This is a genomic window from Myxococcus sp. CA023 (assembly GCF_010998615.1).
Taxonomy (GTDB): Bacteria; Myxococcota; Myxococcia; order Myxococcales; family Myxococcaceae; genus Myxococcus.
Genome location: NZ_JAAEAH010000040.1, coordinates 1 through 57,396, shown reverse-complemented (window position 1 = coordinate 57,396; position 57,396 = coordinate 1). Strand labels below are relative to the sequence as shown.

Here is a 57,396-nt window from a genome sequence, read left to right as displayed (position 1 = left end):
TTCGCCCAGCCGGAGGTAGAGGCAGCTCACGGCCACGGGCGACCCGCTCAGCCGCGCGAGCACCGTCTCCAACTGCATCCGGAACAACTGCGGCACACCGGGCAGCAGGAAGATGTCATCCACCGTGAGCACGGGGAACCACATGTCGGCCTGGGGAAGCAGCACGGCGCCCTCCGGGGCATCGGCGAGCCGCAGTCCTTCCGCCGTCACCTGCCGCTCCTCGGTGGCACGGGACATGATGAGGTCCAGCATCTCCTGCAGCCGAACTACCTTCCGTCCCATGGCCAGGGCCACCGCGCGCACGGTGACGTCGTCATGGGTGGGGCCGATGCCGCCGCTGGTGAAGACGTACCGCGCCTTGCGCCGGGCCCGGGCCACTGCGTCCACGATGGCGTCCACGTCGTCGAGGACCGTCTCCACCGAGTGCAGCGGGATGCCCACCTCGCGCAGGCGTTTGATGAGATGCGGCCCGTTCAGGTCGTGGACCTTCGCCGTCAAGACCTCGTTGCCGATGATGACTGCCGCTGCGCCGGTCCGCTCCATAAGAGGCGGGATTCTAGTCGAATCCGACCGGGGATGGTGATGCGTCAATACGCGCGCCATGCCGTAGCTTGCGGGGCCGAGCTCCGATAGCAGAGCCTCCACCGCGTGCGGCGGCACTCACTGGACGCGCTTGAGGTACGCGTCCGGTGCGCAAGGCCGCAGCCGCCTGAGCGCAGCCTCGGCGCCCTGCCTTGACGGCAGGAAGCTGGCCACCACCCACTTGTCCCGGGTGAGCCGCGCGAAGTCGTTGGTGTCCACCATGAGCAGCGTCGAGCCCTTGCAGTCCGCTTCCAGTTGCGCCTCGGCCGCGCGGGCCGCCGGCACCGAGTCCTCCGTACGGAGGATGACGGCCCAGGCTTCGGCGGGCCGCTCCACCACCTTCTTCCGTCCCGCGTCCCAGCGCAGCTCGGAGAGGGCCCAGCTGTCCGCCGACTCTCCCACGCCGATGTCGAGTGTGCGTGAGAAGAGGAGCCGGCCGTCCTGGACCTCCACGCTGGAGTATGTGGGGCCCTGCCCCTCGGTCCCTTCCCAGGCCCGGGTCACGCCCTTCGCGTCCGCGAGGAACAGGGCATGCTGGCGGTGCACATGTTCGTAGCCGGCCGCGTGGGTGATGAGAAGCGCCGTCGGCCCTCCCTGGAGGTCCACGGCCCGGAGTTGGAGGGCCCAGGATGTCGACTCATCGCCACCGGTCCAACTCCATCCAGGCGCCGTGGCCTTCGCCACGTCGCACGTGAGCGCATCATACGGCTCGGACAGTGTCGCCGTGCGCTTCGCGTCGCCGCGGCGAACGCGCAGCGCACGCTGGCCCCTCTTGCACGGCATCGCCACGGCCTCGATGCGCGGGTCGCTTTCCGCTGCCCCCAGCACCTGCTCCTGGGCATTTTCCGGCGCGGCTCCGCTGAGCAGCACGACGGCGGCGAGAACGAGGATGGGGCCCGAACGTCGGCGCATGGGCATGGGAACCTGGGGCATGGACATGGCCATCTGGGCCTCCGCGAGAAGCGCTTCGCGGAACTCTGCACTCACTCCGCGCCTCGCAAAAGGGGGCAAGGTTTGGAGACAGGCCACATCACCGCCAAGGACTTCGACCAACTATCAACGTGGGGTGAACCGCACCCGCGCTCACGGTATTCGCTGGTGAGCCTCCTCCACCGGCGTTGAAGCGAACCTCCGGAAGAAGCTGTTGTCGTTCCAACGCGGGCGCGCGGGGGTGTTGGCCACGGTGAGGGTGAGGTCCGAAAGCAGCCGAACGAACTTCGCCGCCGCCTCCCGGTCCATCGGCTGGCGCAGGTCATCGGAGGGCGCGTGGTAGTGCCGGGTGTGCCAGGCATTCATCGTGCGCTCCTCGGGAGAGCCCGGCGCATGGCCGAACTTGAAGAACAGGGCGGGCACGCCCTTCCGGATGAAGGCGTACTGGTCGCTGCGGATGAACAACATGCGGTTGGGCTCGGGGTCCGGGACCAGCGTCACCCCATGGGCCGTTGCCACCTGCTGAAGCGGCGCCTTCAGGGAGGACTCCTCCTGCCCCAGGGCCAAGAGGTGGCGGAGTGGGAACAGCGGAAGGAACATGTCCAGGTTGAAGTTGGCGACGATGGAGGACAAGGGCACCGTCGGCTTCGCGGCGAAGTAGCGAGCCCCCAAGAGCCCCTTTTCCTCTCCCGTCACCAGCAGGAAGAGCACGGAGCGCTTCGGCTTCAGTGCCTGAAGGGTGCGTGCCACCTCCAGCACCGCGGCCACTCCCGTCGCATTGTCCATGGCGCCGTTGTAGATGGCGTCGCCCTTCACCGGCCCCCCGACGCCGATGTGGTCCAGGTGGGCGGTGAGCACGACGTATTCCTTCGCCAACGTGGCATCACTGCCGGGCAGCACGCCCACGACGTTGGCGGACTTCACCGGAGATTCCTTCCACTCGGCCCGCGCCTCGAGCCGGGTGGGCAGTTCGAAGCGTGGCAGCGGCCGGTTCGCATCCGCCATCGCCAGCACCTCCTTGAAGGAGTGCTGCGCGCCAGCGAACAGCTTCTCAGCGTGGCGGGAGTTGAAGACGACACTCACCTTCAGGCCCTGATTCTCGACCAGTGACGGGTCGGCGAAGGTCATGGCCGGCTCGAACCGCGTCGTGGCGATGCGCGCCCAGGGCAGCTCCTCGCTCTTCGGAGTCTGCAACACCACGACCCCCACCACGCCTGCCTTCCGGAGCACCTTGACCCGCTCCTCGAGCGAGCTGTAGTGGGCCCGGAGCGCACCGGGGATGTGGTCGGGCCCTCCGTAGAGGATGACGCCCACCTTCCCTTGGAGGTCCAGCCCCGCGAAGTCGTCATGTCCCGCCTCGGGAATCGAAAGGCCATGCCCCACGAACACCAACGGGGCATCCACCTGCCCCGATTCCCCCAGGTATGAGGCGATGATGGCATCGCGGTCGATGACCAGCGGCATGCGCCGGCCCCCCCGCACGAGGGCCAGCCGCGAGCTCGCATCCACCAGTCGCCGCGAGACCAGCTCCACCTCCTGAGCATAGCCATCCCCCGCGCCCGGCTTGATTCCCATCGCCGAGAGCTGCTCCACCACGTAGCTCGCGGCCTTCCGATAGCCCTCGCTGCCCGTCTCCCGCCCCTCCATCGCGTCATCCGCGAGCACGCGAACGTGACCCCACCAGCGCTCCGCTTCTGGAGATGCGGCGGCGGAAGCCATCGCGGGCAGGAGGACGAGCAGTACGAACGGCAACGGGCAGCGGAACATGGGAGCACTCCATGACAATGGCCTGCATCATCTACGTCTGACGGACGTCGCGATTGCCTCGGCCCGGAAACATCATCGGCAGGCGCGCTCCGAGACGACGCATCTGGTCCTCTCCCCGGTTCTCGTGGGTGGAGGCAAGCCATACTTCCCGCAGCTCGATCACCTCGTCCCGCTGCGCCTGAAAGAAACCCACACATTCCAGTCTGGCGCGCTGTACCTCCGCTACCAGCAGGCCTGAGCAAGCCCCGTTCGATGTCGCTCAAGCGGGACGGCCACGGTTGAGCGCGGAACCACGCCAGTTGACAGGATGCTGTCTCGACATGGGTGCGGCCAGAAACAGGTTGACGCACAAAATCCCCCCGAGAATACTCGGAGTAACAATCAGGCATTTCTATTGTAAGGACTACACCATGGGACTCGCCGAGCGTCGACGCATCGCTGCCATCAAAGACTCTCACTCCGCTCGATTTCAGTCAGAACTCAACGCGGCGATTGGATTCGATTTGCCGTTTGCGATTGATATTGCGAGCTTCCCCGAGGACAAGACGATCCTTGATTGCTACGACAGCTACTACGAGTCATATGGCCCGGGCCTCGTCGTCAATGTGATGAAGGAAATCTGCAAGGATGACATGGGCCGTGAAGCCGTCAGAGCAAAGTTCAACAGGATTGTTTTCCTGAATGTCGCCAAGAGTGCCGATGACCCGGGCACGAAGAGTATTGAAATCAAAGACCAAACCCTCTTCGTGCGCGAGAGCTTCTACGGCTACTCAGACCAGCTTTATGGCGAATCTGAACTTCAGTCGGACCTCGAGGCGATTCTCTAGCGGCCCCCGGGCTCACTGGAGGTCTCCAGCGTTGGGCTCGGGTCAGGCAGGTGCGCCGGGATCGACCAGGGCCGGGGCATTCACGTCGATACCGTCCCGGCGCAGCTCGTCCGAAGAGGCCGCCACGGCCAGCGTGCCGGGCGGGTTGTCGTACCAGCCTGGGTCCGCGTAGCTCTTCAACCGTGCGCGAACCTTGAGCACGGTGAACATGCCTCCCGCCGTGATGTAATCGTGCTTGCCCTGGGCCCCCAGCATGGGAATGGAGTTGGGCGGGACGGGCATCCCCATCTCGCCCATCTCCGCCATCCCCGTCTGGCCCATCGTCATGTAGCCCGGTAGCAGCGTGCGGACCCTCGCGTCCAGCCCCCCCGGCTTCACGCCAATCATGTTGGGGAACGCATGGCCCATCTGATTCATCATGTGGTGCGTCATGTGACAGTGCATGGCCCAGTCCCCGGGCACGTCCGCCACGAACTCGATGACGCGTGTGCTGCCCACGGGGACGAGCACCGTTCCCTCCGGCTGCTGCGCGGACTCGGGGACGCGCCCGCCATCCGTCTCGGTGATACGGAAGTGGAAGCCGTGCAGGTGGATGGGGTGATGGTTCTGCGGACTCAGGTTGCCCAGCCGGATGCGCACCCGCTCGCCCTGGCGCACCACGAGCGGCTCCGTGCCCGGGAACGCTTTCGCGTTCATGGTGAGGACGTTGAAGTCCGTCATCTCATTCGGATTGGGCCGCTCCGTTCCGACATCGATGCGCCATTCATGCAGGAGGATGACGAAGTCCCTGTCGACGCGGGGCCCCACGGGTCGGCGCGGGTGGATGACGAACATGCCCGTCATCCCGAGGCCAATCTGCGTCATCTCGTCATGGTGCGAGTGGTACATGTTCGTACTCGCCTGGCGCAGGGTGAACTCGTACCGAAACGTCTCGCCCGGAGCGATGGACTTCTGGCTGAGGCCGCCCACGCCATCCATACCGCTGGGCAGCAGGAGTCCGTGCCAGTGGACGGTGGTGGCCGCGGGTAGCCGGTTCGTAACGTAGATGCGTACCCGATCCCCCTCCACCGCTTCGATGGTGGGCCCGTGGACTCGACCGTTGTAGCCCCAGCAGAAGGCTTTCAGTCCCGGGGCAAACTCATGCTCCACCTCTTCGGCCACCAGGTGGAAGACCTTCACGTTGTCCACGACCTTCCACGGCAGCTTGGAGCCATTGGGCACCACCACGGGCCGGTAGTCCCGGTCGGGCATTCCGGGGCGCAGCCAGTCCTGCCGCGCATACCGCTGGCCGGTGTCCGCCGCGGAGCCCTCGCGAGGCCCGCGGGCTCCTGGGACGGCTGACTGGGCGCGCGCCGCGGAGCCACTCAGCAGCAGCGAGCCTCCCGTGAGCGTGGCTCCCGCCGTGGCAAGCATGCTCCGCCGCGTCAGCGTTCCCTCGGCTCCAATCGCCGGAGAGTCTCCAGGGGCTCCCCTGCGCTCCAGAGCTCCAGGGGCGTCATCCTCACGGCCCGGTGCGCGCTCGGTTTCAGTCGTGCGGGTGCTCATGGGGGCTCTCCGTGCCATCGGTGACGTCCTGTCCGTGCCCTGTGGGCTTCCCGGGTTGTGCTGGCTGCGCAGGTGGGCCGGGTGGCCCAGGTGGTACGTGTTGGGAAGGCTGCAAGGGTGCCGCGCTGCCCTCCCGCAGCCGGCCACCCACGAGTTGCTCAAGGTCGGCCCGCGCCATCCAGTAGTCGCGGACGGCCTCGATGTAGCCCTGATACGCCTCCACCTGCTCGCGCCTGGCGGAGAGCAGTTGAAAGAGACCTATCTGCATGGCGTTGTACTGGAGCTGCGACTGCTCGACGACCTTCTCACGAAGGGGCAACACCACTCGCCAGTAACGGTCGGCCACCAGGCGAAGCGCCAGCAGCCGGGCGCGGGCGGCGCGCACTTCCGAGCGGGTGTTGACGGACAGCTCCATCAGCCGCCGCTCACCCTGTCGGTGCTGAGCTTCCAGCCGGGCGATAAGAGCCTGGCGCTGGTCGAAGATGGGCAACTCCAGAGACAGCGTCGGACCAAAGAGCCTGGGGCCGTCCGCGTCCCGGTGCTCGTGAACGCCCACGTCCACGCGCCCGAAGAAGCGAGTACTCCGCGCGAGTTCCAGCGCATTCCAGAGCAGCATGACCTGCTTTCGGGCAGCGTCGATGTCCAGCCGTTGACGGATGGCGAGCGACTCCAGATGCGCCAGTGAGACCTCCTGGTCAGGCAACGGCGGGAGCTTCTCGGAGAGCGTCCATTGCGTACGTGGCCCCCACAGCCCCATGAGGCGGTTGAGGTGCTCCCGGGCCTCCACCAAGGCGAGTTCACCCTCCGCCAGCTCGAGCCGGGCTCCCTCGGCGGCGGCTTGTTCACTCGCAAGCTCCAGCTCGGTGATGTTGCCCGCTGTGCGCAGCCGGGCGGAGAGGTCCGCCGCCGCCACGGCCGCCTGGAGCGCCATGCGGCGCAGCTCCATGAGCTGTTGGAGGGCCTGCACCTCGCTGAAGGCCTTGCGCACCTTGGCCGCGGTGGCCAGCGCCTCGTGCGCCACCCGTAGCGTGTCCGCCATGAACTGCTCCCGGGCGACGCGCTTGCGCAGGGGCAGCGTGAAGAGCTCCACGAAGTCCTGAACCAGCGAGACCTCGTGCTCTGACACGCCGCGCCCGGAAATGGGAAAGCCGATGCTCCCGTCCAGAGTCGGGTTGGAGAGCAGGCCAGCCTGAACCATGTCGGCCTGCGAGACGCCCAGGTCCTCGTAGGTGGCCTGGAGCGCCGGATTGTTGAGCAGGGCCACCTCCACCGAATGGTCCGAGGTGAGGTCCTCCTTCAGGAGCGCGTCGAGATGGCGAACGACCTCGGCATCCTCTGGAGTGCCCTGGTTCCAGCGCGTCTTGCGGCCCAGCCGCTCCTCGACGAGCGCCGCAACCTCCGCGTGGCCTCGCTCCTTCTGGATGGACGCGCAGCCTCCTGCTAGCAGTGCCGCGCCCACGAGCAAAGACAGCCTCACGGATGCCCTCCGTGCCCGGGGGCGTGGTCATGGTCGGCCGGTGCAGCGCCGGGTGACCCTGCGTCCCTTACCTCCGTGTCTCCAGGCTTCTCCGGAACCAGCTTCATACCGCACTTCGGGCACCTTCCTGGCTTGCTGGACTGCACGTCAGGGTGCATTGGGCACGTGTAGACAACAACGCCTCCATCCGAGGATGCACCGCGATGGGAGTGCCCCATCTCTTCTTGCGACTTGCCAAGCGCAGACACTTCCGGAGTGAAGGCCGCGAATGCGGTCAACTCGGGCGCAGGCGGGGCCTCGGGCGCATCTGGATTCGATGGGTCCATGGAGGCGGGCAACCTCTTCGGCTCGGAGACACAGGCAGCGAAGGAAACGATGCTCGCCAGCAGCCATAGGTTTCGGCACATGGGGACCTCGATTGGGGTGCCGTACCACCTGCATCCGCTCGGAGAAAGCCACTGGTGGCGCACTGCCTCTCCGGGACATTGGAACTGTCAGGAACACGCAGTTTGGGCCGAGAACACGGAGCACGATGCTCAAAAACTGAGGTTGCCTCGTCTGGAGTTGCCCCCGTCACATCAAAGCCACTCCCCTCTCCCTTTGGAGGTGGAGATGGCGGCACAGAGGCTGTCCATGAGGAAGTTGGGAGAGTTGTTCCGGCCGAGGTATGAGGCGAAGCTGACGACGCGGTCGATTGCCACCAGCCTGGGCATCGGCAACGGCACTGTGTGCGACTCCCTGGGGCGAGCTCGGGCCACGAAGCTGCCATGGCCGCTGCCGCCGGAGTTGGACGATGACGCGGTGTTGACTGTCAGGGACCGGGGGAGCCACCCCCGGCGGAATCAGGTTCAGCGGTCGCACGGGCTGCTGCGCGGGCGAAGGCGAAACGGACTGGAGCGTGGGAAGCCGGGAAAGGGACGAACCGTCGCGGCGGATGGAGGTCATGGGCGTGGATTCCGGTGAAGAGTATGGCTGACCAGTTTTTCTTGGAGTTTCGAGGGTAGTTGCGGACGGTTCCAGGAGGCTGTGAGCGGCTTCACAGCGGCCCTCGGGATGCTGCTCTTTCCAGCCTCTGGCGTCGCGGGTGCCTCCGCCCTGGACAAACCTCACGAGGCTCCACGGTGTCTTCGCTCCAGGCGCGAAGGTGCGGTCATTTCCGCCCACTCGAACTCAAGTCCTCGCACGGACGGCGTTTGGAAATTCCCATCAAGACGCAATCGCTTGCAATCAAGACAAAGGCTCTCTATAAAAACCAGGACTCCTGGCGGCCGGGCGCCTGTGAAAGTCGATTCCCTCAGCACCTGGGCAGCGCATCCGCTCGCGGCAGGAGTTCCACTGTCCATCATGAGTGACCTCCTGGAGCGCCCGTCCGAACGCCCAAGCCCTGTCCCTCCGTCACGGCTCGTCCGCGTCTGTGCCGCGGTGCTTGGCGCGGGGACGCTTGCCCTTTTGTGGCAACCGCTGGGGTGCGTGGGGTCGAGGAGAATGGGCCCCGATGCGGTCCGCCATTCAGGCATGGGGCGCGAGGGGGAACGGCGTCTGATGCCGCTGTGTTACAGCCCTTGTGAGAATCGCTGGGAGGATGCTGGCGAGTACCTTTGTCACTGCCCGCCAGGTTTTGACGGGGGACTTCCCGATGAAGCCCCCTCATCCCCGCAGGACTCGGGCCACCGAATTCCCTGACGTCCCCCCCTGGTGAGAGGTTGGATGAACGGCAACGATAGATGCAGCGCTTGGTGGCGGCATGGGCAAAGGCAGGCATGGGTGAGCATGTTCGCCCTCTCGGCCATTGTTGCCTGTGGCCTGAGGCATCCCCTCATATGAAGCCGAGTGCTTCCTGGAAGACGGGATGGCGGTGAAGGAGCTCGGAGAAGCGCTCGATAAGCGGAAGCAGCCGCTCCTCCTTCATCATGGGGATGGCCTGGTAATACATGCAGCCCTGACGGGGTAGCGAGTAGGTGCGAGTCTTCACCGTGTTGGCCTTCAGCCCCTTCTCCGTGCCGAGGCTTTCGCCAGCGGCTCCCAGCAGTGTCAGCAGCACTTGGGCCAGAGCGCTCACCAGCAGCAGCCTGTCGCGCCGCTCGGGACTCTTCACGTGCACTGCGGACAGCCCCATCCCGAATCTCAAATCCTTGACGTCCCGGAACGTCTCCTCGCACGAGAAGCGCCGGGAGTAGATATCCACCACCTGACGTGCGCTAGCCGTGTCCAGGCTGGTGGCCAGACACCACGGCTCCTTCATGCCCTTCTGGTGCACCAGCACCACCGCCGGCACCGGCGTGCGGTCCGCCGTCACGAGCACGTCCGTCAGCTTCTTGGCGTGCCCGCTGGTGGGCATCCACCCGGACGCCGGCTGCTGCGAGCCGCCAGCCACTTCCACCCGCACGTCCTTGCGGAAGCGCACCACGTACTCGAAGCCCGCCTGGGCCAGCAAGGCGTACAGCCGTTGGTCCGCGAAGCCCCGGTCCGCCAGGACCGTCACCTTCACCCCGCGGGCACGCACTCCTTCAACCGCAACAGCAGCTCATCCTCCGCTTGCGCGCGGTTGCCCGCCAAGGCGCTCTTCTGGAGCGTCATCCACAGCAGGGGCGTGGTACGTCCATGCGAGGTGACGAGGCCGGCCACCACCGTGGTGTGGTCGTCGGCCTCGAAATCCGTCCAATCCAGCGCCACCAGCGCCTCAGTGCGCTCGGCCAGCACGTACGGCACCCACGAGGCCGCCAGCGTCCATACGTCCACCGCCTCGTTGGACAGCAGCCGGTCTACCTGCTTGATGCCGTGTTTTTCCACCCCGCCCCTCGCCCATGCCAGCGCCTGCCCAATAGCGTGCACCGACAAGGACGCGGCATGCACCACGCCCAGCGTCGCGTGCGACAGCGACAACACTCTCTTGGCGTGCAGGTCCTGCTCGAACACGCCCGACAGGAACTCTCGCACCTGCTCTTCGTTGATGGCCACCTTGCGTACCAGCATGGCCTCTCTTCCTGCTCCGCACCATCTCGCCTCGCACGCAGCTGCCAAGTAAGCGGCTGGCGATCAGCTTGCTCAAATGCGGGGATCGCTCAGCTCGCCGTTGCGGCTGGGAGCGCTACTGCCACTACCCTCCAACTGCTCCTTCCAGTTGCGGATGCTCTGCTCGGTGCAGCCGAACTCTCGTGCGAGGCTCTTTCCGGAGCGGCCGGCTTTCAACAGCTCGATGACCCGCTCACGGAACTCCGGCGGGTATGGGGGGCGTGACTTCGGCATCGTGGGACCCTTTTCGCACAGCGGGGGGAACTCCACGAAACCGGGGCAACTTCAAGAGTGAGCAGTACGGAATTCGCGGGGTGACTTCATCTTCAGCCCGCGGTGCTGGTGGCAGCGGTTGTAGTCGTCGAACCAGAGGGGCAGTCGGGCCGCCTCCAACCGGCGCTCCTCCAACTGCGCTGCCGTCAGCTCTATCGACTGCCACGCCATGAGAAGCATCCTGCCTCCTCATGGCGTAACATCCTTCTCCCTTCGGAAACGTCCCTGAAGGGGGATTCGGGATGAGGGGCGCGTCCCTTGAGAAATGGGCTTCCCCCCTGGCAAGCCATGGAGTCATCTTGATGCGGAGCAAGTGGAACATGGGGCACCCGAGGTCCAATGCCTTCCGATGCGCGGGCGGGGTGCTCGCCCTGCTCATCTGCGGTTGTCCGGCGGCACCTCGCGAGGTTGAGCTGGCGGTCAACCTTGGACTCGAGGACGTGGAAGTACAGGCCACCCTCCGGGATGTCCAGGTCTGGACCCAGGAGCCAGCGGAGGCGCTCCTCGCCGTCCATCAGATCGCGGGTCCGGAAGCACCCTTCGCGGCATCGCTGCTTCGGCAATACGCATGGCTTCCGCGACTCCAGAAATGGGAGTGGCATGTCCGAGGCGACGCACTGGATCTGACCCTGTTGGGCTCGATGCCTCGGTCACGGTTCGACGCTTGCGCGGCACTCCCTCCCAAGGCCCGGCCCGATACCCCTCCCGGGAATTCTCCCTGCGCGGGTTTCCCCTTGTGGAAGTCAGGGGAGGAGTATCACTCCATCCTGGACATGAACCACCAGGATCCCGCGGCGGCGGATTGGACTCCCGCACCGCGTGTCGCCACGCGCTGGCCAGTCCGCGCGGACAGGCTCGAGACACGCGTTCTGCTGGGGAGCAGGTGGTTTCGTCCGTCAAGCAGTTCCGCGTTGCCGCCGTATCATTTGCAGACCCGCGCTCCGGAAGTGGTTGCTTCCTACGCGGCGCTCATCGAACGGCAGCGTCTGGCCTTCCGAGCGGGAAACACCGCGGACAGCAAGGCCATACAGGCCGAGGCCACGAAGACCCTGTCTCCTGAGGTACTGTCGCTCTTTCAGGCCCAGACACGCCGCGAGCGGCTTGGCTTGATTCAAGCCATGCTCCGGCGACACGGGATTCGCCCGGCGAAGCTCCTCCGGAGACCCTTGGATCAGCAATTCGACGACGCGGGCCCGGAGGACTATGCCCCGTCGCTCATCCCCCTCAAGCCGCCACCCGAAGTGCTTCTGTTACGGCTTGCCCGGATTCATGATCAGGCGGCCGTGCGATTCGGGGTGGACTGGGAAACGGGAACCCGGGACTTCTCATCCTGGCTGGACGAGTCCGCACTCCGAGGGGTTTGCGAGGACCTGAGCCGGAAGGCTTCCGGGTGGCGGCGACCCTGCAAGCATTTGATGGACACCGTCAGCCCAGGCACTTGAGAAGCGTGTTCGGAGCATCGCGGTCGCCTGAGATCCGGAAGAGCCTCGGCAGGTCGAGGCTTGCCAGAAGGTTCTGCACGCCGATTGTCAGCAGTGAGTTCGGGGCCGCGCGGGTGATGAGCCGCGCGACTGTAAGTACCCGCGACGGTCTGCGTCTCCTTCTTCGAGCCGGCGATGAACGCCGCTTGATGATGGAGCCACCCGATGACCCCGAATGATGAGACCCTCCTGAAGGTCGAGGGAATGTCCTGCCGGTCCTGCGTCAGCCACATCAACACCGCGCTGCGGAAAGTCGAAGGCGTGCAGGACGTCAACGTGCGGTTCGAGCACCGCCAGGTCCTCGTGAAACACGACGCCGCGACCGCGAACGTCAACATCCTCATCGAGGCGCTCCGCGACGCCGGGTACGAGTCCGCCCCCACCGCATGAGCTGCCCCCGTGTGCGGACGGGCCTCCTTGCCCGTCCGCACCACCAGCCCCTCCCCACACCAGGTCCCTCGTGTGAGGCGCCGTCGCGGCAATGACAGCCAACCTGCGCGTGGAGCCCAGACGGACTCGGGCTCCGCGCGGCTTGGCTGCGCCCATCGACTGGAACGGCCGGGCATGTCGCTTTGGAGCCGCGGTCAGATCATGCCTTCGCGCTCCCGCAGCCCCCGGCCTTCTTCTCGGAGCCCTGCGTCGCGCACGTGCAGTCCAGACAGCCGTGCGAGGCGCACGTACCGCACGAAACCTCCAACTGTTTCTTGAGCGCCTTGCGAGCACGGTGCAGTCGCACCGCCGCGTTGTTGGACGTGATGCCCGCCTCCAGGGCGAAAGCCGGGACGCTGACGCCCTCCACCTCAACACGCCGCAGCGCCTCGGCATACTCGGGCTTGAGGGTGCCGGCCAGCCGGGCCACGCACTGGCAAACAGCCTGCGCCAGTTCCGCTTCCGGTGCATGGCCCTCCTCGAGCTCGCTGGCCAGCGAAGCCAGCGCGCGCTCCGTCGTGCCACGACGCCGGTAATGGTCGATGACCGCGTTGCGCAACACGCTGTAGAACCATGCCACCAGCGACTCATCTTCGCGGAGCGTCTCCGCCTTGCCCATGCCACGGACGAACGCATCCTGAAGGAGGTCCTCCGCCACCGCGCGGCTCCCTACCCGGCGCTCGAGGAAGCGCAAGAACTCCCGGTGGTTCTCCACCAGACTGGAAATGACGTCGGCGGACAGGGGCCGCACCGCGCCATCGGTCTCCGCGTCCGCTCCCTGATTCATGTCACTCATGCCGTTCAGGTACAGGGACGGAGGACCTGGTGCAAGCCGTCCTCTGCCCCCTTCGCCATCAAACAAAGCGCACGTCCGGATTGATGCCGTCCGCGTCCATGCGCACCGGGTCGGCCTTGTCCGCCACCGTCCCCTTCGGGTGCACGTACCAGCCGCATCCATCCTCGGTGTCCGGGTTCTCGCGCACCTTGAGGAGCGTGAACATGCCGCCCATGTCGATGGGGCCGAAGGGCCCCTTGCCGCCCTTCATGGGAATGCTGTTGGCCGGCATTGGCATGCCCATCTCTTCCATGCCGCCCATGCCATCCTGCCCCATCGTCATGTACCCCGGCACCAGCGCCTGCACCCGCCGGTCGATGGCCCGTGCGTCAGCGCCCAGCGTCACTGGAGCCGCGTGTCCCATCTGGTTCATCACGTGGTGGGTCATGTGGCAGTGCATGGCCCAGTCACCCGGTTCATCCGCGACGAACTCGATGACCCGGGTGCTCCCCACCGGCACCAGGATCGAGGTTTCCGGGTAGCGGGCGGACTCTGGGACGAAGCCCCCATCCGTCCCCGTCATTTCGAAGGACAGGCCGTGCAGGTGAATGGGGTGGTGGTCCATGGCGGACAGATTCCCCAGGCGGATGCGCACCCGCTCCCCGCGTCCGATGACGAGCGGCTCGGTGGCCGGGAAGGCCTTGGAGTTGAACGTGAGGACATTGAAGTCGCTCATCGCGTTGGGGTCCGGCCGGCGCATGCCTGGAAGCACCTTCCACTCGTGCGTCATCAGCGCGAAGTCGCGGACCACTCTCGGGCCGCGCGGACGCTTCGGATGGACGATGAACATGCCCATCATCCCCAGCGCCATCTGGGTCATCTCGTCGTAGTGCGGGTGATACATGTACGTGCCCGGCTGATTCAGCGTGAACTCGTAGGCGAAGGTTTCTCCGGGAGCGATGGGGCGCTGGTTCAGCCCGGACACGCCATCCATGCCATTGGGAATGATGAGCCCGTGCCAGTGCACGGTGGTCGGCTCGGGCAGCCGGTTGGTGATGTAGATGCGAAGGCGGTCTCCCTCCACCGCCTCGATGGTGGGCCCTGGCGTCGAGCCGTTGTAGCCCCACGCTTCCACCTCCAGCCCAGGGGCGAAGGTGTGCTTCACAGGCATGGCCACCAGGTGGCCCACCTTCACGCCCCCCACCTTCCTCCAGGGCAGCGTGGAGCCGTTGGGCGTGGTGACAGCCACCTGCCCGCCCGGAGCGACGATGCTCGGAGTCCTGGCGCGTGCGCTGACGGGAGCGGCAGGCGCGACGTGGGACTGTCCTTGCGCGAGGGCGTGGTTTGCGACCAGCGTGCCCCCAGCGAGCGCTCCGAGCTGAATGAACTGCCTGCGGTCCATGGTGGTGTGTCCTCTCGATACCGAAGTGTCGTGAATGCGAAGGTCAGTGCGCGTCCGCCGCGGCGGCCGGACCGGAGCTCGCGCTCATCGACGAAACGCGGATGGAGCCCAACTCCAAGCCTTGGTGACGGCCCGCAAGGAGTTGCTCCAGCGCCGAGCGGGCGCGGTGGTGGTCGAGCAGCGTGTCCACGTAGGTGCTGGCCGCGTCCGTCACGGCGGCCTGGGCACGCAGCACCTCGAAGACTCCCACCTGCATGGCGTTGTACTGGAGCACCGTCTCGTCGAGCACCTGGCGCCGGGCCGGCAGGAGCACGTCACGGACGTGCCGCGCTCGTCGCCCCGTGGACTCCACTCGGCCGCGGGCCTGGCGCAGCGATGCGCGGATGGCGGTGGCCGTGGCCTCGTAACGGGCTTTCAGGGACTCGCGTGAAGAAAGGGCCGCCATGCGCACGCCCTGCTTGCGGTCGAACAGCGGCAGCCCCACCGTGAGGTGCGCCCCCATCTCCCACCGGTCCTCGTCCTTCTCGCCGTGGAAGCCGCCGGACAGGTGGGGCAGGAAACCCTCCGTCCGCGCGAGCCCGTGGCGCCGGTCGGCGGCCTCCATGCGGCCGCGCAGCTCGGCCAGGTCGAGGCTCGCCTCGATGGCGCGCGCCTCCAGCCCCTCCCCCGAATCGAGGTCGTTGACTGGGTCGGCCAGCGGCGCATCCACCGTCCACTGCGTGCGGGGACCGAAGAGGCCCAGCAACACATTGAGGGCCTCGCGCGAGTCCAGCAGGGCGTTCTCGGCTTCGGCCACGGCCAGGCGCGCGGCCTCCACGGCGGAGCGCTCGGTGGCCACCTCCAGTGCGCGGACGTTGCCCGCCTTCTCCAGCTCCACCGCCGTGCCGTAGCCCGCCTGTGCGACTTGCAGAGCCCGGTTGCGCAGCTCCAGTTGCTGGTGCCGGGCCTGGACCTCGTAGAAGCCCAGGCGCGTGCGGTAGGCCAGGTGCAGCACCTCGCCCGCCGTGAGTGCGCGCGCGGCCGTGCGCTCGGCCTGGGCCACCCCGCGACGCTGCGGCAGGAGGATGAGCCCGGACAGGTCGTACTCGAGCCCGATTTCCCCTTGCAGGGGCTGCCCGCCACGGGTGGGCTTTCGCATCTCCAGCTCCACCTCTGGATTGGGAGGAAGGCTCATCTGCACCAGGTTGCCAGTGGCGACGCCCAGCTCGTGCATCGCGGCGCGCAGGTCGCGGTTGTTCAGCAAGGCGATGCGGACGGCCGTGTCGGCGGTGAGCGGCTGAGCCAGCAGCGCCCGCACGGCCGCGTCTGCGTCCTCTCCCCTGAGGGCCTCGCTGGTGAGCCCGACGACCGGGCCCCCAGGCGTCCAACGAGCGCCGAGCGTCGTGTGCACGTCACGCGCATCATTCGCCAGGGGAACGGTGACGCATCCCCCCAATGCGAACATGGATGCCACGAGGGTGCCTGCGGCGGGCCGCTTCCAGCGTGACGATGACCAGGTCTTCATGGTGCCTCTCTCCGTCGCGGGCGGCTAGTGCTGGTGATGGTCGTGGCTGGGGGCGGGAATGCCGGCATCCGGGGCGCTACCAGAGTGCCCCCCGTGTCCCTCGTGAGCGCTCCCCTGCTTCGCGCCATGCCCCGTGTGTCCACCATGTCCCGAGTGCCCAGAGGTCTGCCCCGTCGCGTTGCCTTGCCGAGCGGTGCCACCATGACCGCCTGGGTGCCCGTGATGGCCCGAGTGGTCGCTCCCCTTGACTCCGTCCTCGGAGGCAATCCCCGACGGCGCACGCAGCGGATCAGCATCTGTCAGCACTGCGACCAGATTCGGACGGGGGGCCTCCGGAGCACGCAGGGAAGTGGGCGACGTGGAATCCTCGTCGAGCGCGCTCCAGGGAGCGGCGGCGCAGGCAGTGAGGGGAGACAGCAAGGAGAGGACGATGAGCTTCTTCAAGATGTGATTCCTTTCGGAGCAGGTAACCGGCTTCAGCCCTTGGACGTGGCAGGGGCTGGCGACTTACAGGCCCGGGGCTCAGACCTCTGCGATGAGGCGGCCGCGCAGCATGCTCATGCCGCAGGTGAAGTCGTACGCGCCGGGCGTGAGCGCGGGCAGGTCGATGGTCACCACGCGCCCGGTGGGCAGGATGCGCGAGACGCCGAGGTCGCCGAGCACGAACTGCTCCGAGCACGTGGAGCGGTCCGTGCGCAGGACGTTGAGCTTCACCGGCACGCCCGCGCGCACCACGATGCGGTCGGGGCGGTAGCCGCCGTCCACCATCAGGTCCACTTCCTGCGCGCCGCCGACCTCGCTCCGGGCCCGGGTGCGCTGGCGCGGGCCGAAGAAGAACAGGACGGTGGCCGCCGCGGCCAACACGCTGCCAGAGACGACTCCCACTTCGATAGAATCCAACATGACGCTCTCTCCCTGGACGCAGGTTCCACGCGGCAGGCCAGGGAGCAGGTCGCGCCCTCATGTCCACCGCGTTCACCCCTGTTGACGGGCCAAGAGCCGGGCTCTTACAGGTGCCGTGAATGCACGAACGCCACGGTCCCGAATGGAGGACCGTGGCGCAGTGGAGACTTCGTGAGGAAGGTCTGGCTCAGGCCGCCTGGGGCGCTGGCAGGCGCAGGCGCCGCAGACGTAGGCTGTTGAGCAGCACCGACACACTCGACAGGGACATGGCCACGCTCGCCAGCATCGGTGACAACAGCCAGCCTGTCAGGCCGTAGAGCAACCCCGCCGCGACCGGGATGCCCAGCACGTTGTAGAGGAAAGCCCAGAACAGGTTCTGTCGGATGACCCGCATCGTGGTGCGAGCCAGCCCGAGCGCCGCCGGCAGTCCTCGCAAATCGGAGCGCAGCAGCGCGACGCCCGCGGCATCCCGGGCCACGTCCGTCCCCGTCCCCATGGCAACTCCGAGGTCCGCCTCCGCCAAGGCCGGCGCGTCGTTGATGCCATCCCCCACCATGGCCACGCGCCGTCCCTCCGCCTGGAGCGTACGCACCACGTGCGCCTTGCCGGACGGCAGGACACCGGCGAAGACCCGGTCGATGCCGAGAGCGCGCGCCACCCGTGCGGCCGGTCCCTCATGGTCGCCCGTGAGCATCACCACGTGCAGCCCCATGCTCCGCAGGGCTTGGACCACCGTGGCGGCCTCCTCCCGCTCTGGATCCGCGATGCCGATGGCGCCGACCCAGCGCCCGTCCACCGCGACGAGCACGGGCGTCTGCCCGTCCGCCGTGAGCACACGCTCGGCGTCCTCGCTCCCGGACACGCCTTGCCCGTCCAGCATCCGACGACTGCCGACGAGCACCCTGCGCCCGCCAACCTGGGCCTCCACGCCATGTCCCGGAGTGGCGGTGAACGACTCGGGCGTGCCGACCTTCAGGCCCCGGTTGGCAGCCTCGGACAGGACGGCACGGGCCAGCGGATGCTCGCTCGCCGACTCGGCGGCGGCGGCGAGGGTCAGCACTTCCTCCTCCGTCATGCCGCTCGCGGTGAGGACGCGGACCACCGCCGGGCGCCCCTGGGTCAGCGTTCCCGTCTTGTCGAGCACCACGGTGTCGATACGGCTCGCTCCTTCCAACGAAGCAGCGCTCTTCACCAGCACTCCGAGCTGCGCCCCCCGCCCCATCCCCACCATGAGCGCCGCGGGCGTGGCCAGGCCCAGGGCGCACGGGCAAGCGATGACCAGCACGGCCACCGCGTTGAGCAGGGCCATCGTCAGGCGCGTCTCCTCGGGAGCAAGGACGAACCAGGCCGCGAACGTGGCGATGGCGATGAGCAGCACTACCGGAGTGAAGACGCCGCTCACCACGTCCGCGAGGCGCGCGATGGGCGCCTTGGTGCCCTGGGCCCGCTCCACCACCTGGACAATCTGCTGGAGCGCGGTGTCACTCCCCACCTTGGCCGCGCTGAAGACCAGGCGGCCCGTACCGTTCATCGTCCCGGCGAAGACCTCCGCGCCCGCTGCCTTCTCCACCGGCAGGCTTTCCCCCGTGAGCATGGATTCGTCCACCGAGGAAGCCCCGTCCACGACGGAGCCATCGACGGGGATGGACTGCCCCGGACGCACCACCACACGGTCCCCCACCCGCACCTCGGCGAGAGGAACCTCTCGCTCGACGCCATTCTCCAGCACGGTGGCGATGGAAGGGGCCAACGCCTGAAGCCGCCGGATGGCATCCCCTGCCCGGGTGCGTGCTCGCGACTCCAGGAAGCGGCCGAGCAGCACGAAGGCAATCACCGCGGCCGCCGCCTCGAAGTAGATGGGAGGTGCGGCTTCGTGCCCACCATGACCTCCGTGGTCCCCGGTGACCATGAATGTCGGCCACACGGTGGCCACCACCGAGAAAATGAAAGCCGCGCCGGTCCCGAGCGCCACCAGGACGTTCATGTCGGCCGACCTGTGCCGCAACGCGGCCCACGCCGCCCGGAAGATGGGACCACCGCTGTACGCCATGACTGGCAGCGTCAGGCCGAGCTGCCCCCAGGTGGAACCGGTGAAGTCGAGCGCTCCGTGGGACATGGCCAGCACGACCACCGGCAAGCCGAAGAGCACGGCCACGGCGAGCCGGCGCCGGAGCCCTCGCTCCTCCGCGGCGTCCGTCTCTTCGGCGGTGGAAGCCTGCGGCACCTCAGCGCGATAGCCGGCGTCGGCCACCGCATCGGCCAGTGCACTGACGGACGTGGCCCGAGCGTCAAAGAGTACGCTGGCACGGCGGGTGGCGAAGTTGACGCTGCACTCCTGGACCCCCTCCACCTCGCTCAGAGTGCGTTCCACGCGGCGCGCGCATGCGGCGCACGTCATCCCCGACACGGCGAGGTCCATCCGCTCCAGGGCGCCCGCGGGAGACCGGGACGAGGCTGCTTCAACGGCATTCATGGGGCTTCCTCCTGCCCGCGAGCTAGCGGGTCACCCCACTGACGCGCCTCCCCCAAAAGGCTTACACCTGCGAAGAGGTCCAGCCGCGGTGGCCAGCGCCTCGTGCGCCACCCGCAGCGTGTCGGCCATGAACGGCACTTCACGGCTCCGTGGAACGACGCTGCTTCACGCTCCACCTGTGACCGTGCCGGTTACAGCGAAACCCATCTGGGTACTCCGGACGGGCGCCGCGCCACGGCAACCCCGCATGAACAGGCGCGTTCAGTCCTCGGCACGCGTTGTGCTCCAGCGGACCGACTTCACAGGATGCCGGACGTCCCCGAGGGCATCCTCACTCTGGGAGCAACCAAGCGATGAAGAAGAGCCTGATGGGACTCCTTGCTGCACTCCCCCTGATTGCCGCGGCCCCCGCGGTCGCGTGTGACGAGCACGCCAAGCACGGCGAGCACGCCAAGCACGGCGAGCACGCCAGCCACGGCGAGCATTCCGCGCACGGAGGCACGGCCAAGAAGGCCGCTGCGCCCGCGCAGAAGCCCGCCTCGGCCCCGGCCACCAGGAACGGGGTCCAGACCGTGGACCTCACGGTGACCCCCAAGGGCTTCGAGCCCTCGGACGTGAAGGTGAAGGCGGGGCAGCCCGTCCGCCTCGTGGTCACGCGCAAGACGGCCAAGACGTGCGCCACGGAAATCGTCATGGCCGACCTGGGCATCAACAAGCCGCTCCCCATGGACACGCCGGTGACCGTGGAGTTCACGCCCAGCGCGTCGGGCACGCTGCGCTACGCCTGCGCGATGGACCACATCAGCGGGCTCGTCACCATCCAGTAGATCGCCGTTCCGGGCAGGCTGCGCACCGAGGTCGCGCGCCTCGGGGCCGGGCCACACCACCACGGCGGCCTGGTCCCCTCCTCGCCCGCACCTTCCATCATTCGTGAAGAGGCTTCATGCATCGCAATCGCTGGTTCATCGCGGCAGCTCTCGCTGCCCTCCTCGCAATGCTCGCGGCAGTCGGCCTCGGCCAGGAGGATGCCGCCATGGCGACGCTCCCGCAGCCGCGCGCGGCACCGCCCTACCCTGAAGACATCCCGTCCACGGGCCGCGTGCGCGAGTTCGAGCTCGTCGCGGCCCCAACAGCCCTCCCGCTCCTGGACGGCCGGAGTCTGGAGGTCTGGGCCTACAACGGCCAAGTACCCGGCCCCACCCTTCGCGCTACCCATGGCGACACGGTTCGCGTGCGATTCACCAACAAGCTGCCGCAGCCGACGACCATTCACTGGCACGGCATCCGGCTTCCGAACGGAATGGACGGCGTGCCCGGGGTGACCCAGCCTCCCATCCCACCTGGGGGAACCTTCGTCTATGAGTTCAAAGTGAAGGACGCAGGAACCTACTGGTTTCACCCGCACCTGCGCGGGAGCGAGCAAGTCGAGCGAGGGCTGTTCGGTGTGCTCATCGTGGAGGACCAGAAGCCCGGCCCTTTCTCACGCGAGCTCGTCTGGGTGCTCGACGACTGGCGACTCGACGCGGGTGGCCAGATTGATGGCCGATTCAATACGCGCCACGACCTCGCGCACGACGGCCGCTGGGGGCAGGTCTCCACGGTGAACGGGGCTGTCCAGCCAGAAGTCCCGCTGCAGCCCGGCGAGCGGGTGCGACTGCGGATGGTCAACGTTGCAAACGGGCGCGTGTTCGCGCCTTCCTTCGAAGGGCTGGGCGCATCTGTCATCGCGATCGACGGGCTGGCCACGGACCGGCCGCTGCCGGCCTCCCGCTTGGAGCTCGCTCCAGGGAACCGCGTCGACCTGGACTTCACCGTTCCCGAGGCGCTGAGCGACCAGCGCCTGGAGGTGATGGACCACTTCACACGCAGGCCGTTCCCTCTCGCAACGCTGGTGGTGTCTGGAGAGGTCGTGCGGCCGCCCGAAGTGGCAGCAGTTGCCCCACCCCCGAGCCCTGACCTCTCTCCAGCGCGTGCACTGCAACCCGCGGAGACCTTCCGGCTGAATGCGAGGCGGGGAGGCCCCTTCGGCATCGAGTGGACCATCAATGACGAGGCGTTCCACCACGAGGGGGAGCATGCCTCCCCGCACCACAAGGTCTACCGGCTCCCTGCCCACCAATGGGCCACGCTGCGTTTCGTCAACGAGTCCTCCCGCCTGCACCCCATGCACGTGCATGGCCAGTTCTTCCGCGTGGTGGCGCGCAATGGTGCATCGGTGGACGAGGGACACTGGCGCGACACCGTGCTGGTTCGTCCAAGGGAGACGGTGGATGTGGCGATGTTCCCGCAGGACGTGGGGGCCTGGATGCTCCACTGCCACATCCAAGAGCACGCCGAGGCCGGGATGATGACGCTCGTGGACGTCCATGCAGAGGGTTCCCAGTAAGCGAGCCACGCCATTCCGAAAGGGCCGCGCTCGCCAGACCTGAAGTCGAGCCCCCGGCCCATTACAGTGTGACCAGCCTGGTCACATCCGGCCCTTTTCTCGCAACGATGAGGGAACGCTGCCCAGGAATGAGTTCAGCCACTTGCAGCGCGCACCACATTGGCCTGCCTGTTGCTAAACCCCTACCTTCGCTCGCCAGGGGATGTCGTGTCCGGAACCGCTCGCAGGCTCTTATACGCCTTCTCGCTCCTCGTCCTGGCCTTCGGCGCGGCAGCCTATGCCGCGCTCGAGGGCATGGCGGAGATCCACGAGGCCCTGCACAGCGTGAGGCGGCAGGAAACGGCCGTGCGCACCACGCTGTCGCTCGCGACCTCGGTGCGAGACCTCTACGCACATCAGGCTCACACCGTCATCCTCGGCAACGCCAGCCACCTGCCGCTCTACGACAGCGCCTATCACCGTGCCATGGAGCGGCTCGAAGCGGTCCAAGCCCAGGCCACCACCTCCGAGGAACGCGCCCAGGTGGAGACCATGCGCCGCACCACGACGGAGCTGGACCGGCTTTTCCGCGAGGCGCTCGTGCCAGCCGTGCTGCGCGAGGACCATGCCACCGCGGCCCGTGAACACGCCAGGGCCCTGGAACTGGTCGACGTCATCCAGGAGAGCGCGGACACCCTGGCCTCGCACTACGAGCGCGCCATTGGCAACTTCGAGGAGCACGCGAGCACGGTCCAGCACGCCAGCTTCCAGTGGACGGTCGCCATCCTGGCCGCTGCAGCCCTGCTCGCGGCGGGCGTAGGCCTCTACATCGGCCGCTCGGTGGCCCGCCCGGTCTCGCTGCTGGAGGCCGGCGCGGCCCGTATCGCCGCGGGCGACCTCATGACTCGCATCGCGCTGGACCGCCCGGATGAGTTCGGAAGGCTGGCGCAGCAGTTCAACCGGATGACCGCCGCGCTACGTGAGCACCAGGAGCGCCTGGTTCAAAGCGAGCGGCTGGCGGGCATCGGCCGCCTGGCGGCGGGTGTGGCGCATGAAATCAACAATCCCCTGGGGGTCATCCTCGGCTACGTGCGCCTGCTTCAGCGCAAGGCGGAGGGTGCGCTCGCGGACGACCTGCGCATCATCGAACAGGAGACGCTGCGCTGCCGTGACATCGTGGAGGGGATGCTCGACCTGTCGCGGCCACTCCAGGTCCCGGGCGAGACGCTGGAGCTGCGAGAGCTGGTAGAGGAAGTCGTCTCCCGGCTGCAGGAGTCCGCCCAGCACTCCGCGGCATCCCTGACGGTGGAAGGCGAAGCCCAGGTGGCAGGGCATCCGCAGCGGCTGCGGCAGGTGGTCACGAACCTGGTCAAGAACGCCATGGAGGCCGCGGGTCCCTCGGGACAGGTGACAGTGGCCATCCACGCCCACGAAGGCGAGGTGGCGCTTTCATTCCGCGACAGCGGGCCCGGCCTCTCTCCCGAGGCACAGAAGCGGATGTTCGAGCCCTTCTTCACCACCAAACCCCAAGGCACCGGCCTGGGGTTGGCGGTGTCGCAGGCCATCGCCCAGGCCCATGGTGGCCGCATCCAGCCGCGCAACCTGCCTGGACGTGGTGCGGAATTCACCCTGCATCTCCCCCGGAGTACGCCGTGACGGACAGACCGAGTGTTCTCGTTGTCGACGACAAGGAGAACATGCGCCACCTCATCACCCGCATACTCGGTGACGCGTATCAGGTGAGGACGGCTGAAGACGGAGGCCGTGCACTCTCCCTCATCCAGACGCAACCATTCGACGTGGTGGTGACGGACATCCGAATGCCGGGAGCGGACGGCTTCGAGGTGCTCAAGGCCGTCAAGCAGCACTCGCCCACCACCGAGGTCATCCTGATGACGGCGTACGCCTCCGTCCCCAAGGCGGTCGAGGCCATCAAGGAGGGGGCCTATGACTACCTGCCCAAGCCCTTTGACCCGGACGAGGCGTCCCTGGTGGTAGCCCGCGCCATCGAGCGCAAGCGGCTCAAGGAGCAGGCCGCCTCACTGCGGCGCGAGTTGGAGGGCATCTACAGCTTCCAGAACATCATTGGCAGGAGCGCGCCCATGCGTGCGCTCTACGGCCTGCTGGAGCGCGCCTCCCAGCTGGACATCACGGTCCTCATCACCGGGGAGACGGGGACGGGCAAGGAGCTGGTGGCGCGGGCCATCCACCACCACGGCCCACGCAAGGACCGGCCCTTCATTGCGGTCAACTGCGGCGCGCTGCCCTCCGAACTCATCGAGAGCGAGCTGTTCGGTCACGCCCGGGGCGCCTTCACCGGCGCGGTAGAGACCAAGGCCGGTCTCTTCGAGGCAGCCTCCGGGGGGACCATCTTCCTGGACGAGATTGGAGAGTTGCCCCTGTCCGTCCAGGTGAAGCTCAACCGCACGCTCCAGGACAAGGAGGTGCGCCGTGTCGGAGACGCGGTTGCGCGCCGCATCGACGCGCGCGTCATCACCGCCACCCACCGCGACCTCAAGGCCGAAGTGACCGCGGGCCGCTTCCGCGAAGACCTCTACTACCGGCTCAATGTCTTCCCGGTGCATCTGCCGTCCCTGCGGGAGCGGCGCGAGGACATCCCCCTGCTGGCCATGCACTTCGTACAGAAGGCGGCGAAGACCTACCGGCAGCCGGTGGATGGCCTGGAGCCGGACGCGTTGCGTGCGCTCGCCGGGTACAGCTGGCCGGGCAACGTGCGCCAGCTAGAGAATGCCATTGAACGCGCGGTGGCCATCACCACTGGCTCCCGGGTGGGCCCTGACGCGCTCCCCCCTGAAGTCACGGGCGGACAACAGGGAGCACTGCCCGCGGACCATCTGGTGAAGATGCCCTTCCGGGAGGCGGTGGACCTGGCGCGGGACCGTGCATCGCGCGATTACCTCATCGCCCTGCTGCGGGAATTCGGGGGCAATGTGACGCGGGCTGCTGAACGCGCGGGCATGGAGCGCGAGAGCCTCCACCGGCTCCTCAAGCGCTTTGGCCTGCGTTCCGATGACTTCAAGGAGTCACCTTAAGACACACATGCACTCAAGCTGCATTCACAACAAGGCACAGCCTATGTAGATGCCGCCGACGTAACTCCGCCGAGAGGACCGTCGATATGGAACGCATGAAGCCGACACTGTGGATGATGCCTTTCCTGACTGCGCTGGCGATGAGTGGCTGCGCCGACCAGGACTCGAACACGTTCCCCGTCCTCGAAAAGGACGCAGTGTTCGTCGTGAATGGTGGCAGCAACTCCCTCAGCGTCATTGACGTGGAGCGGCAGGAAGTCACCAGCACCCTTCGATTGAAGGACATGACCTATCCCCACCACATCAGCCTCAGCCCGGACCGGAGCTCGCTCGTGGTGGCGGTCCCCGGCATGGACCTGAGCGGCGGGCACGGCGGCGGGCACGGCGGCCACAGCATGCCTGGCAAGCTCCTCCTGCTGGACGCGAAGACGGGTAGGACGCGGGCCACGCGGCAGTTCGACGCGATGACCCACAACGGCGCCTTCTCGCCGGACGGCACCGAGGTGTGGACGGCCCTGATGGCGGATCCGGGCGCGGTGGTCGTGCTCGACAGCCAGACGCTAGAGCCCAAGCAAACGATTGACGTGGGCAACATGCCCGCGGAGGTGACGTTCTCCCACGACGGGCGCTATGCCTTCGTCGCCAATGGCGACTCCAACAATGTCTCCGTCATCAACGCGGCCACCAAGGCGGTGGTGAAGACGGTGACCGTCGGGGCCAACCCGGTAGGTGCCTGGCCGGGGAACGACGGCCTGATGTACGTGGACAACGAGGACGGCAAGAGCCTCACCGGCATTGACGCCAGCACCCTCGATGTGGCGCGTACCTATCCGCTGGGCTTCACGCCGGCCATGGCCGCCACGGCCCCCAATGGGGACCTCTGGGTGACGGACACCGACAACGGCAAGGTCATCTTCTTCGCCGCGGGCACGACGACACGTCAGGGGGAACTTGCCACTGGCGCCGGAGCCCATGGCATCGCGTTCTCCGCCGATGGCGCCACCTCATTCATCACCAACCAGACCGCGGGGACGCTCAGCATCGTCGACGTAGCCTCGCGCACCGTTCGGAAGACGCTCACCGTGGGCACCCAGCCCAACGGACTTGTCTTCCGCGAGAACTGACCCGTCTCGAGTTACGCGGTGATTGCCGCGGCGCCCCCTGTGAGGTGGCCTGTAACCCCGCCGCTCACAGGTGCCGCAGGCCACCTCCATGCACAGCATCCGGCGCGGCGGACGCCCTGGCCATTTGGCACACCACGGAGGCCAGGCGTCCGACCTGGAGGCTGTGAACGTATGAAATCCTCAATGCTATGCAGCGCCCTGGCGGTCGTCTTCCTCGCAGCGGTAGCGGGGTGTGGAGATGACGAGTCGCACGGGGGCATGTCCATGGACAGTGACGTTGCCCCCGAGCGGCTCGTCGTGGACGGCGACTATTCCGACGAGCGGTTTATCGACATGATGGCCGCGCACCACCAAATGGCCACCGAGATGGCCATGGTCGAGGAGCAACGCGGCACGCGTCAGGAGCTCCGGGCGCTGGCCACGAAAATGATTCAGGACCAACGTCAAGAAATCGAGGAACTGAAGACCCTCAAGCAGGCCCACTTCGGCTCCTCGGATGTGCCGACGATGATGAGCGAGTCCGAGATGCAAAACAGCGGCATGCTGATGACCGCCGAGCTCGCGCGACAACCGGACGTCGACAAGGCGTTCATCGATTCGATGATGCCGCACCACTCAAGTGCCATTCTGATGGCGAGCGTCGCGCTTCGGCGGACCAGCAACGCGGAGATTCGCGCACTTGCCCGCGGAATCATCGACGCGCAGACGCAGGAAATCGGTCAGCTGATTGAGTGGCGCAAGTCCTGGTACGGCAGTCAACCGTAGCGGGCATGGGCGCACTCACGACTGGAGGCGGCGAACCACCGCCTCCACCGCCGCGCGGATGGCCGCCACGAGCCCGTCGCCGTCACCGCACAAGCCGGGTGTGACCTATCTCATCCGGGTGTAACAGCGCGGGTTACGCCAGACGGAGGCACGCCCGAGTCAATCTCGGAACTTGCCCGTCGGCGCGGCTGGCCTCGGGGTTGCTTGATACCCGAGCTGACGAGCCACACGGGTTCGCCCTGAGTGCATTCCTGGCAGCCAGCCATGGGTCCGCTTCGGGCGACAGGCCGATTCGCTCGGAACTGTAAGAAGCAACGGGGTGCTTCGTGATCCCCGGCAAAAGGAAGCGCGACGATGACGACCCATCTCCCCCCAGTAGCTCACACCGGGCACCACCCTCCGCACCTGCCGGAGGGCAAGGCGAAGGACCCCGTCTGCGGCATGTTCGTGGATCCCCAGGCACCGAAGGGCGGCAGCCACGTGCACGAGGGGCACACGTACTTCTTCTGCAGCCCGAAGTGCCGCGAGAAGTTCACGGCGGAGCCACAGAAGTACCTCGCGCCCAAGCCCCAGCCGCAGGAGCCTGCCCCCGCGGGCACCATGTACATCTGCCCGATGGATCCGGAGGTGCGCCAGGACCATCCCGGCGCCTGCCCCAAGTGCGGCATGGCCCTCGATCCCGAGCAGCCGGTCCTCCAGACGCGCACCGAGTACGTCTGCCCGATGCACCCGCAAATCGTGCGCCCCGAGCCTGGGGCGTGCCCAATCTGCGGCATGGCCCTGGAGCCACGGACCGTCACCCTCGAGGACGCGCCCGACCCGGAGTACCTCGACATGCGGCGGCGCTTCTGGGTGAGCGTCGTCCTCTCGCTCCCTGTGTTCGTACTGGGCATGTCCGAGATGATTCCGGGCCAGCCCGTCCAGCGCCTCATCCCAGGGCCGCTCATGGCCTGGGTGCAGTTCGCCCTGGCGACGCCCGTGGTGCTGTGGGGGGGCTGGCCCTTCTTCCAGCGGGGCTGGGCGTCGGTGCGCAACCGGCACCTCAACATGTTCACGCTGATTGCCCTTGGGACGGGCGCCGCCTACGGCTTCAGCGTCTTCGCCACCTTCTTCCCCGGCCTCCTGCCGCACGCCTTCACCGGCCACGGTGGCCACGTGCCCTTGTACTTCGAGGCCGCGGCGGTCATCACCACGCTGGTGCTGCTGGGGCAGGTGCTGGAGCTCCGGGCCCGCCATGCCACCTCGGGAGCCTTGAAGGCGCTGCTCGGGCTGGCTCCGAAGACGGCGCGGCTGCTGCGCGAGGACGGGCGCGAAGAGGACGTGGCGCTGGACGGGGTCCACGTGGGTGACCGCCTCCGCGTCCGACCGGGCGAAAAGGTGCCCGTGGATGGCGTGGTCCTTGAGGGCGAGAGCGCCGTGGACGAGTCCATGGTGACGGGTGAGCCGATTCCCTCCGAGAAGACACCTGGCAGCCGGGTGACAGGAGGGACGGTCAACGGCACCGGCGGCTTCGTGATGCGGGCCGAGCGTGTCGGCCGCGACACGCTCCTCGCTCAAATCGTACAGCGGGTGGCCGAGGCCCAGCGCAGCCGGGCCCCCATCCAGCGTCTGGCCGACACCGTCTCCGGGTGGTTCGTGCCCGCGGTGGTGGTCATCGCAGTCCTGACGGCGTTCATCTGGGGCATGTGGGGACCAGAGCCCCGGCTCGCCCACGCGCTGGTCAACGCCGTGGCCGTCCTCATCATCGCGTGCCCGTGTGCCCTGGGCCTGGCCACTCCCATCTCCATCGTGGTGGGCATGGGGCGTGGCGCGCAGGCCGGCGTCCTCATCCGGGACGCGGCGGCACTCGAGGAACTGGCGAAGGTGGACACCCTCGTCGTCGACAAGACGGGCACCCTCACCGAGGGCAGGCCGAGCCTCACCACGGTGGTGGCCGCCACCGGTTTCGACGAGGCGCGGCTGCTTCACCTGGCCGGCAGCATCGAGCGCGGGAGCGAGCACCCGCTCGCGTCCGCAATCGTGAAGGGCGCGGAGGCACGGGGTGCCGTCCTCACTGAGACGCACGGCTTCAAGTCCGTGACGGGCCAGGGCGTGACGGGGCGTGTGGATGGTGCGCAGGTGGCGCTCGGGAATGCCCGGCTGCTCGAGGGACTCGGCATCGAGGCAGGGGCGTTCCTGGAGAGGGCGGAGGCCCTGCGGCGGGAAGGGCAGACGGTGATGTTCGTCGCCGTGGACGGCAAGCCGGCCGGGCTGCTGGGCGTGGCCGACCCGGTGAAGGCCAGCACCCCCGAAGCCGTTCAGCAGCTCCGTGCCGATGGGCTGCGCCTCGTGATGCTCACGGGTGACAGCCGGACGACGGCGGAGGCGGTGGCCCGGCGCCTGGGCATCGATGAAGTCCACGCGGAGGTGCGCCCCGAGGAGAAGAACGCGATGGTGAAGCGCCTCCAGGCCGAAGGGCACGTGGTGGCCATGGCCGGAGACGGGGTGAACGACGCGCCCGCGCTCGCCCAGGCCAACGTGGGCATCGCCATGGGCACGGGCACAGACATCGCCATGGAGAGCGCCGCCGTCACGCTGGTGAAGGGTGACCTCCGTGGCATCGTCCGCGCCCGGCACCTGAGCCGGGGCACCGTGCACAACATCCGCCAGAACCTCTTCTTCGCGTTCATCTACAACGTGCTCGGCGTCCCCATCGCGGCGGGAGTCCTCTACCCGTTCTTCGGACTGCTGCTGAGCCCCATGATTGCCAGCGCGGCGATGAGCTTCTCGTCCGTCTCCGTCATCGCCAATGCCCTGCGGCTGAGGCGGCTGGACCTCTGACCGCCGCCCCGCCGGATTCAAGAGCGCGCCATCCGCCACGCGGCGGATGGCAGCGGGCGGACGCCATGCGGTCCTCCCGCAACCGCTGACGACATCCAAGACAAGGCGCCGCCGGGCGGGGAATACCGCCCCAGACGGTTCAGCGCTTGCGGGCCAGCAGCTTGCGAATCTCTACCAACGACGCGGCCGTCACGGCCTCGATGCCCTGCTCGCCGTCGATGTGGACGATGCGCTCGTGCTTCTCCCGGCGGCGGATGGCGGCCACGTACTGCTTCGCAATCCGCCGCTGTGCCTCGTCCGCCTCGAACAGCTCCGCCGCCCCGCCGCGTGCCTTGCGGCGCCGTGCCGCCACCTCTGGCGCCACGCCGACGAACAGCGTCAGGTCCGGCGACACCGCGCACGCATTCACCGCCTCCACCCATTCCATGGGCAGCGACGCGCCTTGGTAGGCCAGGGACGACAGGACGTAGCGGTCACACAGGACAATCTGGCCCGCCGCCAGCGCCGGGAGCACCCGGGCCGTGAGGTGGTCCGTCCGGTCCGCGGCGAACAGCAACGCCAGCGTCTCCGGCGCCAGCGGGCCCGCCCCACCGGGCAGCCCCAACCGGCCCGTGAGCGCCTGCCGAATCATCGTCCCCACGGGGCCGTCAGACGGCTCCCGTGTGGTCAGCACCGAGTGCCCCTCCGCACGCAAGGCCGCTGCGAGCCGCTCCACCTGCGTCGTGGTACCAGCCCCATCCAGTCCCTCCAGGACGATGAAACGCCCTGGACGGCGCGCGGAGGCCTTCTTCCGTGCGGCGCTCACCGGGGAAGCAGCGCCGAGGGGTCGTCCAGCCGCAGCTCGCTGCGCAGGGCCAGCATCGACTCGTATTGCTTCAGCTCATCCACCAGGACCTTCCGACCCGCGCGGTAGCTGATGAAGGCGTAGACGAGCAGCGACACGGACACCAGGGCCGCCGCCCACGCCAGCAGGGGCGTGCGAAGAGAATCGTAGAAGAGCTTGCCCGACGCCCCACCCACCAGGGTGGCGATGACGGTGGACACGCCCGCATGGGCGAAGCGCGTCGTGCTCTCACGGGTGGACAGATTGGCCTGGAGCTGGTCGAGCCGAGCCCGGAGTTCCTGGGTATTGGAAGTCATCACGGCGCCAAACACCCTACATCACTGCGCCCGTCGCGTCGAGTCGGCACCTACCCACCGGCCGGTCCTAGGCCCTCCAACGGCCCCTTGCCCACCTCATCCCCGCCATCATCCCCACATGCGCCCGGCTACCGGTTGGCTTGCGAGCCACCCTCGCCCACGCTACATGCGCGACTCATGCAGCCCTCCGCCCGGACCGAAACCTCCATGAGTCACGACAGCGAGATCTCCTCCATCGACGACGCCATCCGTGACATTCAGGAGGGCAAGTTCGTCATCGTCGCCGACGACGAGGACCGTGAGAACGAGGGCGACCTCATCATGGCCGCGGAGAAGGTGACGCCCGAGCACCTGGCCTTCATGGTGCGCCACACCAGCGGCATCGTCTGCATGCCCATGCTGGCGGAGCGGCTGGACGAGCTCCACCTCCCGCAGATGGTGTCGGATAACACCGAATCCCACCGAACCGCCTTCACCGTCTCCGTGGACTACCGCCACGGCACCCATACGGGCGTATCCGCGGCGGACCGCGCGAAGACCATCCGCGCCCTGGTGGACCCCTCCAGCAAGGCCGATGACTTCCTGCGCCCCGGGCACATCTTCCCGCTCCGCTACCGCGAGGGCGGCGTCCTCCGCCGGGCCGGCCACACCGAGGCCACCGTGGACCTGTCCCGCCTCGCCGGCCTGTCCGCCTCCGGCATCCTCTGCGAGCTGGTGAAGGACGACGGCACCATGATGCGGATGCCGGACCTCAAGGTCTTCGCCCGCGAGCACAAGCTGTCGCTCATCACCATCGCGGACCTCATCGAGTACCGCCGCCGCAAGGACCGGCTGGTGCGCCGCGAGCCCGGCCAGCACACCGTCACCACCCGGTACGGTGAGTTCACCGCCCTCACCTATTCCTGGCTCCCCGACGGCGTGAAGTCCCTGGTCCTGGTGAAGGGCGACCCGGCGTCGCGGCCCAGCGCCCTGGTGCGCCTGCACGCCGCCTGCGCCCTGGGCGACGTGTTCGGCTCCCCGTCGTGCAACTGCAACGTGCTGCTGGACCAGGCGCTGGCGCGCATCGCCCGCGAGGGCTCCGGCGTGCTGGTGTACCTGCCCGGCATGCACGGGGACGACTTCGGCATCCACCACAAGCGCAACACCGACGGCAGCAGCGGCCCCACGCGCGGCCCGCAGGAGTCGCGCGACCTGGGCATGGGCTGCCAGATTCTCAATGACCTGGGCGTCCGCACGCTCCAGGTGATGACCAACTCGGACATCACCTACCGCGGGCTCGCGGGCTTCGGCCTCACCATCGAGAAGCGCGTCCCGCTCCAGCCGGACTGACGCGCCCCTCGCCGGGCGGACCGGGCCCGTGGTTCAGCCCAGGTCCGCCAGCGCACCCGTCACCGCGTCCAGCGTCGCGGGCAGCTCCATCGGTGGGTTGGCGAACTGGCTCGTCACCTCCGCGAGCGAGCCGCGGTGGTAGCCCACCTTGAAGTCGGCGAACTTCAAGCCGTGCGCGGTGGACACCACCGCCACGCGCGAGCCCCGGGCAATCACGCCCTGCGCCACCAACTTCTCCAGCGCCGCCAGCGCCACGCCCGTGTGCGGACAGGTGAAGGTCCCCTCACGGTCCGCGCGCGCGGCGGCGTTGGCCAGCTCGGACTCGCTGGCGTCCTCCACCACGCCGTCGAACGCCTTGAGCACCTTCACCGCGCGCTTGAAGGACACCGGGTTGCCAATCTGGATGGCCGACGCCAGCGTGGGCTCGGCCTGCAGGGGCACCAGCTCCTGGAAGCCGCCCCGGAACGAGCGCGCCAGCGGGTTCGCCTTCTGGGCCTGCGCCACGGCGATGCGCGGCCGGCGGGTGATGAGCCCCAGCGACAGCATCAGCTCGAAGCCCTTGCCCAGGGCGCTGGCGTTGCCCAGGTTGCCGCCGGGAATCACCACCCAGTCCGGCGGCTCCCAGCCAAGGTCCTGGCAGAGCTCCACGGCGACCATCTTCTGGCCTTCGATGCGCAGCGAGTTCATCGAGTTGGCCAGGTACAGCCCCGTGTCCGCCGTCACCGCCTGCACCAGCTTCATGCAGCCGTCGAAGTCCGTGTCCAGCGACAGCACCCGCGCCCCATTGGCAATGGGCTGCACGAGCTGCGCGAGCGACACCTTGTCGCGCGGAAGGAACACCACCGCCGGAATCCCCGCCGCCGCGCAGTAGGCGGAGAGCGCCGCGGACGTGTCGCCCGTGGAGGCACACGCCACCGCGCGCAGCGGAACGCCCCGGGCGCGCATGTGCTTCACCGCGGAGACCAGGACGGTCATTCCCCAGTCCTTGAAGCTGCCCGTGGGCGAGACGCCGCACTCCTTCAAATCCAGCGCGGCCAGCCCCAGCTCCGCCGCCATGCGCGGCAACGGCTTGAGTGGCACGCGGCCCTCGCCGAGCGAGACGATGTCCTCCGCCGGCAGCTGCGGATACGCCCACTCCCGCTTGCCCCACACGCCCGAGCCATCCGGCAGGCGCGCGGAGCCGAAGCGCGTCTCGAAACGGCGCTTCCATTCCGCCGCGGATACCGTGCTCAGGGCCTTCACGTCGTGCGCGACTTCCAGCAGGCCGCCGCAGCGCGGGCACCGGTACACCACGTCCATCAGCGAGGCGCGAAAGTCACAGCCCTCACTGCACGCGTACTCCGCGCGGAACTCCGAAGCCGACTCCTCGCTCATGCCTCCTCCTGTGCCCGCGTGCCACACTCCGGACAGGCCTTACCGGGCCGCACGCGAGTATGACACGATGCGCAAGAGCGCCAGCCATCGTCGTCGCCAGAAGGTCTTCCAGGCGCCGCTGCCACGGGGAGCTTCGCCCGAGGCAGGCGCATGCCGCAGTTGTCGCAGAGCAGCCCCGCCGCCTGGGTGTTGCGGCAGTAACGGCAGACGACGGCGCCCGTCGGCGCGGCGGTGCGCACGCCGTCGTCCGGGGCACGTCCGGTGTCCAGCTCGGACATGGGCGTCACCGGAACGGCCCCCATGTCCCTGGCGCGTGTCAGCTGCAGGTCGGGAACCACCTGCGCCGGCAGATCTGGCCCGGAACGGAGCCGCGTCACGTCCAGGTCTGGCAACACAGCCGCGTCCACCGGCGCGCGGCCTCCGGCATGCGGTGTCACTTCCAGCTCCGGCAACGTCGCGATGGGCGCGGTCTCCGCCACGGCCGCGGGGAACCGCTTGCCGCAGACGTCGCACTCCGTCCCTTCGGGCTGAACGTGGTCGCAGAGCGGACAGATAATCATGATGTGCGAACGTTAGCGGGCCGCCGCCGACATGGCGAGCAAGCGGACAGAGAGCCTGTCTCCCGCCTCGCTGGGTCAGGAGCCACCCGAGCCCAGGATGTCACCCCTGAGAGAGCGGCTGCCCCGTCATGGGAACGAAGCGAACCAGCAGCAGGGACTCCACCTGGGGCACCTCTCCGGGCCGGAGGGCGCGCTGGATGCGCAGCAGTTGCTGGGTGCCCCCCTGGGGCCCCACCGGAATGAGCATGCGTCCGCCCGGCTTGAGCTGAGAAAGGAGCTGAAGCGGAACGTCTGGTGGCGCCGCGGCGGCGAGGATGGCGTCGAAGGGCGCCTGGTCCGGCCAGCCCAGCGAGCCGTCTCCTTCCCGGAACGAGACGTTTTCGAAGCCCTGCCGCCCCAACACCTCTCGCGCCGATTGGGCCAGCTCGGGGACGATTTCCACGGAGTAGACTTCTCTGCACAGCAGAGACAGCAGCGCCGTCTGGTAGCCCGAGCCGGTGCCGATTTCGAGGACGCGCTCGTCCCCCTGGAGCTGGAGCGCCTCCGTCATCAGCGCCACGACGTAGGGCTGACTGATGGTCTGACCATGCCCGATGGGCAGCGGCGAGTCCGCGCTCGCCTCTTCGCGCAGGCCCTCCGGCACGAAGTCCGCGCGGTTCAGCCGAGCGATGGCCTCCAGGACTCGCGCGTCCTTGATGCCGTGCCGCGACAGGTAGTCGGCCCTTCCCCAGTCCCCCATGCCCCTAGCCTAGTCATGACAGGCGCCTTAACCCACCCGCGCGAGCGCGAGCCGCCCTTCCCAGCGTTCCTCGAGCGCCTTCACGAGGCCCTGGTTCTCCTTCGCCTTCATGTCCGGGTCCTTCTCCAGGATGCGCCGGGCCTCGGACTGCGCCATGGAGAGCAGGTCGCCATCCCGCGCCAGGTTGGCCACCGCCAGCTCGGGCAGGCCACTCTGGCGCGTGCCCAGGAATTCACCCGGGCCTCGAATCTCCAGGTCCTTCTCCGCGATGACGAAGCCGTCGCTGCTCTGCTCCATCACCGTCAGGCGCTCGGCGGACTCCCAGGAGCGGGCGCTTCCGGCCACCAGGTGGCAGAAGCTCGCCGCCGCGCCGCGCCCCACCCGGCCCCGGAGCTGGTGAAGCTGTGACAGGCCGAAGCGCTCGGCGGATTCCACCACCATCACGGAGGCGTTGGGCACATCCACGCCCACCTCCACCACCGTGGTGCAGACGAGCAGGTGCAGGCGCTTCTCGCGGAAGTCCTCCATGACGGAGTCCTTCTCCTCCGCCTTCATCCGCCCGTGCAGCAGCCCCACGTTCGCGTCGGGGAACACCTTCCGGAGCTTCTCCACGCCGCGCGTGGCGTCCTCCAGGTCCAGCTTCTCCGACTCCTCCACCAGCGGGTAGACGACGTAGGCCTGGTGCCCCTTGGCCAGCTGCGCGCCCACGGACTCATAAACGAGCGCGCGCTGCTTGTCGTTGAACACCCGCGTTTGAATGGGCGTGCGGCCCGGCGGAAGCTGGTCGATGACGGACAAGTCCAGGTCGCCGTACAGCGTCATGGCCAGCGTGCGGGGAATGGGCGTGGCCGTCATCACCAGCACATCCGGCTTGGGCCCCTTGCTCATCAGCGTGTGACGCTGGAGCACGCCGAAGCGGTGCTGTTCGTCGATGACGACCAGGCCCAGGCGTTCGAAGGAGACGTCTGCCTGAAGCAGCGCGTGCGTGCCCACGGCCAGATGAACTTCGCCTCGGGCCACGGCCTCGCGCACCTGGCGCTTGGCCTTCGCCGTGCCCGCCGCGCTCACCAGCCCCACGCGGTAGCCCAGCGGCTCCATCACCTTGCGGAAGTTGCGCTCGTGCTGCTCAGCGAGGATTTCCGTGGGCGCCATGACGGCCACCTGGTAGCCGGCCTGCAGCGCGATGAGGGCGGAGACCATGGCCACCGCCGTCTTGCCGCTGCCCACGTCTCCCTGGACCAGCCGGTTCATGGGCTCCGGGCGCGCCATGTCCCAGCAGAGTTCCTCCACCACCCGCGCCTGCGCGCCGGTGAGTTGGAACGGCAGCGCGTTGCGCGCCTTCGCCAGCCGGGGCTCGGACACGTCGAAGGAGATGCCGACCTCCGCCTTCACGCCCTGCCGCTTGAGCGCCATGCCCAGTTGGAGGAAGAACAGCTCGTCGAAGGCGAGCCGCCGGTGCGCGGGGCTCTGGTGCGCGTCGAGCGCCTCCAGGTCCGCGTCCCCTGGCGGGAAGTGGATGAAGCGCAGCGCGTCCGGCAGGCCCATCAAGTCCAAGCGACGGCGCAGGTCGGCGGGCAGCGGGTCATCCAGTTCGTGCGCGTACTGCTCGCCCACGCGGGAGGTCAGCTCGCGGAAGGAGCGCTGCTCACCGCGCTCGAAGCCCGGATACACGGGGACGATGCGGTTGAAATGGACCGACGTCGTGGACTCGAGGTCCTCCGCCGGTTCGATTTCCGGATGGGGCATCTCCCGGCCCGTCATGGTGGCGCGAACCTCGCCGGAGAGGACGATGCGCTTGCCCACGGTGAACCGGCTCTTCAACCAGGGGCCCGCATTGAAGTACGTGGCGGCGATGCTGCCCGATCGGTCCCCCACGACGGCGCGGAACATGCGCCGGCCCTGACGGCCCGCCACGAAGTCGGCCACCTTGACGATGCCCACCGTGACGCCTCGCTCGCCGGGCTCCAGCTCGGCGATGGTGCGCAACTGGCGGCGGTCCTCGTAGCAGCGCGGCAGCATGAAGAGGATGTCGCCCATGCGGCGCAGCCCCTTCTTGTCGAGCGCCGAGACGAGCCTGGGCCCCAGCCGCTTGCCCAGCGTCTTCAGCGGCGCCGACAGCGGCCCGGAGCGCGGCGCGATGGAGAGGAGCTTCGCCTCGGAGCGAGAGGCCTCCGCCGCGACCGCCCGCTTCTTCTTTCGCTGAGCCTTCTCCTTGCGCGTCTTCGCTCCGGGAACCGCCTCTGGCCCCGTGTCGAGCGCGGCCTGACGGAGACCCGGCTTCGCCCGAGACGACGGCGCACCCGGCCGCTCGTTGGCGGGCTGCGGCGCGGCGACGTTCGACTGCGGAGGCCGCGTCGTCGGCGCCATCCGCGGTGGACGGGCAGGAAGGGGATCCGAGTCCATTCCGACCTGACGTCCCCGCGGCCCATCAGGGCTCATGCGCGGCATGGGGCCATCAACGCCGCCTCCGCGCGCAGAGGCCGGGGCTCCACGCGAAGCCGGTCCTCGAGGCGCGTCCGGCCGCGGGCCCGACGTGGGCAGTGGCTCCGCCGACTTCCAGGGCGGCACATACCCCGGGGGCGTCGTGCCTCCCGCGCCCACCGGAGCGCCCTGCGTGGACCTCGGCCGAGCCGGAACCGCGCCCTCCATCGTCACGCCGTGCAGCTCCGCGGGCAGCTCCACCCCGCTGACCTTCAGCCCGGCCACGACTCGCCGCAGCGCGGCCTTGCGGCGCTCGGGCATGGCGTGGTCCACGTCGGGCAGCGCGGCCCTCAAGTGGTCCAGTGCCCGTGCATCCACGCCACTGGCCCCGGCAAGCGCGCGCTCCAACACCGGGCGCAACGACTTCACCGTGGCCAGCATCGCGAAGTCGCGCTGGCACACGTACCGGAGGGGTCCAACAAGGCTGGCGAGCGGGTGGTTCACGCGGGGGTTCCGCCGTACATCCTACGGAACGGGGATGACGTCTCCCACAAAACGAGACCGGGGAAGCGAGCCCTGGCCCGCTCCCCCGGCAACTCACGGCGGCTTCCGAGGTTCAGCTCCCGCTCGCCGGGGCCTCTTCTTCGGGCTCCTCGAAGCGGATCTCCTGGACTTCCAGCTCGCGCACGCCGCCGGGGCTCTGCACCGTGGCGATGTCACCCACCTTCTTGCCGATGAGCGCGCGCGCCACCGGCGAGGTGACGGCAATCCACCGCTTCTTCAGGTCTGCCTCGATCTCCCCCACGAGCCGGTAACTCACCGGCTTGTCGGTTTCGGTATCGAGCAGGTCCACCGTCGCCCCGAAGATGACCTTGTCGCCGCCCAGCTTCGCCGGGTCGATGACCTCCGCGCGGGCGATCCAGTCGTTGAGGGTCAGGATGCGCCCCTCGATGTGCGACTGCTTCTCCTTCGCCGCGTGGTACTCCGCGTTCTCACGCAGGTCACCATGTGCGCGAGCGACCTCGATCTCGCGCGAGATCTTCCCCCGCTCGACGGACTGGAGGTGCTTCAGTTCCTCCTTCAGCTTGCGCAGTCCGGACGGGGTCATCGGGATGTTGTCGCTCCCGCTGCTCATCGACACAGCTCCTTCCACCACTCCCAGGTTCAATAAAATGGAGGGCCGGCGCTCCTCTTCCGGAGCCCGGCCCCCGCGACCAAACAAAAGCCCAATGTAAGGAACCACTGACAAGTTGGTCAATGAAACCCGTACAGGGAACGGGGGATGGGCTGGGCGCGCGCCCTTTGACCCGCTAGTCTGCCCCCGTGCTGTCCGTCCAGGAAATGCGCGGGCTCGGTGCCGCCCTGCCCTCCAGTACCTTCCAGCGTCAACTGGGGCCTTTTGCACTCATCCAGCGCCCGCCTTCCGAGGCCTCGACCGCCGTGCTCGCCCCCACCCGCATGGCGGCGCCCTCGGAAATCGAACAGGGCATGCTGGCCTTGCTGTTCGAGTTCGAACACCTGCGCGTGGCCACCCTGCCGCCGCTCAACGCCACCGACCGGCTGCGCATTGGCCGCCGCATGGACTGCGACCTGGTCGTCGACGACGCGTCCGTGTCCAAGATGCACGCGGAGCTACGGTGGAACGAAGCCGACCAGCGCTGCACCGTGCAGGACCTGGGCTCCACCAACGGCACCTTCCTCAATGCCCGCTCCCTGGGTGGCCGCGAGGCCGTGCTGCGCGACGGCGACATCCTGAGCGTGGGCAACGTGCAGTTCTGGTACCTGCTCACCCGCACCCTGCATGAGCGCCTGCGCGCGGGCGAGGCCACCGGCCTGGGCTCGCGCAGCGGCTGAGCCATCCCGCATGTCCACACCGCCACGCGACGAGCGCGACTACTTCGAGCGCATCTACACCGTCACCGCGCAGGTGCCGCATGGGCAGGTGGCCACCTATGGGGACATCGCCGTCATCATCGGTGATGGCTGCGATGCCCGCGTCGTGGGACATGCACTGGGCGCGTTGGGCGCCCGCGCGGACAGCGTGCCCTGGCAGCGCGTCATCAACCGCACGGGTGGCATCAGCACCTCGGGTTACGGACAGCGCGAGGCCCTGGAGGCGGAGGGCGTCACCTTCGACGAGCGCGACCACGTCCGGATGGCATCACACCATTGGACGGGCCCCAGCGAGACGTGGGCCCGCGCACATGGATTCCAGCCGTTGCCTCCGCGCGAAGTGAAGACTCAGGACGCACAATTGAAACTGTTCTGAACAGGCGCTCGCCTTCCCGTCTGCTTGCGTCGAGGCACAGACGCGCGAAAGTTCGGATTCCGGCCACGGGGCCGGCGTCCAAACATGTCGCTCGCGCTGCTCCGTTGGGGAGTCTTCATCCTCCTGTGCCTGTTCGCGCCCCAAGCCGTCGCCGGCGACGCAAAGCCCCGGCGAAGTGAGGCGAAGGGGGCTCGGCTCGTTCGTCTCAAGAACGGGCAGTTGCTTCATACCGACGCCGCGGACGCGTACCGGCGGATGAAGGCCGAAGCGCGTTCGAAGAACATCTACCTCTGGGTCAACAGCGGCTACCGCTCCCCCGCGAAGCAGCGCCGGCTCTATGAGCGCTACCGCAAGGGCAAGGGGCCTCAGGCGGCACGGCCCGGGCGCTCCAACCATCAGCGAGGCCTCGCGGTGGACCTGGTCATCGGTGGTGTCAAGACACCGACCTATGACTGGCTCGTGTCGAATGCATGCCGCTTCGGCTTCAAGCGCACGGTGCGCTCCGAGCCCTGGCATTGGGAGTACCGCCCGCGAAGCACCCGCGAGCCGAAGCCAGGGCGTGACTGCGTGGGCCGCCCCTTGAAGCGTCAGCGGCTCCAGTCTCCGCCCGTGACGAGCACCGAGAAGAGCTGAGGCGCGCTAGCTCCAATGCTGCGTGTCGTCAATCCGACCCAAGGGCATCCCGACCTCACGGGTTGGGGCCTTTTGTCCGGGGGGACTGATTTTTATAAGACATCTCGATTACGGTGAGCAGCCATGCTCGTCGTCACCTCGAACCTCGAAGCCGTCACCGTCCACGCGGAGGGGGCGCTTTGTACGCGGGTCGCCACGATTCCCACGGCGGGAGGGATGTTGCCCTCGCAGGTGCGAATCAATGGCCTGCCCTTGTCGTTGCAACCCGGCTCGCTCCGGGCGTCCGTGGTGCACGGCCCGTCCGGGCTCGCCGTGCGCGACCTTCGTCCCACCTATGACGTCCAGCTTCCGCCAGAAGTCGACGTGCCCGCGGAGCACCTCGCCTTGGAGGCAGCCGAGCACCGCCTCTCCGACCTCACCCAACAGCTCGCGCGCGTGGGTCAGGAACTGGATGCGCTGTCGAAGCTGTCCCCCGGGTTTCCACCCCGGCCGAAAGAAGCGCAGGAGCCCCGGGACGCCCCCGTGTCCGCGATGCTGTCGCTCATGTCCTTCGTGGACACCGAGCTCGCCGCGCTCCATTCGCGGAAGCTGGACCTGGAGCGGCAGCAGCGTGACGCCGAGGCCGAGCTGCGCTTGCGGCGCAACCGCGTGGCCGAAGCCTCTTCGTCCGTACGAGGCCAGCGCGCCCGCGTGTACCGCGCGGTCGTGCTGACGCTGTCGGGCCCCCTTCCCGCGGACCAGGGTGCGCGGCTCGCACTGGAGTACGCCGTCCAGGGGGCTCGCTGGGTGCCCACCTACGACTTGCGCCTGCCGCGCACGCTGGAAGAGGGAACGCTGCGCATGCGCGCCTCCGTGCTCCAGCGCACCGGCGAGGACTGGACGGGGGTGAAGCTCGCCGTCTCCACCGCGGACCTCGCCCGGCATGCGGAAGTCCCCGAGCTGAAGGCGCTGCGCATTGGCCGCCATCAACCGGCTCCCGCGCGTTCGGGCTGGAGGGAGGCACCACCGGGGCTCGATGAGCTGTTCGCGGGCTACGACGCCACGCGGACGCCCACGCCGGTTCAGCCCGAGGTCCGCGCCGAACCCGAGCCAATGCCCGCCGTCCTCGAGCAGCCCCAGAAGAACAAGCGCAGTGCCGTGCCCATCGCGCCCGAGCCCGACTTCGCCATGGCGGAAGCGGCCGCGCCACCGCCTCCGCTGGCGGCGGCCCCTCGAAGTGCTCCGATGCGCCCCAGTGCCGCTGCCCCCGAGGAAGAGGAGACGCGCTCGCGATCGCGAGCGCGAGGCGGTGGCCTGATGTCGCGCGCGCGCCGACCGCCACCTCCGGCCGAGCTCGAGGAGGCGCCCGAGAGTTCATTCGACGATGACGGAGACGGGCTCAGCATGGATGCCGCCTCGCTGGGCGGTGGTGGTGGTGGTGGCGAGCGAACACCTCCGAGGCAGGAGCCCTCCGACGCGCTGCTGGACTACGACCGCCTGAGCATGGCGCCCGCGGATGACCTGGGCGCGCGTGGCAGACTGCAACCGCGCCCTGGGCACGTCACCCAGGAGCTGGTGGCCCTGGCGGAGGTCCACACGCAGATCGACATCACCGTGCGAGTCGCCCTGAGTCTGCAGGAGACCTCTTCCATATGGGCGGCCCCCGCGCCGGCGTGGTCCCAGCCGCCACGCACATCCTCGCCTCACTTCGATGCGCGCTTCGATGTAGAGACGCGCGCGGACGTGCCTTCGGACGGAGCGTGGCACACCGTGCCGGTGTTGTCGGTACCAGTGGGGCTGTCCGCGGAATACGTCTGTGTCCCCTCCGTGGAGTCGCGTGCGTTCCGCACGGTGCGCGTGGAGAACCGGACGCCGTATCCGCTGCTGGCAGGTCCCGTGGACGTCACGCTGGAGAACGAGTTCCTGATGACGTCTCCCCTCCCGACCATGGCCCCGGGCTCAACACAGCGGCTGGGGCTCGGTGTGGAGGAGTCCATCAAGGTCGCGCGCAACACGCGGTTCGACGAAGCGACGGGCGGCATGTTCGGCGGCTCGACGATGCTGACGCACCACGTGTCGGTGGAGCTGGCCAACCGGCTGAGCAATCGCATCCTGGTCGAGGTGTGCGAGCGCGTGCCCACCGTCCCCATCAGCACGGAGAAGGACATCAAGGTGGAGGAACTGGAAGTTGCCCCGCTCTGGCAGAAGCGCCTGCCCTTGCCCGGTGAAGCAAAGGTGGAGGGCGAGCGCGCGTGGCGCGTGGTGCTCCAGCCAGGTGAAGCGCAGACGCTGAAGGCGACATGGACCGTCAAGATTCCGGGCAACAAGATGCTCGGCGGCGGCAACCGGAGGACATGATGGGCACCCCTTTCATCCTGCCCGTGGTCAAGGTCACCGTCCTCGAGGACCGGGCGCTCGTCGAGCGGCGGGGGGAGATTCCCCTGTCCGTGGGAACGCAGCGACTGGTCATTCAGGGACTGTCCCCGATCGCCGTGGACCGCTCGCTCCAGGCGAAGGTCGCGGGTGGCACCATCTCCCAGGCACGCATCCGCCGGGCGACGAAGCCGCAACCACCCGAGGCCGAGCGCGAACACCGCACCGCGCTCGGAAAGCGCGTCGCGGAGCTGGAGCAGGAGCTCCGGCGCGTGGTCGCGGACGAAACCCGGCTGGCGGCGCGGCTGCGGCTGTTGGACACCGCGCGCACCGATGTCCACCGCGCCATCTCCGAGCAGGCAGGCGCCGGACAGTCGCGGCCGGAGACGTGGCGGGAGCAGTTGGAGACGGTGCGCCGCGAGCAGCTGTCGGCGGACTCGGCGTTCCGAGAGGCTCAGCGCCGGACGCTGCGACTGCGGGAGCAGCTCGACGAAGCACGGGCCTCGCAGACGGCTGTCGAGCTCCTGGAGCCAACGGTCGACACCCAGGCCGAGCTGGAGGTGGGCCACCCCACGGGCGGGCCCGCCACGCTGTCCGTCACGTACCTGGTGCCCTGCACGGCCTGGCGGCCTTCCTACCGCGCAACGCTGTCCCGCGAAGCCTCCGGTGAGTCCGTCACACTGGAGTGCGAGGCCGTCGTCTGGCAGCGCACCGGTGAGGAGTGGAAGGACGTGGAGTTGGCGTTCTCCACCGCGCGGCCCACGCTGGGCGCCACGCCACCGAGGCTCCAGGAGGACCGGCTGTGGCTGCGGGACAAGACGGAGCGCGAGAAGCAGGTGGTGGAGGTGGCCATCCGAGAGGAGGTCATCCAGACCGCGGGCGAGCCCGGCGCTGCCCGGCGGGAGGATGCGCTACCGGGCATGGACGACGGAGGTGAACCGCTGACGGTGACGGCCCCGCATCGGGCCAGTGTGCCACCGGACGGCGAGCCCTACCGCGTGCCCCTGTTCCAGTTCACCGCGCCCGCGGCATCCGAGCTGATGGCCATGCCGGAGCAGTCCCCCCTGGTGCACCGGGTGGCCCGGTTCGACAACACGGGCCCCACGGTGTTGCTCGCGGGCCCCGTGAAGCTGGTGCGGACCCACGGCTATGTGGGGCGTGCGCAGCTGCGTTTCACCGGCAAGGGCGAGCGCGTGAAGCTGGGATTCGGCAGCGAGGACGCGCTGCGCGTGGCGCGAACGGAGGACGTGGGGCGGGAGACCAGCCGACTCACCGGCCGCAAGGTGACGACGCACAAGGTGCGGCTGTTCCTCTCCAACATGGGCGCGAAGGCGGTGCCGGTGGCCATCGAGGAGCGGATACCCGTCTCCGAGGTGGAGTCGGTGGAAATCCAGCTGATGAAGGAGAGCACGAAGCCCGCGCCCGCGCGCGTCAGCGAGGATGGCATCGTCCGCTTCGAGTTGACGGCGTCGCCCCGCTCGCAGCAGGAGTTGGCGATGGACTACGTGGTGACGAGCGCGGCGAAGGTGGCCGGGCTCTGATGAGGCCCGGGTTCCACCGCGAAACAGCCCTGGGGGGCCGGGACTTCCACCAGGGTTCCGGCGGAAGCATTCATCCCCCGGGAGGAAGCCCCCATGTGCGTCACTCGCGCGGTGCCCACCATCGGCTTGCTGATGACTGCCTGCCTGTCCTCTCCAGCCCTGGGAGCAGCGCCGCCCCCTGAGCAGGAAGCGACGCTCCCGCCGCCACAGCTCGCGGTGGAGGTCGGTGGGACGCTGTCTCCGATGCGGCATCCCGCGACGGAGGTGCCAACGCTGCGTTCACGGATGAAGACGGTGAACGCCCGAAGCGGAGCCGCGCGCCTTTCCGGCGGACTCCACTTCAACCTCGTCCGTGACTCCGAACGGAGCGACTGGTGGTGGACGAACGGCATCGACTGGTACCTGGCGGGTGGTGACGTCCAGGTCCTCGCGCTGCGGCCGGGGCTGGAGAAGCGGTTCTCGCTGACACGAAACGTGACGCTCGGGGTGAGCGCGTTCGGCAGCGCGGCGGAGGTCTCACTGCCCACGGGGCAGATTGGTCAGGCGCAGCCAGGGGAGCCGGGCTACACACCCGTTGGCGCCAACAACTTCTACGAGGGCCGCATGCGCAAGTGGGCCTTCGGCGCGGGCGGACTGGCTGCGATCCAGGTCAAGCTGAGTCGCTACGTGCATGCTCGCGTCCATGGGGGCTATACGCACTACTTCGAACAGGCGAACGGGCTTCAGCCCACTCCTGATGCGGCCGCGTTCACGGTTTCGCTCGACGGCCCGTTCGCGGGGGCGCTTCTTGGACTGAACCTCTAGAAACCGCTCCTCGAAAGCCCTCGAGGGACTTACGCGGCGTCGCGCACCAACGCTCGGACCTGCCGGGCGGCGAGCCCTTGAGGCACGAGTTGGAAGAGCGCATTACGAATGAAGCGCCCCGCGGAACTCTCCCACTGGGCCACGCGCCCCAGGCTCCAGGAACGCGTCACGAAGCTGTTGGCACGCTCGAGCCGGCGTTGCTCGTAGGCCGCCAGCGCCGCGTCCACGGGGCCCTCCGCGGCCAGCAACTCCGCCAGCACCACGGCATCCTCGATGGCCTGACACCCACCCTGCCCCATGTTGGGCGTCATCGGGTGCGCGGCGTCTCCCAACAAAGTCACCCGGCCCCGGCTCCAGCGGCTGGCAGGCGGCCGGTCGTGGATGTCCGTGCGGATGATGTTCGCTTCATCCGTCGCGGCAATCAGGTCCGCGATGGGCGCGTGCCACCCGCCGAAGATGGACTGCAACCGGGCCCGTGTCTCCCCGGGGGCATCCTGCCCTCCGGCCGGAGCATTCTGCGTGGCGAACCAGTACGTTTGCCCGAAGCCAATGGGCACCACACCGAAGCGCGCCCCAGGCCCCCACGTCTCTGAAACAAGTCCCGGCGTCGCGCTCGGGACGTCTGAGCACACGCCCCGCCAGCTCGTGTAGCCCGAATAGCGCAGCGGCGCGTCGCCCAACAGCGCCCCACGCACCACCGAGCGCAGCCCGTCCGCACCCACCAGCGCATCGCCCGTCACCGAGCTACCGTCCGACAACCGCACCGTCACCGTCTGGCCATCGTCGTGAAACGCCGTCACGGTGAGCCCCATCCGGACGTTCTCCTCCCCGGCATGAGCCAGCAGCACGGACTGGAGCCGCGCCCTGTGGACACACACCAGAGGCAGCCCCAGTTCCTCCTGAATCCGAGTCACCGGAAGCCGCGTGAGCGCCGAACCCGACGGCTTCAGAATCGCGCTGTCCGTGGGGCATGCACCGGCCTGGGCCACCTCGTCACACAGGCCGATGCGGCGCAGGGCCGCCGAGGCGTTCATCTGAACCGTGAGGCCCGCGCCCACCCATTTCAAGGCGCCGGAGCGCTCGAAGACGGTGACGGAGAGACCCGCGCGCCGAAGCGCGCAAGCCAGCGTGAGTCCACCAATTCCAGCCCCAGCCACGAGAACATGCCTGGGCGATGACGTGCTCATGCGCCGCGCTTTAACAGGTATTCCGTGGCGAGTCGCGATTCATGTGCAACGCAGTGACGGGAGCTCAGTGTTGTACCACCGCCACGTAGTTGCCGTACCTCTTGTGTCATCGCGCGCGGCTCACCCGAACCAACGGCCCGCTTCGGGAGCGAAGACGCGGACGCGTTCGGCCAGCGACGGCGGCAGTCGCGCGCGCAACGTGGCGTGGACGGATTCAGGAGGAAGCGCCTGGCTGAAGTGCATGAGGACCAGGGCCTCGTTGCGGAACTGGTCCGCGCGCGCGAGGAGTTCGTCCAGGTGGAGATGCGCCTTCGCCTGAGCCTCCTGCACGGAGTGGCGCGCGTCGACGAAGGTGCACTCGAGGATGAGCACGCGCGAGTCGAAGAGGCCTGGCTCCGTGTCCAGGACGCGGGACACGGTGTCGGTGGCATAGGCCAGCTCCAGCCGCTCCACTTCGTCGAAGAGTGCTTCGCCTGCTTGCCGCCGCCTGGCGATTTCCTGAGGCGGGAGTGACTGGTGCTCGAGGCGGAGCTTCGCGACACGGCGGAAGAACTGGTAGCCGAGCGACGGCACCGGGTGATGCGTCCGGAACGCGCGGACGAACAGACCTTGCCCCAGGGACCGCACGTCCCCTGGCAACATCGGCACGGTGTGCACCGCCATGGAGGTGTGGTGCAGCCGCGACATCACGGCGAGCGACGCCTGGACGTTCTCCTCGATCTCCGCGGGCAGGAAGACCTGGGGTGCCCCCTTGCCGATGAGCCGACGGATGCCGAGCAACGAGCCGAGCCCGCTGGCATGGTCCGGGTGCGCGTGGCTCAAGAAGATGCGGTCCGAGCCACAGAAGGAACGAATGGGTAGCCCCACGTCGAGCACTACGTCCAACTCGGGGACCTGGAGCGACGTGTACACGCCGCCCACGGACACCCCTCGAACTGTGTAGGGACCTGCCTGGACTTCAGTGAGCATCGGCACGGACACTATCCTGGGCATGTGGTCGAGACACGCGACGAAAGGCCCCTGCTGGGCCAGGATGTGCGCATCGTTGCGCCTCCCTCCCAGTCAGGGCCCCACATGGAAACCTCATCACTCCAGGAAGTCGTCGCGCCAGAAGGCATCTGCTACGGCTGCGGCAGCAAGAACCCTCACGGCCTGCATATCCAAAGCTACTGGGATGAGGACGGCATCCACGTGGTGGCACGCCACACGCCCGATGCCCGGTACAGCGGCTGGCCGGAGCTCGTCTACGGCGGTCTGATTGCCATGCTGGTCGACTGTCACTCGAACTGGACGGCCATGGCGTACCACTACCGCGCCGAGGGCCGCTCACCTGGCAGCTCGCCGGCCATCGAATGCGTCACCGGAAGCCTGGGCGTGAAGTTCATCAAACCCACGCCCATGGGTGTCCCGCTCACCCTCCGTGCACGCGTCGAGGGCGAAGTCGGACGCAAGAGCCGAGTCCTCTGTGAAGTCTTCGCGGGCGAGACGCTGACCGCGGTGGGTGATTCCATCTTCGTCCGCGTCGACACGGCCCAGTTGAAGGCCGCGGCGCACGGCCGCGAAGGCTGACGCGAAAGACGTCGTGCCCTACCCCTTGTCGGGCACTGGCAGCCCCAGCTCGGCGCGCAGTTCCGCGGTGCTGCGCCCCGCCTGGTACCGGCGATGGTTCTCCGCGGTGGTGAAGCTCCGTGTCTCCATCCGGTCCACGTAGAGCGTGCCGTCCAGGTGGTCCAGCTCGTGTTGGAGAATGCGTGCGTACCAGCCCCGGGCCTGGACCGTCACGGGCTGGCCGTGCTCATCGAGTGCGTCCACGCGCACGGCGCAGGCGCGGGGCACCAGGGCCGCGAAGCCCGACACGCTCAGGCACCCTTCGTGGAACTCCGCGGGTGCCGCGTCCTCCACCACCAGCCTGGGATTGATGAGCACGTGAAAGGGAACGGGCTTCCGTCCTCGCGCCGCCCGCTCGCTCTCCGAGAGGCCTGCCTGATACTCGGGCCGGTCCTCGATGACGATGACTCGCAGGCCCACGCCGACCTGGGGCGCCGCCAGCCCGACGCCGGGTGCGTCCCGCATCGTGTCGCGCATCTGCTCGATGAGCCGCGCCGTCTCCGGGCTGGCAATCTCCTCCGGCGTCAAATCGCGCGCCTTCCGACGCAGCACCGGGTCCCCTGCCTGGACAATCTTGAGCACCATGCCGCCAGCGTAGCAGGGCCCGCTACGCTCCTGACCGGCGACAACGCTCCACCCACTGCCGCCCGGGGGTGGTGTCCACTCCGCACCGTTCCAGCCCGGGAAAGACGACGTCGTGCAGGGCCTGAACGAACACCTCAAGCTTGCGCGCATGCGGCAACACGCCGTGCGCCAGGAGCATGGAACCCTCCGCATCGGACAGGCCCTTCGCGAAGAGCCGGGGCGACACGCTCTCCTCCAGCATCTCAGGCAGGTACGGCGACAGGAACGCCACGGAGCCCGATTTGGCTGCATGCGCGAGGTAGGCCCACCCCAGCCGGCTGTGCGCGACCTCGTCCCGAAGGATGTCTCGAAGCACCGCGCGCACCCGGGGTGGTCCGTCCACGGCCAGCACCGAGGTCAACCCGGCCGTGCTCTCCGTCTCTGAGATGCAGCAGGCGGCGACGACTTCGTAGAGCACGCGCTCGCTGAAGCCGAGGGCTTGCGGAGCAGTCTCCCGCGCCACCAGGGGAGCGGGGGGCATCACCTCTTGTCCGTAGGTGCGCGCCATCAGCTCGCACATGCCCGCGTGGCGCCGTTCGTCCTCCGCAGCGCGGCGCGCGAGTTCCACCAGCGTTTCGGGCGTGGCCAGCTGCTCGAGCGCTCCCGCCAATCGGGCGAAGCGCAGCCCCGCCTCCAGTTCCTCCTGCCTGCGGAAGACCCAGGTCTCCGCGACGAACTGCCGGAGCGCGTCTGGCATCGTTCTACCCGGTCTCCGCAGCAAGCGCTGGTCGGCCGGACAGCCATCATCAGGAGCGTTGTTCATGGTGGCCTCGAAGCACTGAGCGTAACCGACGCGCGAGACAGACGGCGCGAAACGAACCACTTGCCGCAGCGAGTCATTGCGTTGGGCACCGCACGGTCGCACCCCATGTCCTGATGGGGACTGCACGCAATGGCGCGCACGGCGGGACGTAGGCGTGTCCAGGCCAAGGTCCGTGTTGGATATGCTGGCAGGACGTGGAGGCCCCGTCCCAGGGAGCGTGGGAGTCGAGATGCGGCGGATGCGACGACTCGGCGGGGCCGCGCTGGTATCGCTCGTCATCCACGTGGGGCTGCTCTTGCTGCTTGGGTCTGTCGACCCGCCGGAGCGTGCACCTCGCCGGGCCGTCACGTCGAAACCTCTCGCGGTGGACATCGTCACCACGCCGCCTGTGCTGACGCCTCCACCGCTCCCGGGGCTGCCTGCACCTTCGGCGCCCACGCCTCGTCCCAAGGGAAAGCAGGTGAGAAAGACACCTGCCGGGGATGGCCTCATCGCTGCGCCATCCCTCGCCCCTCCCGACGCACCCGACACGGGTGCTGCGCCGGAGACCACCGCATCGCCGCCGGACGCCCCGCGCAGGCCGCAACAACTCCAGGCTGGCGCCGGGTCCCTGCCCTCGTTCCTGGTGCCAGGAGAAGCGCCGCTCGCCGGTCCACGGACACCGAGTGGACGCACGTTGCGCCCTGGCGACCCGGCACCTTCCCGTGAGCAGCTCGCCGCGCAGGAGGAGGCCATCGTCGCGGGGCGTGTGGAGGAATTCATCGTCGACGAGCGGGCCCAGCTTCGCGTCGCCAACGGTCTCATCGACCCGTACTTCAGCCGCCTTCGAGAGGCGCTTGAGAAGGGCCTCGAAGATGCGCCGGTATTCCCAGGCACCAGCCTGGTGAATCAGGCAGGGACCGCCTGGGCTTCCCGAGCCAGCAGCTTCGGAGCGGCTGGCAATCCAGGAGACGGCCCACCGCCGAAGGCGCCCACCACGACCGAACGGCTCTACGACATCCAGCAGCGCGCCGGAGACGAATCCATGGAGCGGCCGCGCCGCTTCGCCCAGGCGGGTCAGGAGCTCCAACATCTGGCCACGGGTGGCGGCTCGAAGCTCGTCGTGACGCTGGAGCTGACGCAGGAAGTGGATGGCACCCTGCGCGATGCGAAGCTCATCTCGCTGAGTGGCAACCCGGCCTACGACGCCTACGTCCTGAACGCCATTCCGGCGTCACTGGCGAAGCTCGCTGGGCCACCCGCTGGCGCGCGAGGTGTCCGAGCCGACGGCATCCATACCTTGTGGGCCGTGGAAGGCCGCGTCGTGTACCTGCGCAAGCTCAAGGAACTGAAGGGACAGGACGCCTGGTACATCGCCGCGACGAGCGCTGCTGGCATCCTGGCCGGACGCTTCGAGGAGACGACGGGCGAAATCGAGGTCATCGACTTCCGCAACCCACGGTTCGTGTGCCGGTCCCACTTGTTGCGCGTCTACTGATGCTAGGCTGACGCGCCATGGCTCGTCGCAAGAAGGCCGATGAAATGGCCTCCCGCGTCCGAAACCTGCTCGCGATGGACGCCGCGGGCATCATGCGCAGGCTCGATGCCCGCCGGGATGAGATGTTCGTCCTCTTCTCCCGCCTGCGCAGCCGCGAACCGCTCCTGGGCACCATCGCGTCACGGTACGCCGACGGCGCGTTCGACCAGCTCATCCACCTGCCCGAACAGGAACAAGCCGTGGTGGACCACTTCTACGGCCGCCTGGAAGAGCTGCGCTGGTACTTCACGTACACCGAGGACATGCCCGGCACCGCCCAGCTGATCTTCTCCAAGCTGCACAAGCGGCTGGAGGAGTCCTACCGAGTGCTCGTGGTGACGCTGGGCCCACCGGTTCCGCCAGATGGCTCGCGCGTGGTGGATGTCGAGGCCGTCCGGCACGACGCCGCCGAAGCTCCGCCGAGGAAGACGCTGACACGCACCACGCGGCGCGCGTAAGCCGCACCGCTCACGAACAGGATGCCCCCGTGACGAACACGACAGGCCCCGGGAAGAGAACCGACACGGCTTCGCGAGTCATCGCGGCCTCGCCAGAAGCCCTCTACCGGGCCTTCGTCGAGCCCGAGGCCGTGGCGACCTGGCTCCCACCTGAAGGCATGAAGGGCCACATCCACGCGTTCGAGCCACGCGCGGGCGGGACGTACCGGATGACACTCTCCTACGACAACGCGGACCCCACCGAGCCCGGGAAGACCTCCGCGCACGAGGACGTCGTCGAGGGCCGCTTCGTGGAGCTCGTCCCCAACGAACGCGTCGTGCAGCGATTCGAGTTCGAATCGGATGACCCCGCCTACGCGGGCACGATGACCATGACCTGGACGCTGACGCCCGTCACCGCGGGCACCCGCGTCACCATCATCTGTGAAGACGTGCCCGAAGGCATTCGCCAGGAAGACCACATCGAGGGAATGACCTCGACCCTGGCGAACCTCGCGGCCTACACCGAGTAGCCGAACGTCCCTGCCTCAGGCCGCGGGAGCAGGCGCAGCAGCCACTCCGGCATCACTGGCCTGGCGCTTCGGCGCGAGCTTCCGCATGGACGTCTTGCCCACCACGACGTCCACCATCTTCTTCGCGCGGGTCCAGACGCTCTCCTGCACGTAGGGGATGCCGTACTTCTCGCAAAGCGCCTTCACCTGCGGCTGCACCTCGCGGTACTTCAGCATCGGCAGGTCCGGCCAGATGTGGTGCTCAATCTGGTAGTTCAGCCACAGGTGGGCGAAGTCGTTCAGGTCCCCGCCCGTGCGGTAGTTCGCGCTGCCAATCACCTGCTGCACGTAGCGCTCGCCACGGCTCTCCGGCTTCGAGTCGAACCGGTACAGGTCCTCGCCCGTGTGGTTCGGCCCGACCACCAGGAACGTGTGCAGGCTGGTGAGGATGTCCGCCATCACCGAGTTGCAGAAGGCGCTGAACGACGCCCACGGCCCCAGCACCAGGTAGAGCGCCGGGAAGAGCCCGAACTGCACGGCCGAATACGGCAGATAGCAGCTCAGCAGCAGCTCCTTCAGCTCCTCGCGCGTCAGCTCCCCACCCTTGCGCCGGCCCTTCCGGCGCAGCGAACTGAGCGTCTCCGGCGCGTAGTAGCTGGCCCGCCACGTCAGCGCGAGCAGCGCGAGCTGCACGTACCGCAGCGCCAGCGGGCGGTCCGGGTTGCGCAGGGTCCCCTCCGCGTTGCGCTCCAGGAGGTCGGGGTCCGCATCCTCGCCGGTGTGCGAGTGGTGGAGCACGTTGTGCTCGAACACCCAGGCCTCCGGCAGCATCCAGTCGAGCCAGTCCAGATAGCGGCGGCTCCCCTTCGCGAACCCCTTCCCCGTGCGAGACGCCGGAAGCCCCGGCACCCGGTCGTAGCCCCGATGCCCCACGTGGTGCATCAGCAGCCAACGCGTGGACCGCCCGACACTGAGCGCCGCCGCGCTGAGCGGGTTCGGCGCCAGCCAGCAGGTCGCCGCACCCAGCGCGGTCGCCGCCCTACCCCAGCGCTCAATTTTCCGGAGGTGCGCCGCATCCGCCTCGCCCAGCGATGCGTCCAGTTGCTCACGAAGCGCCTTCAACTCACGGAGAAACCCATCCACGTCCACGGAAGAAATGTCGAAGTCGGGGGCAGCCTGGGACGGCATGAACGGCTCTCCTCGGTCGCGGAGGTGGACACGGGGGAAGGGGGGCAACAGCTCGGCGCGAACCGTAGCCGCCGGGGTCCGCGGGCGTCCAGCCACGCTTTCCCTCCGCCCCTGCTTTCGAACGAGGCCATGCGGAGCCCCGAGGCGCAGGTTATACCCGCGCCCCGAGTCCGACCCACAGGGCGACATCGACGTCAAGGGGAAGCAGGCCGCCGCGCGGCAAGGCAAGCGGCCTGGCGCCCCCATCAGCCCGAGCGAATGGACCCGCCCACTTCGAAAGCGAGATGCCGTCATGACCGACCTGTTCGCTCCCCTCGAGCTCCGAAAGAGTGTCATCGCGCCCAACCGCATCTGGCTGGCGCCCCTGACGAACACCCAGAGCCATCCCGATGGCGCGCTCTCCGATGCGGAGCTTCGCTTCCTCGCGATGCGCGCCGATGGCGGGTTCGGCATGGTGGAGACGTGCGCCGCCTACGTTTCCCAGGACGGCAAGACGTGGCCGGGCGAGCTGGGCGTTCACGACGACGCGATGCTGCCCGGACTGAAGCGCATGGCCGCGCGCATCCATGAAGGGGGCGCCCTGCTCTCCGCGCAGCTCTTCCACGGAGGACTTCGCGCCAACGCCGAGGTCAGCCAGCGCGAGGTGTGGAGCGCCAGCGCGTATGACGCGGACAGCCTCCGCTGCCGCGAAGCCACCGAGGCCGACATCGAGGGCGTCATCGCGGCCTTCGCGAACGCGGCGCGCCGCTGCGCCGAGGCGGGGTTCGACGCCGTGGAACTCCATGGGGCGCACGGCTACCTGTTCTCGCAGTTCCTGAGCACCGTCTTCAACCGCCGGCAAGACCGATGGGGCGGCTCGCTGGAGAACCGCTGGCGCCTGCTTCAGGAGACCGTCCGCGCGGTGCGGCGCGCGGCGCCATCCTTGGTTCTCTCCGTCCGCATTTCACCGGAGGACGCGCGGCAGGCCCGGGGTATCGACCTGGATGAGTCGCTAGAGGTCGCCCGGATGCTCCAGGGAGAGGGCGTGAACATCCTCCACCTGTCCCTCTGGAAGGCGGCCCTCAACACGCAGAAGCGGCCGGACCAGCACGCGACCCCGCTGTTCCGCGCAGCCGTGGGGTCCGACATGCGCATCGTCGTCGCGGGAGAGGTGCGCACGCGCGAGGAGGCGGAGGCGCAGCTCGCGCGCGGCGCGGATGCCGTGGCCGTGGGCCGCGCGGCCATCGCGAATCATGACTGGCCGCGCCGCGTGCAGCGAGGCGACGCGCTCCAGGTGCCGCCGCTGTCCCCCACCACGCTCAACGCCGAGGGCCTGTCCGACGTCTTCGTGAACTACATGCGCAACTGGCGAGGCTTCGTAACGGACCAACCGGCCTGAGGCGGCCCTGAAACGCAGACGGCCCCACTCCCAGGAGGAGCGGGGCCGCATGACTCACGTCAAATGAGCGCTCCGGTTCAGCGCCGGGTGCCCGGGGGCGCCGCGGTGATGCCCAGGTACTCCTGGAGCGGCTTCACTTCCAGGTCCGCGCGCTTGAGCGACTCCAGCGCGCCCACCGCCATCCGCGCCGCCTGCACCGTCGTGTAGTACGGCACCGAGTGCATCAGCGACTCGCGGCGGATGGAGAAGCTGTCGGCGATCTCCTGCTTGCCGAAGGTGGTGTTGATGACCAGCACGATTTCGCCGTCGACAATCTTGTCGACGATGTTCGGGCGGCCCTCCTTCACCTTCTGCACCACCTGCGCCTCGATGCCCTTCGTCGCCAGGTAGGTGTGCGTACCGGAGGTGACGATGAGCGAGAAGCCCATGCTCCGCAGGCGCCGCGCCAGGTCCACCACCGCCGGCTTGTCGTCATCCTTGACGGAGATGAACACCTTGCCGCTCTTGGGCAGCTTCACGCCCGCGGCGAGCTGGCTCTTGGCGAAGGCGGACGCGTAGTCGTTCGCCAGGCCCATCACTTCGCCGGTGGACTTCATCTCCGGCCCGAGGATGACGTCCACGCCCGCGAAGCGCGCGAAGGGGAACACGCTCTCCTTCACCGCCACGTGCTTGAACTCCGGCTCCTGCGTGACGCCCTGCTCCTTGAGCGTCTTGCCCACCATGCAGAGCGCGGCGATCTTCGCCATCGCCACGCCGGTGGCCTTGGAGATGAAGGGCACCGTGCGGCTCGCGCGCGGATTCACTTCCAGGATGTAGATGGTCTTCCCCTGGATGGCGAACTGCACGTTCATCAGGCCCACCACGCCCAGCTCGCGCGCCAGGGCGATGGCCTGGTCCTTCATCCGCTCCACCAGGTCCGGCGACAGCGAGTGCGGCGGCAGCGTGGCCGCTGCGTCACCGGAGTGCACGCCCGCCTCCTGGATGTGCTCCAGCACGCCGCCAATCATCACCGCACCGGTGCTGTCCGCCACCAGGTCCAGGTCCACCTCGATGGCTTCCTTCAGGAAGCGGTCGATGAGCACCGGGTGCTCGGGCGAAGCGCTCACCGCCTCGCGCATGTACCGCTCCAGACTGGACACGTCGTAGACGGTCTCCATGGCCCGGCCGCCCAGCACGTAGGAGGGCCGCACCATGACGGGGTAGCCGATGCGCTCGGCCACCTTGAAGGCCTCCGCGTGGCTGCGCGCGACGCCGTTCTCCGGCTGCTTCAGGCCCAGCTTCTCGATGAGCGCGGCGAAGCGCTCCCGGTCCTCCGCGCGGTCGATGGCGTCCGGCGACGTGCCCAGGATGGGGAGGCCCGCCTTCTCCAGCGGCACGGAGATGCGCAGCGGCGTCTGGCCGCCGAACTGGACGATGGCGCCTACCGGCTTCTCGCGCTGGGACACCTCGAGCACATCCTCGATGGTCAGCGGCTCGAAGTAGAGGCGGTCCGACGTGTCGTAGTCGGTGGACACCGTCTCCGGGTTGCAGTTGACCATCACCGTCTCGTACCCGGCCTCGCGCAGCGCGAAGGCGGCGTGGACGCACGCGTAGTCGAACTCGATGCCCTGGCCGATGCGGATGGGGCCGCTGCCCAGGATGAGCACCTTCTGCCGGTCCGTGGGCGGCGCCTCGTCCTCCTCCTCGTAGGTGGAGTACAGGTAGGGCGTGTACGCCTCGAACTCCGCGGCGCAGGTGTCCACCCGCTTGTAGACGGGCCGGATGTTGCGCGCGTGCCGGTGCGCCCGCACCTCTTCCGCCGGGTAGCCGAGCAGCCGGCCTAGATACTTGTCGGAGAAGCCGTGCGCCTTGGCCTGCCGGAGCACCTCGTCCGGGAGCTGGTCCAGCCGCCCGTACTCCTGGAGCGACTGCGCCTCGTTCACCAGCATCTGGATGTAGCGCAGGAACCATGGGTCGATGGCGGACAGCGCGTGCACGTCCTCCACCGTCATGCCTTCGCGGAAGGCCTGGGCCACGAACCAGGGACGCTCCGGGCGAGGGATGCGCAGCGCCTCGCGCAGCACCTTCTCTCGCTCCTCCTTCTCCGCCGGCAGCTCCGGGGACTCCAGGCCCACGCGGCCCAGCTCCATGGAGCGCAGCGCCTTCATGTACGCCTCCGGGAAGGTGCGGCCAATGGCCATCACCTCGCCCACCGAGCGCATGCTCGTGGTCAGCGTCCGGTCCGCGTGCGGGAACTTCTCGAAGTTGAAGCGCGGCACCTTCACCACCACGTAGTCCAGCGTCGGCTCGAAGGAGGCCGGCGTGTCGCGGGTGATGTCGTTGCGCAGCTCATCCAGCGTGTAGCCCAGCGCCAGCTTCGCGGCGATCTTCGCGATGGGGTAACCCGTCGCCTTCGACGCCAGCGCGCTGGAGCGCGACACGCGCGGGTTCATCTCGATGACGACCATGCGGCCGTCCTTCGGGTTGATGCCGAACTGGATGTTGGAGCCACCCGTGTCGACGCCAATCTCCCGGATGATGGCCAGCGACGCCTGCCGCATCCGCTGGTACTCGCGGTCCGTCAGCGTCTGCGCGGGCGCCACGGTGATGGAGTCACCGGTGTGCACGCCCATGGGGTCCAGGTTTTCAATGGAGCAGACGATGATGACGTTGTCCGCCGTGTCGCGGACCACCTCGAGCTCGTACTCCTTCCAGCCCAGCACGCTCTCCTCCACCAGGATGGTGGTGGTGGGGCTGGCCTTCAGGCCCGAGCGGCAGATGGTCTCGAACTCCTCGCGGTTGTACGCGATGCCACCGCCGGTGCCACCCAGCGTGAAGGACGGGCGGATGATGGCCGGAAAGCCGATTTCCTCCACCAGGCTCATCGCCTGGTCCAGCGTCGTCGCGTAGCCGCTCTTGGGCAGGGCCACGCCAATCTTCTGCATGGCCGCCTTGAAGAGCTGGCGGTCCTCGGCCTTGTTGATGGCGTCCAGGGACGCGCCGATGAGGCGCACGCCGTATTTCTCCAGGATGCCCTGCTCCGCCAACGCCTTGGCGAGGTTGAGCGCAGTCTGGCCACCCATGGTGGGAAGGAGTGAGTCCGGCCGCTCCGAGGCGAGGATACGCTCCGCCGCCTCCACCGTAATCGGTTCGATGTAGGTGCGATGCGCGAACTCAGGGTCCGTCATCACGGTGGCGGGGTTGCTGTTGAGCAGCACCACCTCCACGCCTTCATCCCGGAGCGCCTTGATGGCTTGTGTACCGGAGTAGTCGAACTCGACGGCTTGCCCGATGACAATCGGACCCGAGCCAATCACCAGAACCTTGCGGATATCGGTACGCTTGGGCATCGGGGCGCCCCCATACCAACCTCCGCCCCCACATGCGAGGACTGTGTTGAAGCGGCCCGCTCGCACGGACGCCGGGCCCCGCCCGCGGTCCTCTGCTAGGCTCCGCCGCCCACGGAGGTTCCATGCGCCACTGGTCCCTGGCCCTGCTCGTTTCGCTCGCGTCCCCCGCCCTCGCCCAGGATGCC

At 68.2% G+C, this 57,396-nt stretch carries 47 protein-coding genes and 2 pseudogenes (1 of these 49 only partly in view); 22 read left to right on the top strand and 27 right to left on the bottom strand.

Going from position 1 to position 57,396, the window contains the following annotated elements:
• The 3 genes from F8M74_RS18875 to F8M74_RS18865 all read right to left on the bottom strand — a co-directional run.
• A protein-coding gene (locus tag F8M74_RS18875; RefSeq protein ID WP_141254164.1) for a molybdopterin-binding protein crosses the window boundary here: on the bottom strand, window positions 1-543 show its 5' portion. 198 nt of this gene lie to the left of the window's left edge; the window shows 543 of its 741 coding nt (coding positions 1-543); it begins with the start codon at window positions 541-543; its stop codon lies beyond the left edge, outside the window.
• A gap of 117 nt (window positions 544-660) precedes the next feature.
• Window positions 661-1,569 carry a hypothetical protein gene (locus tag F8M74_RS18870; RefSeq protein ID WP_228559121.1) on the bottom strand — a complete coding sequence of 303 codons (909 nt, stop codon included), beginning with the start codon at window positions 1,567-1,569 and terminating at the stop codon, window positions 661-663.
• A gap of 96 nt (window positions 1,570-1,665) precedes the next feature.
• On the bottom strand, window positions 1,666-3,279 hold the full coding sequence (locus F8M74_RS18865; RefSeq protein ID WP_141254162.1) for a M28 family metallopeptidase: 1,614 nt from the start codon (window positions 3,277-3,279) through the stop codon (window positions 1,666-1,668).
• On the opposite strand from F8M74_RS18865, the gene F8M74_RS18860 reads away from it, so the two are divergent.
• Window positions 3,278-3,517 carry a hypothetical protein gene (locus tag F8M74_RS18860; RefSeq protein ID WP_141254160.1) on the top strand — a complete coding sequence of 80 codons (240 nt, stop codon included), beginning with the start codon at window positions 3,278-3,280 and terminating at the stop codon, window positions 3,515-3,517. The two genes, F8M74_RS18865 and F8M74_RS18860, sit on opposite strands and share 2 nt — an antisense overlap.
• 172 nt (window positions 3,518-3,689) lie before the next feature.
• Window positions 3,690-4,106, top strand: a complete 417-nt coding sequence (locus F8M74_RS18855; protein ID WP_141254158.1) for a hypothetical protein — start codon at window positions 3,690-3,692, stop codon at window positions 4,104-4,106.
• Window positions 4,107-4,148: 42 nt separating this feature from the next.
• Here the strand turns inward: F8M74_RS18855 and F8M74_RS18850 are convergent, their stop codons facing one another.
• From F8M74_RS18850 to F8M74_RS18830, 6 genes and pseudogenes are all read right to left on the bottom strand, one after another.
• A complete protein-coding gene (locus tag F8M74_RS18850) occupies window positions 4,149-5,651 on the bottom strand; it encodes a multicopper oxidase family protein (protein ID WP_141254157.1) in 1,503 nt (500 codons plus the stop codon).
• Window positions 5,632-7,128, bottom strand: a complete 1,497-nt coding sequence (locus F8M74_RS18845) for a TolC family protein (protein WP_141254155.1) — start codon at window positions 7,126-7,128, stop codon at window positions 5,632-5,634. Before F8M74_RS18845 ends, F8M74_RS18850 begins: the two co-directional genes overlap by 20 nt.
• Entirely contained in the window at window positions 7,125-7,346 is a 222-nt protein-coding gene (locus tag F8M74_RS37895) for a heavy metal-binding domain-containing protein (protein WP_228565827.1), read from the bottom strand. The genes F8M74_RS18845 and F8M74_RS37895 overlap by 4 nt, the downstream gene beginning before the upstream one ends.
• A 1,598-nt stretch (window positions 7,347-8,944) precedes the next feature.
• Window positions 8,945-10,101, bottom strand: a pseudogene (locus F8M74_RS18840) (IS4 family transposase).
• A 93-nt stretch (window positions 10,102-10,194) separates the two neighbouring features.
• Window positions 10,195-10,374: pseudogene (locus tag F8M74_RS18835) on the bottom strand (transposase); the annotation flags it as partial.
• A gap of 51 nt (window positions 10,375-10,425) precedes the next feature.
• The gene (locus tag F8M74_RS18830; protein WP_153881029.1) at window positions 10,426-10,593 is read right to left on the bottom strand and encodes a hypothetical protein; all 168 of its coding nucleotides are present in this window, start codon (window positions 10,591-10,593) and stop codon (window positions 10,426-10,428) included.
• A 1,466-nt stretch (window positions 10,594-12,059) separates the two neighbouring features.
• Here F8M74_RS18830 and F8M74_RS18825 point away from each other — a divergent pair.
• Window positions 12,060-12,284 (top strand): heavy-metal-associated domain-containing protein, encoded by a 225-nt coding sequence (locus F8M74_RS18825; protein ID WP_141254149.1) that lies wholly within the window; start codon window positions 12,060-12,062, stop codon window positions 12,282-12,284.
• Between the two features lie 199 nt (window positions 12,285-12,483).
• Here the strand turns inward: F8M74_RS18825 and F8M74_RS18820 are convergent, their stop codons facing one another.
• The 5 genes from F8M74_RS18820 to F8M74_RS18800 form a co-directional block, all read right to left on the bottom strand.
• A complete protein-coding gene (locus F8M74_RS18820; RefSeq protein WP_141254147.1) occupies window positions 12,484-13,119 on the bottom strand; it encodes an RNA polymerase sigma factor in 636 nt (211 codons plus the stop codon).
• Between the two features lie 58 nt (window positions 13,120-13,177).
• Window positions 13,178-14,500, bottom strand: coding sequence for a multicopper oxidase family protein (locus F8M74_RS18815; RefSeq protein WP_141254146.1), 1,323 nt, complete (start codon window positions 14,498-14,500; stop codon window positions 13,178-13,180).
• Window positions 14,501-14,543: 43 nt separating this feature from the next.
• Entirely contained in the window at window positions 14,544-16,004 is a 1,461-nt protein-coding gene (locus F8M74_RS18810; RefSeq protein WP_141254144.1) for a TolC family protein, read from the bottom strand.
• Between the two features lie 522 nt (window positions 16,005-16,526).
• Complete coding sequence (locus F8M74_RS18805) at window positions 16,527-16,907, bottom strand: cupredoxin domain-containing protein (protein WP_141254142.1); 381 nt, start codon at window positions 16,905-16,907, stop codon at window positions 16,527-16,529.
• Between the two features lie 187 nt (window positions 16,908-17,094).
• A complete protein-coding gene (locus tag F8M74_RS18800; RefSeq protein ID WP_141254140.1) occupies window positions 17,095-19,380 on the bottom strand; it encodes a cation-translocating P-type ATPase in 2,286 nt (761 codons plus the stop codon).
• 353 nt (window positions 19,381-19,733) lie between these two features.
• Between F8M74_RS18800 and F8M74_RS18795 the strand changes: the two genes are divergently transcribed.
• The 7 genes from F8M74_RS18795 (at window position 19,734) to F8M74_RS18765 (ending at window position 29,507) form a co-directional block, all read left to right on the top strand.
• The gene (locus F8M74_RS18795) at window positions 19,734-20,207 is read left to right on the top strand and encodes a cupredoxin domain-containing protein (protein WP_141254138.1); all 474 of its coding nucleotides are present in this window, start codon (window positions 19,734-19,736) and stop codon (window positions 20,205-20,207) included.
• A gap of 206 nt (window positions 20,208-20,413) precedes the next feature.
• A complete protein-coding gene (locus F8M74_RS18790) occupies window positions 20,414-21,766 on the top strand; it encodes a multicopper oxidase family protein (protein WP_228559119.1) in 1,353 nt (450 codons plus the stop codon).
• A 207-nt stretch (window positions 21,767-21,973) separates the two neighbouring features.
• Complete coding sequence (locus tag F8M74_RS18785) at window positions 21,974-23,401, top strand: sensor histidine kinase (RefSeq protein ID WP_141254135.1); 1,428 nt, start codon at window positions 21,974-21,976, stop codon at window positions 23,399-23,401.
• The gene (locus tag F8M74_RS18780; protein ID WP_141254133.1) at window positions 23,398-24,798 is read left to right on the top strand and encodes a sigma-54 dependent transcriptional regulator; all 1,401 of its coding nucleotides are present in this window, start codon (window positions 23,398-23,400) and stop codon (window positions 24,796-24,798) included. Before F8M74_RS18785 ends, F8M74_RS18780 begins: the two co-directional genes overlap by 4 nt.
• A 95-nt stretch (window positions 24,799-24,893) precedes the next feature.
• A complete protein-coding gene (locus F8M74_RS18775) occupies window positions 24,894-25,922 on the top strand; it encodes a PQQ-binding-like beta-propeller repeat protein (protein ID WP_228559117.1) in 1,029 nt (342 codons plus the stop codon).
• A gap of 171 nt (window positions 25,923-26,093) precedes the next feature.
• The gene (locus tag F8M74_RS18770; RefSeq protein WP_228559115.1) at window positions 26,094-26,687 is read left to right on the top strand and encodes a DUF305 domain-containing protein; all 594 of its coding nucleotides are present in this window, start codon (window positions 26,094-26,096) and stop codon (window positions 26,685-26,687) included.
• Window positions 26,688-27,041: 354 nt separating this feature from the next.
• Window positions 27,042-29,507: a heavy metal translocating P-type ATPase gene (locus tag F8M74_RS18765; protein WP_141254129.1), complete on the top strand. Its 2,466-nt coding sequence runs from the start codon at window positions 27,042-27,044 to the stop codon at window positions 29,505-29,507.
• Between the two features lie 139 nt (window positions 29,508-29,646).
• On the opposite strand, the gene tmk is transcribed toward F8M74_RS18765, so the two are convergent.
• Together tmk and F8M74_RS18755 are read right to left on the bottom strand one after the other, a co-directional pair.
• Window positions 29,647-30,312 carry a dTMP kinase gene (gene tmk / locus F8M74_RS18760; protein ID WP_141254127.1) on the bottom strand — a complete coding sequence of 222 codons (666 nt, stop codon included), beginning with the start codon at window positions 30,310-30,312 and terminating at the stop codon, window positions 29,647-29,649.
• On the bottom strand, window positions 30,309-30,647 hold the full coding sequence (locus tag F8M74_RS18755; RefSeq protein ID WP_216619628.1) for a hypothetical protein: 339 nt from the start codon (window positions 30,645-30,647) through the stop codon (window positions 30,309-30,311). The genes tmk and F8M74_RS18755 overlap by 4 nt, the downstream gene beginning before the upstream one ends.
• Before the next feature lie 177 nt (window positions 30,648-30,824).
• On the opposite strand from F8M74_RS18755, the gene ribB reads away from it, so the two are divergent.
• Window positions 30,825-31,976: a 3,4-dihydroxy-2-butanone-4-phosphate synthase gene (gene ribB / locus F8M74_RS18750; RefSeq protein WP_141254126.1), complete on the top strand. Its 1,152-nt coding sequence runs from the start codon at window positions 30,825-30,827 to the stop codon at window positions 31,974-31,976.
• A gap of 33 nt (window positions 31,977-32,009) precedes the next feature.
• On the opposite strand, the gene thrC is transcribed toward ribB, so the two are convergent.
• The 5 genes from thrC to greA all read right to left on the bottom strand — a co-directional run bounded on the left by thrC (window position 32,010) and on the right by greA (window position 38,205).
• Complete coding sequence (thrC, locus tag F8M74_RS18745) at window positions 32,010-33,350, bottom strand: threonine synthase (RefSeq protein WP_141254124.1); 1,341 nt, start codon at window positions 33,348-33,350, stop codon at window positions 32,010-32,012.
• Entirely contained in the window at window positions 33,347-33,910 is a 564-nt protein-coding gene (locus F8M74_RS18740) for a hypothetical protein (RefSeq protein ID WP_141254122.1), read from the bottom strand. The genes thrC and F8M74_RS18740 overlap by 4 nt, the downstream gene beginning before the upstream one ends.
• A gap of 100 nt (window positions 33,911-34,010) precedes the next feature.
• Window positions 34,011-34,649, bottom strand: coding sequence for a protein-L-isoaspartate(D-aspartate) O-methyltransferase (locus F8M74_RS18735; RefSeq protein ID WP_141254121.1), 639 nt, complete (start codon window positions 34,647-34,649; stop codon window positions 34,011-34,013).
• 27 nt (window positions 34,650-34,676) lie between these two features.
• Entirely contained in the window at window positions 34,677-37,574 is a 2,898-nt protein-coding gene (gene recG / locus F8M74_RS18730; protein ID WP_228559111.1) for an ATP-dependent DNA helicase RecG, read from the bottom strand.
• Window positions 37,575-37,686: 112 nt separating this feature from the next.
• Window positions 37,687-38,205, bottom strand: a complete 519-nt coding sequence (gene greA, locus F8M74_RS18725) for a transcription elongation factor GreA (RefSeq protein WP_141254120.1) — start codon at window positions 38,203-38,205, stop codon at window positions 37,687-37,689.
• A gap of 188 nt (window positions 38,206-38,393) precedes the next feature.
• Here greA and F8M74_RS18720 point away from each other — a divergent pair, with 188 nt between their 5' ends.
• The 6 genes from F8M74_RS18720 to F8M74_RS18695 all read left to right on the top strand — a co-directional run bounded on the left by F8M74_RS18720 (window position 38,394) and on the right by F8M74_RS18695 (window position 44,669).
• A complete protein-coding gene (locus tag F8M74_RS18720) occupies window positions 38,394-38,924 on the top strand; it encodes an FHA domain-containing protein (protein WP_141254118.1) in 531 nt (176 codons plus the stop codon).
• Between the two features lie 10 nt (window positions 38,925-38,934).
• Window positions 38,935-39,339, top strand: coding sequence for an MGMT family protein (locus F8M74_RS18715; protein WP_141254116.1), 405 nt, complete (start codon window positions 38,935-38,937; stop codon window positions 39,337-39,339).
• A gap of 84 nt (window positions 39,340-39,423) precedes the next feature.
• A complete protein-coding gene (locus F8M74_RS18710; protein WP_171410068.1) occupies window positions 39,424-39,972 on the top strand; it encodes a M15 family metallopeptidase in 549 nt (182 codons plus the stop codon).
• Between the two features lie 123 nt (window positions 39,973-40,095).
• Complete coding sequence (locus tag F8M74_RS18705) at window positions 40,096-42,309, top strand: DUF4139 domain-containing protein (RefSeq protein WP_141254112.1); 2,214 nt, start codon at window positions 40,096-40,098, stop codon at window positions 42,307-42,309.
• The gene (locus F8M74_RS18700) at window positions 42,309-43,865 is read left to right on the top strand and encodes a DUF4139 domain-containing protein (RefSeq protein ID WP_141254177.1); all 1,557 of its coding nucleotides are present in this window, start codon (window positions 42,309-42,311) and stop codon (window positions 43,863-43,865) included. The genes F8M74_RS18705 and F8M74_RS18700 overlap by 1 nt, the downstream gene beginning before the upstream one ends.
• Window positions 43,866-43,958: 93 nt before the next feature.
• Window positions 43,959-44,669, top strand: a complete 711-nt coding sequence (locus F8M74_RS18695) for a hypothetical protein (protein WP_141254111.1) — start codon at window positions 43,959-43,961, stop codon at window positions 44,667-44,669.
• A 29-nt stretch (window positions 44,670-44,698) separates the two neighbouring features.
• Here F8M74_RS18695 and F8M74_RS18690 read toward each other — a convergent pair whose 3' ends face one another.
• Both F8M74_RS18690 and F8M74_RS18685 read right to left on the bottom strand, forming a co-directional pair.
• Window positions 44,699-45,826 carry an FAD-dependent monooxygenase gene (locus tag F8M74_RS18690; protein WP_239004929.1) on the bottom strand — a complete coding sequence of 376 codons (1,128 nt, stop codon included), beginning with the start codon at window positions 45,824-45,826 and terminating at the stop codon, window positions 44,699-44,701.
• A 150-nt stretch (window positions 45,827-45,976) separates the two neighbouring features.
• Complete coding sequence (locus F8M74_RS18685) at window positions 45,977-46,825, bottom strand: MBL fold metallo-hydrolase (protein WP_163884482.1); 849 nt, start codon at window positions 46,823-46,825, stop codon at window positions 45,977-45,979.
• 105 nt (window positions 46,826-46,930) lie between these two features.
• Here F8M74_RS18685 and F8M74_RS18680 point away from each other — a divergent pair, with 105 nt between their 5' ends.
• Window positions 46,931-47,425, top strand: a complete 495-nt coding sequence (locus F8M74_RS18680; RefSeq protein ID WP_140791301.1) for a PaaI family thioesterase — start codon at window positions 46,931-46,933, stop codon at window positions 47,423-47,425.
• Window positions 47,426-47,443: 18 nt separating this feature from the next.
• On the opposite strand, the gene def is transcribed toward F8M74_RS18680, so the two are convergent.
• Together def and F8M74_RS18670 are read right to left on the bottom strand one after the other, a co-directional pair.
• Window positions 47,444-48,049 carry a peptide deformylase gene (gene def / locus F8M74_RS18675; RefSeq protein ID WP_141254106.1) on the bottom strand — a complete coding sequence of 202 codons (606 nt, stop codon included), beginning with the start codon at window positions 48,047-48,049 and terminating at the stop codon, window positions 47,444-47,446.
• A gap of 22 nt (window positions 48,050-48,071) precedes the next feature.
• The gene (locus F8M74_RS18670) at window positions 48,072-48,785 is read right to left on the bottom strand and encodes a ferritin-like domain-containing protein (protein WP_228559108.1); all 714 of its coding nucleotides are present in this window, start codon (window positions 48,783-48,785) and stop codon (window positions 48,072-48,074) included.
• A 304-nt stretch (window positions 48,786-49,089) separates the two neighbouring features.
• Between F8M74_RS18670 and F8M74_RS37890 the strand changes: the two genes are divergently transcribed.
• Genes F8M74_RS37890 through F8M74_RS18655 form a run of 3 tightly spaced genes read left to right on the top strand, consistent with a single transcriptional unit; the run spans window position 49,090 to window position 51,337 of the window.
• Window positions 49,090-50,328 carry a TonB C-terminal domain-containing protein gene (locus tag F8M74_RS37890; RefSeq protein WP_228559106.1) on the top strand — a complete coding sequence of 413 codons (1,239 nt, stop codon included), beginning with the start codon at window positions 49,090-49,092 and terminating at the stop codon, window positions 50,326-50,328.
• A gap of 17 nt (window positions 50,329-50,345) precedes the next feature.
• On the top strand, window positions 50,346-50,825 hold the full coding sequence (locus F8M74_RS18660; protein ID WP_141254103.1) for a hypothetical protein: 480 nt from the start codon (window positions 50,346-50,348) through the stop codon (window positions 50,823-50,825).
• A 29-nt stretch (window positions 50,826-50,854) separates the two neighbouring features.
• Window positions 50,855-51,337 (top strand): SRPBCC family protein, encoded by a 483-nt coding sequence (locus tag F8M74_RS18655; RefSeq protein ID WP_141254101.1) that lies wholly within the window; start codon window positions 50,855-50,857, stop codon window positions 51,335-51,337.
• 15 nt (window positions 51,338-51,352) lie between these two features.
• Here the strand turns inward: F8M74_RS18655 and F8M74_RS18650 are convergent, their stop codons facing one another.
• On the bottom strand, window positions 51,353-52,504 hold the full coding sequence (locus tag F8M74_RS18650; protein ID WP_141254100.1) for a fatty acid desaturase: 1,152 nt from the start codon (window positions 52,502-52,504) through the stop codon (window positions 51,353-51,355).
• A gap of 292 nt (window positions 52,505-52,796) precedes the next feature.
• Here F8M74_RS18650 and F8M74_RS18645 point away from each other — a divergent pair, with 292 nt between their 5' ends.
• On the top strand, window positions 52,797-53,882 hold the full coding sequence (locus F8M74_RS18645) for an NADH:flavin oxidoreductase (protein ID WP_141254098.1): 1,086 nt from the start codon (window positions 52,797-52,799) through the stop codon (window positions 53,880-53,882).
• Between the two features lie 77 nt (window positions 53,883-53,959).
• Here the strand turns inward: F8M74_RS18645 and carB are convergent, their stop codons facing one another.
• The gene (gene carB, locus F8M74_RS18640) at window positions 53,960-57,211 is read right to left on the bottom strand and encodes a carbamoyl-phosphate synthase large subunit (RefSeq protein WP_141254097.1); all 3,252 of its coding nucleotides are present in this window, start codon (window positions 57,209-57,211) and stop codon (window positions 53,960-53,962) included.
• Between the last annotated feature and the right edge of the window lie 185 nt (window positions 57,212-57,396).

Coding starts and splice junctions, on each gene's coding strand:
- F8M74_RS18755 (WP_216619628.1), bottom strand. CDS start 30,647: ATGACTTCCAATACCCAGGAACTCCGGGCTCGGCTCGACCAGCTCCAG.
- F8M74_RS18860 (WP_141254160.1), top strand. CDS start 3,278: ATGGGAGCACTCCATGACAATGGCCTGCATCATCTACGTCTGACGGAC.
- F8M74_RS18645 (WP_141254098.1), top strand. CDS start 52,797: ATGACCGACCTGTTCGCTCCCCTCGAGCTCCGAAAGAGTGTCATCGCG.
- F8M74_RS18805 (WP_141254142.1), bottom strand. CDS start 16,907: ATGTTGGATTCTATCGAAGTGGGAGTCGTCTCTGGCAGCGTGTTGGCC.
- F8M74_RS18670 (WP_228559108.1), bottom strand. CDS start 48,785: ATGCCAGACGCGCTCCGGCAGTTCGTCGCGGAGACCTGGGTCTTCCGC.
- F8M74_RS18815 (WP_141254146.1), bottom strand. CDS start 14,500: ATGGACCGCAGGCAGTTCATTCAGCTCGGAGCGCTCGCTGGGGGCACG.
- def (WP_141254106.1), bottom strand. CDS start 48,049: ATGGTGCTCAAGATTGTCCAGGCAGGGGACCCGGTGCTGCGTCGGAAG.
- F8M74_RS18855 (WP_141254158.1), top strand. CDS start 3,690: ATGGGACTCGCCGAGCGTCGACGCATCGCTGCCATCAAAGACTCTCAC.
- F8M74_RS18710 (WP_171410068.1), top strand. CDS start 39,424: ATGTCGCTCGCGCTGCTCCGTTGGGGAGTCTTCATCCTCCTGTGCCTG.
- F8M74_RS18770 (WP_228559115.1), top strand. CDS start 26,094: ATGAAATCCTCAATGCTATGCAGCGCCCTGGCGGTCGTCTTCCTCGCA.
- F8M74_RS18790 (WP_228559119.1), top strand. CDS start 20,414: ATGGCGACGCTCCCGCAGCCGCGCGCGGCACCGCCCTACCCTGAAGAC.
- F8M74_RS18865 (WP_141254162.1), bottom strand. CDS start 3,279: ATGTTCCGCTGCCCGTTGCCGTTCGTACTGCTCGTCCTCCTGCCCGCG.
- F8M74_RS18715 (WP_141254116.1), top strand. CDS start 38,935: ATGTCCACACCGCCACGCGACGAGCGCGACTACTTCGAGCGCATCTAC.
- F8M74_RS18685 (WP_163884482.1), bottom strand. CDS start 46,825: ATGCTCACTGAAGTCCAGGCAGGTCCCTACACAGTTCGAGGGGTGTCC.
- F8M74_RS18775 (WP_228559117.1), top strand. CDS start 24,894: ATGAAGCCGACACTGTGGATGATGCCTTTCCTGACTGCGCTGGCGATG.
- F8M74_RS37890 (WP_228559106.1), top strand. CDS start 49,090: ATGCGACGACTCGGCGGGGCCGCGCTGGTATCGCTCGTCATCCACGTG.
- F8M74_RS18810 (WP_141254144.1), bottom strand. CDS start 16,004: ATGAAGACCTGGTCATCGTCACGCTGGAAGCGGCCCGCCGCAGGCACC.
- F8M74_RS18695 (WP_141254111.1), top strand. CDS start 43,959: ATGTGCGTCACTCGCGCGGTGCCCACCATCGGCTTGCTGATGACTGCC.
- F8M74_RS18740 (WP_141254122.1), bottom strand. CDS start 33,910: ATGATTATCTGTCCGCTCTGCGACCACGTTCAGCCCGAAGGGACGGAG.
- F8M74_RS18705 (WP_141254112.1), top strand. CDS start 40,096: ATGCTCGTCGTCACCTCGAACCTCGAAGCCGTCACCGTCCACGCGGAG.
- carB (WP_141254097.1), bottom strand. CDS start 57,211: ATGCCCAAGCGTACCGATATCCGCAAGGTTCTGGTGATTGGCTCGGGT.
- F8M74_RS18825 (WP_141254149.1), top strand. CDS start 12,060: ATGACCCCGAATGATGAGACCCTCCTGAAGGTCGAGGGAATGTCCTGC.
- F8M74_RS18650 (WP_141254100.1), bottom strand. CDS start 52,504: ATGCCGTCCCAGGCTGCCCCCGACTTCGACATTTCTTCCGTGGACGTG.
- F8M74_RS18765 (WP_141254129.1), top strand. CDS start 27,042: ATGACGACCCATCTCCCCCCAGTAGCTCACACCGGGCACCACCCTCCG.
- F8M74_RS18680 (WP_140791301.1), top strand. CDS start 46,931: ATGGAAACCTCATCACTCCAGGAAGTCGTCGCGCCAGAAGGCATCTGC.
- ribB (WP_141254126.1), top strand. CDS start 30,825: ATGCAGCCCTCCGCCCGGACCGAAACCTCCATGAGTCACGACAGCGAG.
- F8M74_RS18830 (WP_153881029.1), bottom strand. CDS start 10,593: ATGCTTCTCATGGCGTGGCAGTCGATAGAGCTGACGGCAGCGCAGTTG.
- F8M74_RS18850 (WP_141254157.1), bottom strand. CDS start 5,651: ATGAGCACCCGCACGACTGAAACCGAGCGCGCACCGGGCCGTGAGGAT.
- F8M74_RS18700 (WP_141254177.1), top strand. CDS start 42,309: ATGGGCACCCCTTTCATCCTGCCCGTGGTCAAGGTCACCGTCCTCGAG.
- F8M74_RS18735 (WP_141254121.1), bottom strand. CDS start 34,649: ATGGGGGACTGGGGAAGGGCCGACTACCTGTCGCGGCACGGCATCAAG.
- F8M74_RS18800 (WP_141254140.1), bottom strand. CDS start 19,380: ATGAATGCCGTTGAAGCAGCCTCGTCCCGGTCTCCCGCGGGCGCCCTG.
- thrC (WP_141254124.1), bottom strand. CDS start 33,350: ATGAGCGAGGAGTCGGCTTCGGAGTTCCGCGCGGAGTACGCGTGCAGT.
- F8M74_RS18795 (WP_141254138.1), top strand. CDS start 19,734: ATGAAGAAGAGCCTGATGGGACTCCTTGCTGCACTCCCCCTGATTGCC.
- F8M74_RS18820 (WP_141254147.1), bottom strand. CDS start 13,119: ATGAGTGACATGAATCAGGGAGCGGACGCGGAGACCGATGGCGCGGTG.
- F8M74_RS37895 (WP_228565827.1), bottom strand. CDS start 7,346: ATGGGGCACTCCCATCGCGGTGCATCCTCGGATGGAGGCGTTGTTGTC.
- greA (WP_141254120.1), bottom strand. CDS start 38,205: ATGAGCAGCGGGAGCGACAACATCCCGATGACCCCGTCCGGACTGCGC.
- F8M74_RS18660 (WP_141254103.1), top strand. CDS start 50,346: ATGGCTCGTCGCAAGAAGGCCGATGAAATGGCCTCCCGCGTCCGAAAC.